At 68.9% G+C, this 44,203-nt stretch carries 40 protein-coding genes, 1 tRNA gene and 1 pseudogene; 17 read left to right on the plus strand and 25 right to left on the minus strand.

The genetic code is table 11. The features are described 5' to 3' along the window. The 4 genes from Q4F04_RS03925 to Q4F04_RS03940 all read right to left on the minus strand — a co-directional run. Positions 1–839, minus strand: an 839-nt coding sequence (locus Q4F04_RS03925; RefSeq protein ID WP_303368525.1) for an ABC transporter permease, incomplete at its 3' end; no start/stop codon positions are given. Beyond that, positions 836–1,828, minus strand: coding sequence for an ABC transporter permease (locus tag Q4F04_RS03930; protein ID WP_303368559.1), 993 nt, complete (start codon positions 1,826–1,828; stop codon positions 836–838). The genes Q4F04_RS03925 and Q4F04_RS03930, both read right to left, overlap by 4 nt. 103 nt (positions 1,829–1,931) lie before the next feature. Beyond that, on the minus strand, positions 1,932–3,521 hold the full coding sequence (locus Q4F04_RS03935; RefSeq protein ID WP_303368526.1) for an ABC transporter substrate-binding protein: 1,590 nt from the start codon (positions 3,519–3,521) through the stop codon (positions 1,932–1,934). A 230-nt stretch (positions 3,522–3,751) separates the two neighbouring features. Continuing rightward, the gene (locus Q4F04_RS03940) at positions 3,752–4,753 is read right to left on the minus strand and encodes a D-glycerate dehydrogenase (protein ID WP_303368527.1); all 1,002 of its coding nucleotides are present in this window, start codon (positions 4,751–4,753) and stop codon (positions 3,752–3,754) included. A 212-nt stretch (positions 4,754–4,965) separates the two neighbouring features. Between Q4F04_RS03940 and Q4F04_RS03945 the strand changes: the two genes are divergently transcribed. Then, a complete protein-coding gene (locus Q4F04_RS03945) occupies positions 4,966–5,538 on the plus strand; it encodes an SH3 domain-containing protein (RefSeq protein WP_303368560.1) in 573 nt (190 codons plus the stop codon). Positions 5,539–5,587: 49 nt separating this feature from the next. Here Q4F04_RS03945 and Q4F04_RS03950 read toward each other — a convergent pair whose 3' ends face one another. The 3 genes from Q4F04_RS03950 to dut form a co-directional block, all read right to left on the minus strand. Beyond that, the gene (locus tag Q4F04_RS03950; protein ID WP_303368528.1) at positions 5,588–6,025 is read right to left on the minus strand and encodes a hypothetical protein; all 438 of its coding nucleotides are present in this window, start codon (positions 6,023–6,025) and stop codon (positions 5,588–5,590) included. A gap of 191 nt (positions 6,026–6,216) precedes the next feature. Then, complete coding sequence (locus Q4F04_RS03955; protein ID WP_303368529.1) at positions 6,217–7,404, minus strand: HesA/MoeB/ThiF family protein; 1,188 nt, start codon at positions 7,402–7,404, stop codon at positions 6,217–6,219. Between the two features lie 4 nt (positions 7,405–7,408). After that, positions 7,409–7,888, minus strand: a complete 480-nt coding sequence (dut, locus tag Q4F04_RS03960; protein WP_303368530.1) for a dUTP diphosphatase — start codon at positions 7,886–7,888, stop codon at positions 7,409–7,411. Between the two features lie 146 nt (positions 7,889–8,034). Between dut and gpmI the strand changes: the two genes are divergently transcribed. From gpmI to Q4F04_RS03985, 5 genes are all read left to right on the plus strand, one after another. After that, positions 8,035–9,561, plus strand: coding sequence for a 2,3-bisphosphoglycerate-independent phosphoglycerate mutase (gene gpmI, locus Q4F04_RS03965; protein WP_303368531.1), 1,527 nt, complete (start codon positions 8,035–8,037; stop codon positions 9,559–9,561). Further along, positions 9,558–10,889, plus strand: coding sequence for a murein hydrolase activator EnvC (locus Q4F04_RS03970; RefSeq protein ID WP_303368532.1), 1,332 nt, complete (start codon positions 9,558–9,560; stop codon positions 10,887–10,889). Before gpmI ends, Q4F04_RS03970 begins: the two co-directional genes overlap by 4 nt. Continuing rightward, a complete protein-coding gene (locus tag Q4F04_RS03975) occupies positions 10,886–12,382 on the plus strand; it encodes a S41 family peptidase (RefSeq protein WP_303368533.1) in 1,497 nt (498 codons plus the stop codon). The genes Q4F04_RS03970 and Q4F04_RS03975 overlap by 4 nt, the downstream gene beginning before the upstream one ends. 8 nt (positions 12,383–12,390) lie before the next feature. After that, positions 12,391–12,906 carry an RNA pyrophosphohydrolase gene (locus tag Q4F04_RS03980; protein ID WP_303368534.1) on the plus strand — a complete coding sequence of 172 codons (516 nt, stop codon included), beginning with the start codon at positions 12,391–12,393 and terminating at the stop codon, positions 12,904–12,906. An 84-nt stretch (positions 12,907–12,990) separates the two neighbouring features. Further along, positions 12,991–13,722 carry a DUF421 domain-containing protein gene (locus Q4F04_RS03985; RefSeq protein WP_303368535.1) on the plus strand — a complete coding sequence of 244 codons (732 nt, stop codon included), beginning with the start codon at positions 12,991–12,993 and terminating at the stop codon, positions 13,720–13,722. 3 nt (positions 13,723–13,725) lie between these two features. On the opposite strand, the gene Q4F04_RS03990 is transcribed toward Q4F04_RS03985, so the two are convergent. Next, positions 13,726–14,193 carry a YbaK/EbsC family protein gene (locus Q4F04_RS03990; protein WP_303368536.1) on the minus strand — a complete coding sequence of 156 codons (468 nt, stop codon included), beginning with the start codon at positions 14,191–14,193 and terminating at the stop codon, positions 13,726–13,728. Between the two features lie 48 nt (positions 14,194–14,241). Here Q4F04_RS03990 and Q4F04_RS03995 point away from each other — a divergent pair, with 48 nt between their 5' ends. Together Q4F04_RS03995 and Q4F04_RS04000 are read left to right on the plus strand one after the other, a co-directional pair. Further along, a complete protein-coding gene (locus Q4F04_RS03995) occupies positions 14,242–14,565 on the plus strand; it encodes a hypothetical protein (protein ID WP_303368537.1) in 324 nt (107 codons plus the stop codon). A 114-nt stretch (positions 14,566–14,679) separates the two neighbouring features. Then, positions 14,680–15,948: a lytic murein transglycosylase gene (locus Q4F04_RS04000; protein ID WP_303368538.1), complete on the plus strand. Its 1,269-nt coding sequence runs from the start codon at positions 14,680–14,682 to the stop codon at positions 15,946–15,948. A 156-nt stretch (positions 15,949–16,104) separates the two neighbouring features. Here Q4F04_RS04000 and Q4F04_RS04005 read toward each other — a convergent pair. Both Q4F04_RS04005 and Q4F04_RS04010 read right to left on the minus strand, forming a co-directional pair. Next, positions 16,105–16,178: transfer RNA gene (locus Q4F04_RS04005), tRNA-Cys, on the minus strand. Positions 16,179–16,296: 118 nt separating this feature from the next. Further along, on the minus strand, positions 16,297–17,523 hold the full coding sequence (locus tag Q4F04_RS04010; RefSeq protein ID WP_303368539.1) for an argininosuccinate synthase: 1,227 nt from the start codon (positions 17,521–17,523) through the stop codon (positions 16,297–16,299). A gap of 90 nt (positions 17,524–17,613) precedes the next feature. Between Q4F04_RS04010 and Q4F04_RS04015 the strand changes: the two genes are divergently transcribed. The 3 genes from Q4F04_RS04015 (at position 17,614) to Q4F04_RS04025 (ending at position 21,074) form a co-directional block, all read left to right on the plus strand. Then, on the plus strand, positions 17,614–18,387 hold the full coding sequence (locus Q4F04_RS04015; protein ID WP_303368540.1) for a hypothetical protein: 774 nt from the start codon (positions 17,614–17,616) through the stop codon (positions 18,385–18,387). 74 nt (positions 18,388–18,461) lie between these two features. Further along, entirely contained in the window at positions 18,462–19,709 is a 1,248-nt protein-coding gene (ilvA, locus tag Q4F04_RS04020) for a threonine ammonia-lyase IlvA (protein WP_303368541.1), read from the plus strand. A gap of 102 nt (positions 19,710–19,811) precedes the next feature. Continuing rightward, positions 19,812–21,074, plus strand: coding sequence for a PP2C family protein-serine/threonine phosphatase (locus Q4F04_RS04025; RefSeq protein ID WP_303368542.1), 1,263 nt, complete (start codon positions 19,812–19,814; stop codon positions 21,072–21,074). A 19-nt stretch (positions 21,075–21,093) separates the two neighbouring features. Here the strand turns inward: Q4F04_RS04025 and Q4F04_RS04030 are convergent, their stop codons facing one another. The 6 genes from Q4F04_RS04030 to Q4F04_RS04055 form a co-directional block, all read right to left on the minus strand. Then, positions 21,094–21,753, minus strand: a complete 660-nt coding sequence (locus Q4F04_RS04030) for a L,D-transpeptidase (protein WP_303368543.1) — start codon at positions 21,751–21,753, stop codon at positions 21,094–21,096. Positions 21,754–22,323: 570 nt separating this feature from the next. Next, positions 22,324–22,842: a histidine phosphatase family protein gene (locus Q4F04_RS04035; RefSeq protein WP_303368544.1), complete on the minus strand. Its 519-nt coding sequence runs from the start codon at positions 22,840–22,842 to the stop codon at positions 22,324–22,326. An 87-nt stretch (positions 22,843–22,929) separates the two neighbouring features. Beyond that, complete coding sequence (argB, locus tag Q4F04_RS04040) at positions 22,930–23,829, minus strand: acetylglutamate kinase (RefSeq protein WP_303368561.1); 900 nt, start codon at positions 23,827–23,829, stop codon at positions 22,930–22,932. A 74-nt stretch (positions 23,830–23,903) separates the two neighbouring features. After that, a complete protein-coding gene (locus Q4F04_RS04045; protein ID WP_303368545.1) occupies positions 23,904–26,879 on the minus strand; it encodes a calcium-binding protein in 2,976 nt (991 codons plus the stop codon). A 92-nt stretch (positions 26,880–26,971) separates the two neighbouring features. Continuing rightward, entirely contained in the window at positions 26,972–28,120 is a 1,149-nt protein-coding gene (locus tag Q4F04_RS04050) for a GNAT family N-acetyltransferase (protein ID WP_303368546.1), read from the minus strand. A gap of 31 nt (positions 28,121–28,151) precedes the next feature. Further along, positions 28,152–28,991: a MoxR family ATPase gene (locus Q4F04_RS04055; protein WP_303368547.1), complete on the minus strand. Its 840-nt coding sequence runs from the start codon at positions 28,989–28,991 to the stop codon at positions 28,152–28,154. A gap of 166 nt (positions 28,992–29,157) precedes the next feature. Here Q4F04_RS04055 and dksA point away from each other — a divergent pair, with 166 nt between their 5' ends. Together dksA and Q4F04_RS04065 are read left to right on the plus strand one after the other, a co-directional pair. Further along, positions 29,158–29,580: an RNA polymerase-binding protein DksA gene (gene dksA, locus Q4F04_RS04060; protein WP_182792187.1), complete on the plus strand. Its 423-nt coding sequence runs from the start codon at positions 29,158–29,160 to the stop codon at positions 29,578–29,580. A 60-nt stretch (positions 29,581–29,640) separates the two neighbouring features. Next, positions 29,641–30,780, plus strand: a complete 1,140-nt coding sequence (locus Q4F04_RS04065) for an FAD-dependent monooxygenase (RefSeq protein WP_303368548.1) — start codon at positions 29,641–29,643, stop codon at positions 30,778–30,780. Between the two features lie 90 nt (positions 30,781–30,870). Here the strand turns inward: Q4F04_RS04065 and glmM are convergent, their stop codons facing one another. From glmM to xth, 6 genes are all read right to left on the minus strand, one after another. Further along, positions 30,871–32,220, minus strand: coding sequence for a phosphoglucosamine mutase (glmM, locus tag Q4F04_RS04070; RefSeq protein ID WP_303368549.1), 1,350 nt, complete (start codon positions 32,218–32,220; stop codon positions 30,871–30,873). Continuing rightward, on the minus strand, positions 32,217–33,206 hold the full coding sequence (folP, locus tag Q4F04_RS04075; protein WP_303368550.1) for a dihydropteroate synthase: 990 nt from the start codon (positions 33,204–33,206) through the stop codon (positions 32,217–32,219). Before folP ends, glmM begins: the two co-directional genes overlap by 4 nt. Positions 33,207–33,262: 56 nt before the next feature. Next, the gene (locus Q4F04_RS04080) at positions 33,263–34,048 is read right to left on the minus strand and encodes a dihydroneopterin aldolase (RefSeq protein ID WP_303368551.1); all 786 of its coding nucleotides are present in this window, start codon (positions 34,046–34,048) and stop codon (positions 33,263–33,265) included. A gap of 67 nt (positions 34,049–34,115) precedes the next feature. After that, positions 34,116–34,655, minus strand: a complete 540-nt coding sequence (locus Q4F04_RS04085; protein WP_303368552.1) for a cell wall hydrolase — start codon at positions 34,653–34,655, stop codon at positions 34,116–34,118. A 192-nt stretch (positions 34,656–34,847) separates the two neighbouring features. Continuing rightward, a complete protein-coding gene (locus tag Q4F04_RS04090; protein ID WP_303368553.1) occupies positions 34,848–37,445 on the minus strand; it encodes a putative PEP-binding protein in 2,598 nt (865 codons plus the stop codon). Positions 37,446–37,500: 55 nt separating this feature from the next. Then, positions 37,501–38,289, minus strand: coding sequence for an exodeoxyribonuclease III (gene xth / locus Q4F04_RS04095; RefSeq protein ID WP_303368554.1), 789 nt, complete (start codon positions 38,287–38,289; stop codon positions 37,501–37,503). Positions 38,290–38,394: 105 nt separating this feature from the next. On the opposite strand from xth, the gene Q4F04_RS04100 reads away from it, so the two are divergent. Beyond that, the gene (locus tag Q4F04_RS04100) at positions 38,395–38,898 is read left to right on the plus strand and encodes a DUF421 domain-containing protein (protein WP_303368555.1); all 504 of its coding nucleotides are present in this window, start codon (positions 38,395–38,397) and stop codon (positions 38,896–38,898) included. A 15-nt stretch (positions 38,899–38,913) separates the two neighbouring features. On the opposite strand, the gene Q4F04_RS04105 is transcribed toward Q4F04_RS04100, so the two are convergent. Both Q4F04_RS04105 and Q4F04_RS04110 read right to left on the minus strand, forming a co-directional pair. Beyond that, entirely contained in the window at positions 38,914–40,185 is a 1,272-nt protein-coding gene (locus Q4F04_RS04105; RefSeq protein WP_303368556.1) for a hemolysin family protein, read from the minus strand. Positions 40,186–40,191: 6 nt separating this feature from the next. Beyond that, positions 40,192–40,515 carry an iron-sulfur cluster assembly accessory protein gene (locus Q4F04_RS04110; RefSeq protein WP_303368557.1) on the minus strand — a complete coding sequence of 108 codons (324 nt, stop codon included), beginning with the start codon at positions 40,513–40,515 and terminating at the stop codon, positions 40,192–40,194. Between the two features lie 81 nt (positions 40,516–40,596). On the opposite strand from Q4F04_RS04110, the gene Q4F04_RS04115 reads away from it, so the two are divergent. Continuing rightward, positions 40,597–41,757 carry a deoxyguanosinetriphosphate triphosphohydrolase gene (locus tag Q4F04_RS04115; RefSeq protein WP_303368562.1) on the plus strand — a complete coding sequence of 387 codons (1,161 nt, stop codon included), beginning with the start codon at positions 40,597–40,599 and terminating at the stop codon, positions 41,755–41,757. Positions 41,758–41,760: 3 nt separating this feature from the next. Here Q4F04_RS04115 and Q4F04_RS04120 read toward each other — a convergent pair whose 3' ends face one another. Further along, positions 41,761–42,645, minus strand: a complete 885-nt coding sequence (locus Q4F04_RS04120) for a DMT family transporter (RefSeq protein WP_303368558.1) — start codon at positions 42,643–42,645, stop codon at positions 41,761–41,763. 108 nt (positions 42,646–42,753) lie between these two features. On the opposite strand from Q4F04_RS04120, the gene Q4F04_RS04125 reads away from it, so the two are divergent. Both Q4F04_RS04125 and Q4F04_RS04130 read left to right on the plus strand, forming a co-directional pair. Further along, positions 42,754–43,173, plus strand: a complete 420-nt coding sequence (locus Q4F04_RS04125; RefSeq protein WP_303368563.1) for an OsmC family peroxiredoxin — start codon at positions 42,754–42,756, stop codon at positions 43,171–43,173. A 178-nt stretch (positions 43,174–43,351) separates the two neighbouring features. Further along, positions 43,352–44,148, plus strand: a pseudogene (locus tag Q4F04_RS04130) (transposase); the annotation flags it as partial. Positions 44,149–44,203: the final 55 nt, after the last annotated feature.

Genomic DNA, 44,203 nt, shown 5'->3' on the forward strand with positions numbered 1-44,203 from the left:
ACGATGAAGATCGCCAGCCCCGGCATCGCCGCGACCCACCAGTGGTCGAGGATATAGGTCCGCCCGTCCGAGATCATCGCCCCCCATTCCGGCAGCGGCGGCTGCGCGCCCAAGCCGAGGAAGCCCAAGCCCGCGGCGGAAAGGATGATCCCTGCCATGTCCAGCGCCACCCGCACGATCAGCGAACTGACGCACATCGGCCAGATGTGCCCGATCAGCAGCCGCCCCGGTCCCGCGCCCTGCAGCCGCGCCGCGGCGATATAGTCGGCATTGCGCACGGCCAGCGTCTCGGCCCGCGCAAGCCGCGCGTAAGGAGGCCAGCCGGTGATCGCCAGCGCCAGCACCGCGTTGACGATGCCCGGCCCCAGCGCCGCGACCAGCGCCAGCGCGAGGATCAGCTTGGGAAAGGCCAGGAAGATGTCGGTGATCCGCATCAGCACCTGATCGACCCAGCCCCCGGCAAAGCCTGCGACCGTCCCGATCAGCAGCCCGAGGATGGGCGAGATCAGCGCCACCGTCCCCACGATGAACAGCGTGACCCGGCTGCCCCAGATGATCCGGGAAAGGATGTCTCGCCCCAGCGCATCCGTGCCCAGCCAGTGCACGGCCGAGGGCGGCTGAAGCCGGTCGGCGAGGTTCTGCGCCACCGGATCGTAGGGCGAGAGCCACGGCGCGAAGATCGCCATCAGCACCAGCGCGATCAGGATGACCAGCCCCAGCATCGCCAGCCGGTTGGCGCGGAAGGTCAGCCATCCCTGGTAGAACGCCCCCAGACGCGCCTGCCGGCGTGTCGAAGGCGCGTCGGACAGCAGCCAGTCGCGGGTGGAAAGATCGCTCATGCCGCCCTCGGATCAAGGAAGCGATACAAGAGGTCGGACAGAACGTTCAGCCCGATGAAGCAGACGCCGACGACGATGGTGCCGCCAAGGACCGCGTTCATGTCGCCCGCCAGCAGGGCCTTGGTGATGTAGCTGCCGATGCCGGGCCAGCTGAAGATGATCTCGGTCAGCACCGACCCTTCCAGCAGCGACCCGAATGAGAGCGCGATCACTGTCACCAACGGCACGGCGATGTTGCGGAAGGCGTGGCCCCAGATGACCCGGCGTTCCGACAGGCCCTTGACCCGCGCGGTGGTGATGTATTCGGCCGACAACTGTTCCAGCATGAAGCTGCGCGTCATCCGACTGATATAGGCGAGGCTGAAATAGCCAAGCAGGCTGGCCGGAAGGATGATGTGGCTGAAGGCGTCGCGGAAGGCGCCCCAGTCGCCCGCAAGCGCCGCGTCGACCAGCAGGAGCCGCGTCACCTCGGGGACCATGCCGTCATAGATGATGCCCTGCCGCCCCGGCCCCCCGACCCAGCCGAGGATGCCGTAGAAGACCAGCAAGCCCATCAGCCCCAGCCAGAAGATCGGCATCGAATAGCCAACCAGCGCCAGCACGCGGGCGATCTGGTCCACCCAGCCGCCGCGCCGCGCCGCCGCCACGACGCCCAGCGGCACGCCGACCAGCACGCCGATCAACGTGCCCAGCGCGGCGAGTTCCAGCGTGGCGGGGAACACTCGCCGCAGGTCCTGCGCCACCGGATGCCCGGTCGAGATCGAGCGGCCGAAGTCGCCTCGCAGCACGTCGCCGATATAGGTCACGAACTGCACGACCAGCGGCTGGTCCAGCCCCATGGCCTGCCGCGCGGCCTCGTATTGCTCGGGCGTGGCGCGCTCGCCCACGACCTTCAGGACCGGATCGATGGGCATGACCCGGCCGATGATGAAGGTCACAAGCAGCAGTCCCAACAGGGTCAGCGCAAGGGACAGAAGGATGCCGCCCAGGGTTCTCGCCCGCCGGCCGAAGGCCGCGAGCCTGCGCTGGCCGGGCGCCGGAGTTGCAGGGGGCAACGACTGCCCCCCGTTATGCGTGGCCTGGGTCAACGGCTCATTCGCCCTTGCTGACCTGGTGATACATGACCGAGGTCACGGCGCCCCCGGCCGACCAGTCCTTGACGCTGTCGCGCATCGCGGTCTGCTCGACGCGCTGGAACAGCGGCAGGATCGGCGCGGTCGCCCGGTATTCGGCCTGGATGTCCAGATACATCTGCCTGCGCTTCTCGCTGTCGCCTTCCAGCGTGGCGGCCTTGACCATCTCCTGCATGGCGGCGGGCACGGCATAGCTGTTGCGCCAGGCGAGCGTCGAGCCCTTGCCCTCGTTATCGGGGTTCCAGGCGAAGGTGCCGGCGTTGGTCTGCGGGTCGGAATAGTCGGGGCCCCATTCGCCGATGAAGATCGGCACCTCGCGGGCGCGATAGGCGTCCAGCACCTGCGCCCCGGTCATCTGCTCGATGTTCAGCGTCAGCCCGGCCTGCAACATGGACGCCTGGATGGTCTGCGCCACGTCCAGGTATTCGCGCAGGTCGCGGACCTTGGTCGTGATGGTGGCGCCGGTCAGCCCCGCGTCATCGACGATCTTCTTTGCGGCCGCGATGTCATAGGTCCACGTATTTTCGTCCGTGGCCCCAAGGTAGCCTTCCGGGATGAAGTTCTGGTGGATCTTCCACTGGCCCTTGAGGAAGCTGTTTCCCATCCCCTCGAAGTCGATCAGGTGGCGCATCGCCTGCTGCAGTTCGGGGCGGGCGACCACCGGGTCGCGCTGGCTCATCCCCATGTAGAGGATCCGGCCGCGGGGCTCGTCCCTGATGGCGATGCCGTCCTTGCCGGTCACGCCCTGCACGTCGCTGGGCGTCAGGTTGCGGGCCACGTCGATGTCGCCGGCCTCAAGCTGCAGGCGCTGCGCGCTGGATTCCTGCACGTTGCGGACGATCACCCGCTTCATCCTGGGCGCGCCGCCGAAGTAATCCTCGAAGGCCACAAGCTGCACGACCTCGTTCGGGCGCCATGCGGCCAGCGAATATGCGCCCGACCCGGCCGAGTTCGTGGACAGCCAGGTGTTGCCGAGATCGTCGCCCTCGACATGCTGCATGACCGTTTCCTTGTCGATCACGCCCGCGACGCTGGCGGTCAGGCAGTTCAGCACGAAGGACTGGGCATAAGGCTGGTCCATGGTGATGGAGACTGTGTTGCCCTCGGCCTTCACCATATCGTCCACGTTGTCGGCGGTCAGACCGAACTGGTTGAGGATGAAGGCCGGCGACTTGTCCAGCTTGACCGCGCGCTGCAGCGACCATGCGGCGTCCTCGGCCCGGACGGGGTTGCCCGACTGGAAGGTCACGCCTTCCCGCATCGTCAGGGTGATGGTCCTGCCGTCCTCGCTGACCTGCCAGCTTTCGGCAAGGCTGGGCTGGAAGCCCGCCTCAAGGTTCAGCGGGTCGAAGTCCACCAGCCGGCTGTAAAGGTTCTGGGTGACGTCATTGCCCGAGAACTCGAAGCTCTGCGCGGGGTCGAGGCTGATGATGTCGTCGATGGTCGCGGCGACCACCAGCATGTCAGCCGGCGTCTCGGCCCAGACCGCAAGCGGGGCGACGGCGAGGGCGGATGCAAGCAGGATCGCGCGGGGGGAAAGGCGGGTCATTCAAGTCTCCCTGTTTGTCCCCGTCGTTCAGCGGGGTTGGCCGCTTTTTTTCTGCGCTGTTCCTTGGCGCGGGGCAAGAAGATGCTGGAAGCCCCGGCGATCTGCCCGTGCCATCCGGCAGAGTAACGGAATCGCGGGCTTACGGATTCCAGAAAGCCGCGCGGCGGATTGCCCCCCCGCGCGGCTTGCGCCGACCGCAATGCGCCGGCCTTTTCGGGACCGGCCGGGTCCTACAGCATCGACGGCAGCACCAGGTCCGGCGGCCGGTGGCCGTCGGCGAAGGTCTTGATGTTGATGATGACCTTCTCGCCCATCTCGTTGCGCCCCTCGACCGTGGCGGAACCCATGTGCGGCAGCATCACCACGTTGGGCGCCTCGCGCAGACGCGGGTTGATCTCGTGCCCGTGTTCGAAGACGTCGAGGCCCGCGCCCGCAAGCTCTCCGGCGCGCAACATCCGGGTCAGAGCGTTCTCGTCGATGACCTCGCCGCGCGAGGTGTTCACGATCACCGCCGAGGGCTTCATCAGCTTCAGCCGCCGCGCGTTCAGCAGGTGGAAGGTCGAGGGCGTGTGCGGCGCGTTGATCGACAGGATGTCCACGCGCGCCAGCAACTGGTCGAGGCTTTCCCAGAAGGTCGCGCCCAGTTCCGCCTCGACCTCGGGACGCAGGCGGCGGCGGTTGTGGTAATGGACCTGCATGCCGAAGACATTGGCCCGCCGCGCCACCGCCTGCCCGATCCGGCCCATCCCCAGGATGCCCAGCCGCTTGCCGCCGATGCGGCCGCCCAGGTGCGAGGTGGGCGCCCAGCCTTCCCAGCGGCCGGCCTGCATCTCGGCCAGCCCTTCGGGGATGCGGCGGGTCACGGCCAGCATCAGGGCGATGGCCATGTCGGCGGTATCCTCGGTCGCGACGCCGGGGGTGTTCGAGACCTGGATGCCGCGCTGACGGGCGCTTTCCACGTCGATGTGATCGACGCCCGCGCCGTAGTTGGCGATCAGCTTCAGCCGCTCGCCCGCCTGCCCCAGAAGCCGGGCATCGATCTGGTCGGTGACGGTGGGGACCAGCACGTCGCTGTCCTTCATCGCCTGCACCAGCTCGTCGCGGGTCATGCGGACATCGACCTCGCGCAGCGAGACGTCGAACAGTTCGGACAGCCGCGATTCGACGGGCTGCGGCAAACGGCGGGTCACTGTGACCTTCAGCCGATCACGCGGGGGTGCGGTGCCAGCCATATGACCTCTCTTCCAATGCCGCGTTACGTTTGGCAAACTTACCGAGAGGCGGGGCAGGCACAAGGCCCCAAGGCCCATGGCGGCCGACAGGCAGAAACGCCGCCACACGCGCGGCCGGCAAGGACGACGACATGAGGAAGCGATCCGTGGCCCGAACGGTGGCGGAGGCGTGCGCGGCCACCTTGCGCCGCCGCCTGTTCCTGGTTGCGGTCATGACACTGACGGCGCTGGCGCCTGCCCATGCGCAGACGGCCGACGGCTCGGCCGGGGCCGAGCCGCCCGCGCTGCAGATCGATCCGGGCGAGGTTTCGGCGGACTCGCTGATCAGCCGGCACCAGGACCAGCCGCGCGACCCGAACCGGGGCCCGGTCACGAATCTGCCCGTGCCCCGCTATGTCAGCCTCAAGGGGGGCGAGGGGAACGCCCGCCGCGGGCCGTCGCTGTCCCACCGCATCGACTGGGTGTTCCGCCATCCGGGGATGCCCCTGCGGGTGGTGGCCGAGTTCGGCCACTGGCGCCGGGTCGAGGACCAGGACGGCGCCGGGGGCTGGGTGCATTACTCGCTGCTGTCGGGAGTCAGGACGGCCATCGTCACCACCGACATGGCCGAGCTGCGCAGCCGCGCGGATACGAATGCCACCGTGCTGGCCCGCGCCGAGGCGGGCGCCATCGTGCGGCTGCACGAATGCAATCCCGACTGGTGCCGCGTCTCGGGCGGGGGCGAGAAGGGCTGGGTGCCCAAACCCGCGCTGTGGGGCGTGGACCCCGACGAGATCCGCGAGTGACGGCGGCAGGCAGGCGCCCCGGTTCCGCCGGGGCGCCTGCGATGGACCGTCAAGTGCAGCGGTAATAGGTCAGCGTGGTCTCGCCTTCCGTCATCCGCATCACGCCGGGGCGCAGCGACAGTTCCAGCTGGCGGTTGGACGCCCCGGTGCAGCCCAGCGCGACCGAGGTCGAGGCCGCCTGCGCCTCGGACCGGGTGGCAATGCATTCGGCGGTGGGGAAGTTGAAACGGTAGCCCTCGATCGTCAGGCGGCCCTGGCTGGCAGGATCGCCGCATTGCGAGGCGACGAGGTTCCAGCTTCCATCCAGCGAGTTGGACCCTTGGGTCGCTGAACTGACGGTGTCGATGGCCGGGCCGACTGCGGGAGCATCGACGATCACGACCGGCTCGGCGCCGGGAACGGACACGGTGGTGGTGGTCGGGGCGGGCTGGCAGGCCGACAGCGACATGGCCGCGGCAAGCGCCAGGGCGGGCTTGAGGTAGGTCATTTTCCGGTTACTCCCACTTGATCAACGATCGGCGTCGGGCCGCGTCATCGCCCAACGTTTCGTGACCCGGTTTTTGTTCCGCATAGCAGGGTTAGAAGCGTCTTGTTCTCACGCTTGTTCCGCGTGCGGCCAGCTCTGGCGCATGAGCGGAGCCAAAGCAGGACCTCGGGACTGAACGCCCTCACAACCTATCACAAATTCGTGATTACGCTGCAGATGCTGCAATCGGGCCGTCGGTGAACGGCGATGGTCCGCGTCTCGCCCCACAACCCGTCGAATATCAGCATCCGGCCGCGCAGGCTGCTGCCTTGGCCGCTGTCGGCCATTCCGCTCAGGTGCTTGATCGCCTCAAGCACCATGAGGCTGCCGATCACCCCCGGCAGGGCGCCGACGACCCCGGCCTCGGCGCAGGACAGGGCCAAGCCAGGCGCGGGCGGCTCGGGGAACAGGCAGGACAGGCAGGGCGCGCCTCGGGCGGGGTCGTAGAGCGTGACCTGCCCTTCCCATTGGGCGATGGAGCCTGCGACCAGCGGCACCCCCGCCGCGACGCAGGCCGCGTTGATGGCCCGGCGCGAGGCGAAGCTGTCAGTGCCGTCCAGCACCAGGTCATGGGCCGCGACCAGATCGGCATCCTCTGCCGTCACCCGGCGGACCAGCGGCGTGACGCCGACATGGGGGTTCAGCCGCGCCAGCGCCTCGGCCGCCGCCTCGACCTTAGGGCGGCCAACATCGGCACTCGCGAAGATCACCTGCCGCTGCAGGTTCGACAGCCCCACGCTGTCGTCGTCCGCGACCGTGATCCGCCCCACCCCCGCCGCGGCGAGATACATCAGCACCGGCGAGCCGAGCGCGCCCGCCCCTGCCACCAGCACGCGCGAGGCCCGCAGCCGCCGCTGTCCCACCCCGCCAAGCTCGCGCAGGACGATATGGCGGGCATAGCGGTCGAGTTCGGCATCGCTGAGGGGCTGGGTCGGGTCGGCAGGGGCCGCCGGGGCCACAGCGTCGGGCCGGGGCGCTGCCGCGCTCGGGCCTGCCGGCCCCTTCTCGCCTGAAAACAGCCCACTGGGCTGTTTCCCAGGCGGCTCGGCCGGCGCCTGTCCCCGGCGACCGGGCAGCGCGATCCCCGCGCCCCGACCGGCCCTGCCGCGCGCCCTGGCGCTGAGCCGGCCGATCAGCGCCGCATAGCCCGCGCCCAGCGCGGCAAGCCCCGTGGCAGGAACCCACAGGTCCGAGGGCAGGAGCGCCTGCCCCGCCGCATGGCGTTGCCAGAGGCCGGCGACCCCGGCCAGCCAGACTGCGGCCAGCACGGCGGCCAGCACCCCGGCCCCGAAGCGCCAAGCGATGGCGAAGCCGGCAAGGATCAGCAGCAGCGTCCACATCGTTTCAGATCCCCGTCGAGCCGAAGCCGCCAGCGCGGTCGCTTCCCTGCGAGAACTCGGGCACCTCGACCAGCCTCGGGCGGACGACCGGAACGAACAGCATCTGCGCGATGCGCTCGCCCGGCTGGATGAGGATCGGCTCGCTGCCCGCAGGATTGCGGTTCCAGGCGCTGATGAAGACCTGCTCGGTGTAATCCGCGTCGATCAGCCCCACGGCATTGCCCATCACCAGCCCCTTGCGGTGCCCCAGCCCCGACCGCGGCAGGATCAGCGCCGCCAGGTGCGGATCGGCCATGTGCAGCGCGATCCCCGAGGGCACCAGTTCCGCCGGGGCCTGCGGATGCAGTATCAGCGGCGCGTCAAGGCAGGCGTGCAGGTCCAGCGCCGCCGCCATCGGCGTCTGGTAACTCGGCAGCCCCCAGTCGCGCAGGCGCGGATCCAGCAGCTTCAGTTCGACGGCGGGGGACAGGGGGTGCATGGGCATACTCGGCTCGTTCGGCGCCAAGGCTTACGCCATCGCCCGCGCAAGGTCACGGCCCGGGCGCGCGGGCTTCACGGGCTCGCGCCTTGCCCCTTGCCGGGCGGGGCCGTAGAAACCCGCCACCCCCGTGCAAGCCGCAAGAGGCCCCGATGTCCGCTGCCCGTCCCGTCGTCCTCTGCATCCTCGATGGCTGGGGGATCGCGGATCGCCCCGAGTTCAGCGCCCCCGATCAGGCGGCGACGCCGAACATGGACCGGCTGCGGCGGGAATGTCCGAACTCGACGCTGATCACCTATGGCCCGGACGTGGGGCTGCCGCGCGGGCAGATGGGGAACTCGGAGGTCGGGCACACCAATATCGGCGCGGGGCGCGTGGTGGCGATGGACCTGGGCCAGATCGACCTTGCCATCGAGGACGGCAGCTTCTTCGAGAACCCGGGCATCCGCGGCTTCGTGGACCGGATGAAGGCCGCGGGCGGGACCGCGCATCTGATGGGCGTCGTCTCGGACGGCGGCGTGCATGGCCATATCGCCCATGTGGTCGCGGCCTGCCGGGCGGTCGCGGACCAGGGCGTGCCGGTCGTGCTGCACGCGATCACCGACGGGCGCGACGTGCCGCCGCAATCGGCGCTGGGCTTCATCACCGAGCTTGCGGGCAACCTGCCCGACCATGTCACCATCGGCACCGTCACCGGACGCTACTACGCCATGGACCGCGACAACCGCTGGGACCGGGTGGCCCGCGCCTATGACGCCATCGTGCGCGGACAGGGGCTGCATGCCGCCGACGCACCCACCGCCGTGTCTGACGCCTATGCCCGCGGCGAGACCGACGAGTTCGTCGTGCCCACCGTCCTGCCCGGCTATGCGGGGGCAAGGGACGGCGACGGCTTCTTCTGCCTCAACTTCCGCGCCGACCGTGCGCGCGAGATCATGGCCGCCATCGGCCAGCCCGATTTCGCCGAGTTCGACGTGACCGGCCGCCCGCTGTGGACCGGTGTGCTGGGGATGGTGGACTACTCGGTACGCCACGACGCCTACATGAGCGCCGCATACCCGAAGCGGCAGGTGGCCAACACGCTGGGCGCATGGGTCGCGGCCCACGGATTGCGCCAGTTCCGGCTGGCCGAGACCGAGAAATACCCCCATGTCACCTTCTTCCTGAACGGCGGAAAGGAAGCGCCCGAACCGGGCGAGGACCGCCACATGCCTGCCAGCCCGAAGGTCGCGACCTATGACCTCGCGCCGGAAATGGCGGCGGCAGAGGTGTCCGAGCGGCTGGTGCAGGCGATCAGCGAGGGTTACGACCTGATCGTGGTCAACTTCGCCAACCCCGACATGGTGGGCCATACCGGCAGCCTGCCCGCCGCGATCCGCGCCTGCGAGGCGGTGGACCGGGGCCTCGGCGCGATGATCGAGGCGCTGGACCGCGCGGGCGGGGCGGCGGTCATCATCGCCGATCACGGCAACTGCGAGATGATGGTGGACCCTGTGACGGGCGGGCCGCATACGGCGCATACGACGAACCCGGTGCCGGTGATCGTCTACCGCGGGCCGCAGGGGGCTTTGCTGCGGTCGGGCGGGCGGCTTGCCGATGTCGCGCCGACGGTGCTGGACCTGATGGGCTTGGGCAAGCCGGCCGAGATGACCGGGCAGAGCCTGATCCTGCGTCCATGACCCGCGCCCCTGCCCTTCTGCGGACAACGGCGCTGGTGCTGGCCGGGCTGCTGGCGGCCGGCGCGGGACTGGCGCAGACGGTCGCGTCCGAAGGCGGCCGCGGCGCCGTCACCACCGCGGCGGGCGACCCCGCCACCATCGGTGCCGACGAAACCCCGGCCGAGGCCACCGCGCGCGAGGCCGCCGCCGCCGCCGGGTCCCTGCGCGATGCGATTGCCCGCCTGGATGAGGCGCTGACCGCCGACGACCAGGTGATGGCGCTGTCCGAGGTGATCCGCGCCTATGAGCAGGGCCAGGCCGCTCTTCGCGATAGCCTGCGCCGCGCCGCTCTGCGCGAGGCCGAGGTGCGGGCCGAGTTCGAGGCCCAGCGCGACCAGTTGTCCCGCGTCCTCGGCGTGATGACCGCCATGCAGCAATCGCCCGAGACGCTGATGCTGCTGCACCCGGCAGGCGCGGCCAGCACCGCGCAATCTGGCATGATCCTGTCCGCCGTCGCCCCTGCCCTGCAGGCCGAGGCCGAGCGCCTCAAGGCGGGCCTGGACGAGATCGCCACCGTGCGCCGGATCGAGCAGGCGGCCGCCGACACGCTGGCGCAGGGCGTCGGCCATGTGCAGGAGGCGCGGCGGCTGCTGGCCTCGGCCGTCACCGACCGGTCCTCGATGCCGACGCGCTTCGGCGAGGACCCGGCGGAACTGACGGCGCTGCTGGCCTCGGCCGACACGCTGGATGGATTCGCGGACGGGATCGTGGCGATGGAAAAGGACATCGGCGCGCCGATGGCCGATTTCGAGGCCGCGCAGGGCAGCCTGCCCCTGCCTGCCGTGGGCGCGATCCTGCGCGGCCACGACGAGCCCGACGCCGATGGCATCCGCCGCCCCGGCCTGACCATTGGCACCGCCCCCGCTGCGCTGGTCGCCTCGCCCTGGCCCGCGACCATCCGCTACCGCGGCCCGTTGCTGAATTACGGCAACGTGATGATCGTGGAACCCGCCCGCGGCTACCTTCTGGTCGTGGCGGGCCTATCTGAAGTCTTCGGAGAAACCGGAGACGTCCTGCTGGCAGGCGAGCCGATGGGGCTGATGGGCGGTCAGGAAGGCCCCGCGGCCGAATTCGGCGCCGCCTTCGTGGAAGCTGCGGCAGTCGGCAACACCCCGCCCGCGATGCAGCCGCTGTATGTGGAACTGCGCCGGGGCAAGGAAACGCTGGACCCGACCGAGTGGTTCGTGATGAATCCGGTGATGACACCCGCGACCGGCAGCGATGCCGCCCGCGACAACGGCGACACGGCGGGCGGTGATGCCCCCCAGCAGGTCAGGACGACGGAATGAAGAACTATCTGATGGCGGGCATCGGCGGCACGCTGGCGGGCATCCTCGTGACCACGCAACTGGCCGGCCCGCTGATCGCCCAGGAAACCGAGCGCAACACCTCGGTTTATGAACAACTGGACCTGTTCGGCAATGTCTTCGAGCGGGTGCGGCAGGATTACGTCCAGGACGTCGATTCGAAGAAGCTGATCGAGGCCGCGATCAACGGGATGCTGACCTCGCTGGACCCGCATTCGTCCTTCCTGTCCGCGAACGATTACGAGGACATGCAGACCCAGACCCGCGGCAGCTTCGGGGGTCTGGGGATCGAGGTCGGGCAGGAGGACGGGCTGGTCAAGGTGATCTCGCCCATGGACGACACGCCCGCCGCCAATGCGGGGATCAAGCCCGGCGACTTCATCACCCATGTGAACGGCGAATCGCTGATGGGCCTGACGCTGGACGAATCGGTCGAGAAGATGCGCGGTCCCATCGGGTCGGAAGTCACCGTCACCATCCTGCGCGAAGGCGAGACCGAGCCTTTCGACGTGACCATGACGCGTGAAACGATCCGCCTGACCGTCGTGCGCACCCGCAACGAGGGCGACGCCGTGGTGCTGCGGGTCGCCACCTTCAACGACGAGACCTATGACACGCTGCAGACCGAACTGGCGAAAGCCGTCGAGGAAGCCGGCGGCATCGACGAGGTCACGGGCTTCGTCCTGGACCTGAGGAACAACCCCGGGGGTCTGCTGGAACAGGCGGTCATGGTCAGCGACGCCTTCCTCGACAAGGGCGAGATCGTGTCCACCCGCGGCCGCAAGCCCGAGGAAAGCGGCCGCTGGAACGCGGAAACGGGCGACCTGGCGCAGGGCAAGCCGATGGTGGTGCTGATCAACGGGGGTTCCGCCTCGGCCTCGGAAATCGTGACCGGCGCACTGCAGGACCACCGCCGCGCCATCGTCGTGGGCACCAAGAGCTTCGGCAAGGGCTCGGTCCAGACGGTGATGCCGGTGACCTCGGACAGCGCGATCCGGTTGACGACGGCGCTGTATTACACGCCTTCGGGCCGCTCGATCCAGGCGCTGGGGATCAACCCCGACATCATCGTGGAACAGCCCCCCGCCCGCCCGGCAGAGGACGAGGAGGACGCCCCGCGCAGTGCCTCGAACTTCGGGACTTCGGAACGCGACCTGCGGGGCGCGCTGAACAACGATTCGATCAGCGACGAGGAACGCCGCCAGATCGAGGAAGAGGCGGCTCAGGTCGAGGCCACCGCCAAGCTGCGCGACGAAGATTACCAGCTTGCCTATGCGGTCGACATCCTCAAGGGGCTGTCGGCGGTCGACTTCTCGGCCCGGCAGGTGGCGGACGCGGCCAAGCCCGCCGTGACCGGCGAGGACGCCACCAGTGAGGACGCACGCGAGGGCGAGACGAACGCCGCCCCCACCGGCGCCTCGCCGGCAGCCCGCGCCCCGGTCGGCCGCCCCGCCGACCGCCCCAGCCAGGACTGATCGCGCCCATGGACGAGACAACCCAAGCAATCGGCGCCGAAACCGGCGCAAACGGCCTGCCCTATCGTCCCTGCGCGGGGGTGGTGCTCGTGAACGACCGCGGCCTCGTCTTCGCGGGCCAGCGCATCGACAATCCGGGCGATGCCTGGCAGATGCCGCAGGGTGGGATCGACCCCGGCGAGTCCCCGCGCGAGGCGGCGCTGCGCGAGTTGGGCGAGGAAACCGGCCTTTCCCCCGACAAGGTCGAGATTGAGGCCGAAACCGAGGGCTGGATCCGCTATGACCTTCCGCCCGAGCTTCTGGGCCGGATGTGGCAGGGGCGGTATTGCGGGCAGCGGCAGAAATGGGTGCTGATGCGCTTTCGCGGCCAGGACGGCGACGTGAACCTTGAAACCGAGCATGCCGAGTTCAGCCGCTGGGCCTGGATGACCCCCGAGGAACTGATCCGCCGCATCGTCCCCTTCAAGCGCGAGGTCTATGCCCGGGTCTTCGCCCAGTTCGCTGACCGGCTGACGCCCCGCTGACGCGCCTTGCCTGCGGGCGCGGCCTTCGCCATGAAGGCCGATGCCGCCGGCCCCTTGCCGCCGCGGCGCCTGCACGGAGCGGCCATGGAAGAAGCCATCGTTCCCTTTGATCTGTCGCGGATGTTCCTCGGCGATCATCCGCCGCTGTTCTATCTGGAAATCCTGTTCAGGACCGTCGTGATCTACGGCTACACGCTGGCGCTGATCCGCTGGATCGGCGCGCGCAGCGTGGCGCAGCTGTCCATGATGGACATGCTGCTGGTGATCGCGCTCGGGTCCGCCGTGGGCGACGCCACCTTCTACCCCGATGTCCCGCTGCTTCAGGCGATGCTGGCGATCACCGTCATCGTGCTGCTCAACAAGGGTCTGGATGCGCTGGCCGCGCGGTCCAAGCGCGCCAACCAGATCATCGACGGGCGCCCCATCACGGTGGTGCGCGACGGCTGCATCAGCGTTCCCGGCCGCAAGGCCAGCGACATGTCGATGGAGGAGGTCCGAAGCATGCTGCGCCGCAAGGGCGTGGCCAACCTCGGCCAGGTCGAGATGGCCTTCGTCGAGGAAGGCGGCGGCATGTCGGTTTTCGGCCGCCGCAAGCCCCTGCCCGGCCTGTCGCTGCTGCCGCCCGACGACGTGATGCCGCATTTCGCGCTGCGCGTTCCCGGCAAGATGGTCGAGGGCCATCTGTGCTGCGCCGAATGCGGCAACCTGCGGCAGGCGGCGGGGTCCGGGCGGGACCAGCCCTGCGACAACTGCGGCAACCCGCGCTGGACCGAGGCGCGCCTGCTGGATACCGGCGAGCTGCCGCAGCTTGACTGACGCTCAGCCGGTGAAATCGGCGGGAACGGCGCCGCTCGCGCGCAGCAGGTCGCCGGGCGCTGCGGCAAAGACATGGTGCGGCGTTCCGGCCGCCGCCCAGACCACGTCGAAATCGGACAGCCGCGGGTCCCAGTAGGCCGTGATCTGCTGCAGATGGCCGACCGGCGCGACGCCCCCGATGGCAAAGCCGGTCTCGGCCCGGATCAGGTCCGCATCCGCCTTGCCGAGCCTCTGTCCCGCCACGGCCGAGGCCTTGGCCGCATCCACCCGGTTGCCGCCCGCGGTGATGAACAGCACGATATGGCCGCTGTCCTCGCCCCGGAAGATGATCGACTTGGCGATCTGGTCCACCTCGCAGCCGACCGAGGCGGCGGCGTCCGCGGCCGTGCGGCAGGCGCCCGCCTCGATCACCCGGACCGGCAGCCCGGCGCTTTCCAGCGCGGCCTGAACCCTTGCCAAGCTGCGGCTCATCCCCCATCCCCCTGTCTTGTGGCGCGGCACCATCGCAGGGGACGAAGCATGGCACAACAGGTCTATACGCTGCTGGTGCAGGTGGGCCGCAAGCAGGGGGACGGGCTGCCAGAGGGCGCGAGCGGCGCAGCGCTGGTCTGCTACGCCTCGGGCGTGGACCAGGACGAGGCGGTTCGCGAAACAGTCGCCATCCTCAAGCAGGCCGACCTCGCGCCGCTTGAGGTGCAGGGCTATGGCACGCTTGACGAACGGCTGGCCGAGGGGCACGAGATCCCCGAGGAGGAACGCACCCTGATGGCCCGCGCGCTGGACGAGAACAGCGTGATCGTCGCCCAGTTCGAGCCGTTCTTCGACGAGCCGGGCACCCGCTGACCCTGCCTCCCTGCATCCTGAAGCTGTGCGCGGCACCCGCGGCGGGTTGCAAGCTTCCGGGGGCCGCGGCTAAGCTTTGTGGCAATAAAAACGATATCCCGACGAGGCAGTGACATGAAATTGACGACAAGGCTCGCCCTTGCCACGGCCATGGTGGCCGTGCTGGGGTCCTGCGGCACGACCATCGGCGTAGGCCCCGGCATCGGCCCAAGCGGCGGCGGCTCATCCGTGACCCCGACCCCGATCCCTGTCGCCGATCCCGCGACCGAGGCGAGCTTCCAGCAATGGGTGCGGAACTTCCGCCCCCGCGCCGTTTCGGCCGGCATCAGCCCCGCCACCTATGACCGGGCCATGTCGATCGCCCGCTACAACCCCGAGGTGATCCGCCTCGACCGCCGGCAGGCCGAGTTCTCGCGTCCCGTCTGGCTTTACCTCGACAGCGCGGTATCGCCGGAACGGATCACCACCGGCCGCCAGATGGCCGCGCAGCACGCCCGCACGCTGGCCGCGATCGAGGCCACCTATGGCGTCCCGCGCGAGATCGTGCTGGCCGTCTGGGGGATGGAATCGAACTTCGGCGCGAATCGGGGGCGGATGCAGATCATCCCGTCGCTGGCGACGCTGGCCTATGACGGGCGCCGCTCGCAGATGTTCCAGGAACAGCTGATCGCGGCGCTGCGGATCATCCAGGCGGGCGACACCGCGCCGGAACAGATGCTGGGGTCATGGGCGGGCGCGATGGGGCACACCCAGTTCATGCCGAACTCGTATCTCAGCTATGCGGTCGATTTCACCGGCGACGGCCGTCGCGACATCTGGTCGGACGACCCGACCGACTCGCTGGCCTCGACCGCGGCCTACCTGGCCCGCAACGGCTGGCAGCGTGGCCAGCCCTGGGTGGTCGAGGTCGTGGTACCCGAGGGCTTCACCGCCGTCGGCAAGGGCACGCGGACCAGCACCGGCCAGCTTGCGGCGATGGGCGTTCGGGCGGCGAGCGGCCGCGGTCTGCCCGCGGGCACCGGCTCGATCATCCGGCCCGCGGGGGCGCGGGGGCCTGCGTTCCTGATCCTCGACAACTTCCGCTCGATCCTGCGCTACAACAACTCGGACAGCTATGCGCTGGGCGTGAGCTACCTGGCCGAGGCGATCGCCGGCCGCCCCGGCATCCAGGGCGCGTGGCCCCGGTCCGACCGCCCGCTGACGCAAACCGAGCGCACCGAGATCCAGCGCCTGCTGACGACGCGCGGCTTCTACCGCGACGAGATCGACGGCAAGATCGGCACCGGCACGATGGAGGCGATCTCGGCCTTCCAGCGATCCATCGGCGCGCCTCCCGACGGCTACGCGACCTCGATCCTGCTGGGGCAGCTGCGGGGGCGCTGAGGCGTCAGCTTGCGAAAGGAAAGGCGCGGCGCCGGAAGGCGGCCGGGCCTTTTCCATGCAATCGACAGGAACGCCGCAGGAACGCGGCCTGCCAGAGCCGAAGACCAGACAGCCGCGATGATAGAGGGAAATGCCGATCCGTTCGGCGTCTCACCGTGGAGGCGGGTACCGGAATCGAACCGGTCTTCACGGATTTGCAATCCGCTGCGTAACCTCTCCGCCAACCCGCCTCGGTAAGGTGCAGGACAGATATGCGAAACTGCCCTGCCCTGCAAGCCGCTGCGTGGCCCCTGCCCGACGCGAATGCAAGTATCCCCGTAGGGCAGCGGTGGGCAGCGCGCTCCGCCCTTATTTCACCCGCGCGTTGCGGTTGCCGATCAGCTTCAGCCGCAGGGCGTTCAGCTTGATGAAGCCCGCCGCGTCCTTCTGGTCATAGGCGCCGGCGTCCTCCTCGAAGGTCACATGGGCCTCGGAATAAAGGCTCATCTCCGACCAGCGAGCGACGCAGGAGGCCAGCCCCTTGTAAAGCTTCAGCCGCACGGTGCCCGAGACATATTCCTGCGACTTGTCGATCAGCGCCTGCAGCATCTCGCGTTCCGGGCTGAACCAGAAGCCGTTGTAGATCAGTTCCGCATAGCGCGGCATCAGGCTGTCCTTGAGATGCCCGGACCCTGAATCGAGGGTGATCTGCTCGATCCCGCGATGCGCCTCCAGCAGGATCGTGCCGCCGGGCGTCTCGTAGATGCCGCGCGACTTCATGCCGACAAAGCGGTTTTCCACGAAATCGAGCCGCCCGATCCCGTGCTTGCGACCATAGTCGTTCAGCGCCGTCAGCAGCGTCGCGGGCGACATCGCCTCGCCGTTGATCGCAACGGCATCGCCCCGCTCGAAAGTGACCTCGATATATTCCGGCTGGTCCGGCGCATCCTCGGGGCTGACGGTGCGCTGGTAGACGTAGTCCGGCGCTTCCTCGGCCGGGTTCTCCAGCGCCTTCCCTTCGCTTGAAGTGTGCAGCAGGTTGGCATCGACCGAAAAGGGCGCCTCGCCGCGCTTGTCCTTGGCGATCGGGATCTGGTTCTTCTCGGCGAACTCGATCAGCTTCGTGCGGCTGGTCAGGTCCCAGATCCGCCAGGGCGCGATCACCTTGATCGCGGGGTCCAGCGCATAGGCCGACAGCTCGAACCGCACCTGGTCGTTGCCCTTGCCGGTCGCGCCATGGGCCACGGCATCCGCGCCATGTTCCTGCGCGATCTCGACCAGCCGCTTCGAGATCAGCGGGCGGGCGATCGAGGTGCCCAGCAGATACTGCCCCTCATAGACCGCGTTCGCACGGAACATCGGGAAGACATAGTCGCGCACGAATTCCTCGCGCACATCCTCGATATGGATGTTTTCCGGCCTGATGCCCAGCAACTCGGCCTTCGCCCGCGCGGGCTCAAGCTCCTCGCCCTGCCCGAGATCGGCGGTGAAGGTGATGACCTCGCAGCCGTATTCCGTCTGCAGCCACTTCAGGATGATCGAGGTGTCGAGCCCTCCGGAATAGGCGAGAACGACTTTCTTCGGCGTACTGGACATGGAGACTCCGCAGGGTGGTTCGACGGTCATCAGCGCAGGCGATAAGGGTTGCGGCGGCGAACAACAAGAGGAGGCAGGAAGAGCAGAGGCATGACGGAAGCAAGGGGAGGAGTGCAACAAGCGGGTGATCGGGCAAGGGAGTGGATCACGGCGCAAAGGGACCGTCTGAGGAACTGGATCGACGCCAACCGGGGGCCGACAATCGCCTGGATGGGGACATGCCTTCTGGCAGTGGTGATCCAGGGACGGGCCGGATTACCGGCCTGGGCGGGCTGGCCCTTGTCGGCGGTCATCTTCGCCGTGCCTGCCCTGATTGTCCTGCGCTGGGTGAGAACAATCCCCCGCTTCTGGCCCGATGCAGGGAACCGGGCCTGGCTGGGCCTGCTCATCCTCACGGCGATGGGCCAGGTCTGGACAGCGATGGCGGGCGCCGAAACCCTCAATCTGGCGTTTCACGAAGCGCCGGGACTGTTCCCGGTCGCTCTAACGGTCGCGGCGCTGCTGTCCCTTCCTGCGGCGGTGGCATTCGCAGGAGCCGTCGTCGTCATGATCCTTGTTTTCGCCTATCTCGTCGTTGATCTGCTGACCGGATTTCTGCAGAGGCACAGATGGAAAAAACTGCCGCAAAGGATGGGTTGGGCAGTCATGCTGTCGATTTTGCCGGGACTGCTCTTGGCACCGGCTTTTGTCTACGCATTCAAGGGTCCTGACCTGATCCGCCGGATAGCCTTGGCAGCGGACTTCCACCGCGGCTTCCACTGCAGCGCGACGGCTGGCCCGAAGCATTCAAGACGGACAGGATCCGCGTCGCGTTCCTCGGGGACGAGCAGGTGCTGGCCTATGACCCCACCGCGGATCGCCTGATCGTGCTGCCCTGCAAGCGTCCCGAGGGTGCATCCTGACTTGCCAGGCGGCAGGTTTCGCGCCATCTCGCTTTCATGAAGGATTTCACAAGAAACGTCGCCTCTGCCGAAGCGGCGCTGCGTGCGCTGTTCGACCCCACGCCGCTGCTGCGCAATGACCATCTGTCGGCCCGCTACGGCGCCGAGATCTGGCTCAAGCGCGAGGACCTGGCGCCGGTGCGCAGCTACAAGCTGCGCGGGGCCTTTAACGCGATGCGCCATGCCAAGGCCGGGCCGGGGGCGCATTTCGTCTGCGCCAGCGCCGGCAACCACGCGCAGGGCGTGGCCTTCGCCTGCCGCCACTTCGGGGCCGAGGGCACGATCTTCATGCCGGTGACGACGCCGAAGCAGAAGATCGACAAGACCCGCACCTTCGGCAATGGCGCGGTCGAGATCGTCCTGACCGGGGACTATTTCGACCAGACCCTGCGGGCGGCGCAGGAATTCACCAGGGCGCAGGGCGCCACCTTCCTGTCCCCCTTCGACGACGCCCATGTGATCGAGGGACAGGCGACGGTCGGCACCGAGATCCTGGCGCAGATGGACGCGGCACCCGACCTCGTGGTCCTTCCCGTGGGCGGCGGCGGCCTTGCGGCCGGGGTCACCGGCGTCATGGCGGCCAGGGCGCCCCGGACCCGCTTTGCCTTTGTCGAACCGGGCGGCGGCGCCAGCCTGCGGGCGGCGCTGGAAGCGGGCCACCCCGTCGCCCTTTCCGCCATCGACAACTTCGTGGACGGGGCGGCCGTCGCGCGGATCGGCGAACTGCCCTTCCGGCACCTTTCGCACTTCTCGCCCTCGGACGTGGTGATCGCGCCAGAGGACCGCATCTGCGCCACCATGATCGAAATGCTGAACGTCGAGGGCATCGTCCTTGAACCCGCGGGCGCGCTGGCGGTGGACGCCCTGCGCGACCTCGGCGCCGGTGGCGCGCTGGAAGGCAAGAGCGTGGTCTGCGTCTGCTCGGGCGGCAACTTCGACTTCGAGCGGCTGCCCGAGGTGCGGGAACGTGCGCAGCGCTGGGCAGGGCTGAAGAAATACTTCATCCTGCGCCTACCCCAGCGACCCGGCGCCCTGCGCGAGTTCCTGAACCTGCTCGGCCCCGAAGACGACATCGCACGCTTTGAATACCTGAAGAAATCGGCGCGCAACTTCGGCTCGGTCCTGATCGGGATCGAGACGACCAGCCCCGCCAATCTGGACGCCCTGTCGCAAAGGCTGGCCGAGGCGGGCCTTAACTGGCGCGACATCACCGGGGACGCGGTGCTGTCCGAGTTCCTGATCTGACGCCAACCCGCCGGCACCCTTTCCGCCGGCCGGGACATCATCGCGGCTTTCGCGGTTGCCTCGCTTAACCGCACGTTCACCGGGGCGCTGTAGCCTGCCCCCATGAAACAGCCGAATCGTTTACTCGCGTCCGTGCCTGCGGTCGCGTCGGGCCATGATCCGCGCCGCCGGCTGGTGCTGCTGGCCGACACCAACCGGGCGAACCGGCGCATGCTGTCGATCCAGTTGCAGCGTGCCGGCTACCGGGTGGTCGAGGCGGCGGAGGGCGAATCCGCCCTGCAGGCCTGCCGGAATCTCGAACCCGACCTGATCCTGTCCGATTCGCATCTGGGGGCGCTGTCGGGGCTGGAACTCTGCCGCGCCCACCGGACCATGGCGCGCCAGGGCTACGGCTATTTCATCCTGCTGACCTCCAGCAGCCAACGTGAAGACATCGCGGTGGCATTGGGCGCAGGCGCCGACGACTTCCTGATGAAGCCCATCTCCAGCGCCGAACTGCTGGCGCGCATCCGTGCTGCCGAACGCGTGCTGGACATGCATGACAACCTGGCCGCCGCGAACCGCGAGTTGCAGGGCGCGCTGGAACGGCTGCACCGCGCCCAGGAACAGATGACCGCCGACCTGCGCGAGGCGCGCAAGCTGCAGCAGGCGATGATCCGCGAACGCCAGCGCAGCTTCGGGCCGTTCCGGGTGTCGCTGCTGATGCGCCCGGCCGGCATGATCGGCGGCGATTTCGTGGGCTTCCAGCAGCTCGACGACATGGCCATCGGGCTGCATGCGGTGGACGTGGCCGGGCACGGCGTCGCCTCGGCCCTGCTGACCGCGCGGGTGGCGGCGCAGATCGAGGCGCTGTCGCAGGATCATCAGGTCGAGCCGGCGCGGCTCGTGTCCACCTTGAACGACCTGATGCTGGATGGCCCGATCGCCGAAGCCTATCTGACCATGGTCTATGCCCGGCTGGATCTTTCGACGCACCGGCTGCGGCTGGTGCAGGCAGGCCACCCCCACCCGTTTCTTCAACGGGCCGGCGGCGCGATCGAGCGTGTGGGCCAGGGCGGGCTGCCGGTCGGCGTGCTGGAAGACGCGCGCTTTGACGAGATCGAGGTCGTGCTGAACCCGGGCGACAGGATGCTGATCGTTTCGGACGGGATCACCGACGCGGCCAGCAGCCGGGGCGAACCCTTGGGCGAGGACGGGCTGCGGGCGATCCTGCAACTGAACGCGCCCGTTTCAGGCCATGCGCTGCTGGAATCCATGTGCTGGTCGGTTTCCGCCTTCGCCAGCGGGGAACGGTCAGACGACCTGTCCGCCGTCCTGATCGAGCATCTGGTGCCCGCGTCGGTGCTGGCGGGTCCGGGCGCGTGACCGAACCCTGCCGAGGGGATCAGATGACCAGAACCTGCGTGCCAACCTTGGTCAGCGCGAAAAGTTGCTGGATATGCTCGTTGTAAAGCCCGATGCAGCCGTTCGAGGACTTGCGCCCGATCTTGCGGGTGTCGTGGGTGCCGTGGATGCGGTAATAGGTCCAGCTCAGCCACAGCGCATGGGTGCCCATCGGGTTGTCCGGCCCCGGCGGCACGAAATCCGGCCATTCGGGGTTGCGCTTCTTCATCTCGGGGGTGGGCGACCAGGACGGGCCGTCCACCTTCTTGATGATCTCGGTGCGGCCACGGCGGGTCAGGTCCTCGCTGACCGGGATCGAGGTCGGGAACAGGCGGAAGTCGGTGCCGTCCTCGGACCAGTAGCTCAGCGCGCGCGAGGTCAGGTCCACTAGGACTGCGCCGTTGTTGAGATTGCTGAAATAAGGCTGCCAGTCGTGCATGCGGAAGCTGGACACGTTGCGGCGGTTGTCTGCCGCGGCGTCATGCTGCACCAGACCTGCATCGGGGGTCGCACCTGCGCCGGGCGTGCCCTGCAGCGGCTGGCCGGTATAGGGATCGATTGCCTGCGCCGCGGCGGAACCCGCGAAGCCTGCCGCACCCAGCGCAAGCGAAGTGGCGAGGAAGGACCGCCGGTCGAGGGCGGATCGGGGGGGGACGGTCATCTCAATCTCCTGTCGGCCTTGGGCCCTGCGGGCTCTTGCGGCAATCGCCTCGTGATATGAAGCCAGCACATAGCCGCGGCGGGGTCGAGATCAACTCACAGCGGCGTCAGTGGTTCAACTTTCCCGCGCCTTGCGGTTCCCGGGCCACATGACGCCGGGGAACACGCAGCAGCGGACCCGTGCTGGAACCCGGGCCGGTGGCCATCCGCTTCCATTGCAAGGCCGCTTTCGGAAAAGAGGCGAAAGAGGGCACTCGGCCAGCGCCTTTGCCGTCAGACCGCCGCGCCGCTCAAGTGCCGCCAGGCGGTTTCATGCCCGCTGCGCGGAGTCGCAGTTTGCATACGGGGCCGGAAGATTCTCGGCTTCCCTGCGGCGCCTGAAGAAAATTCAGCCGCCGATGCAGCCTTCCCCCCCCCCTCAAGCGCAGCCGGGGGCCTCATGCAAGCGCAAGCCTCGCTGACAGGCCCACCGTGACCAGACGTGCAGGATGAAAACCAGCCCTGCGGCTCGCAAAGGCCACGGAATCCCCAAGCGATGCGGAACGCCCGTGGCCTGTGCCCTGAAGGTCCCTCAATCCCGCCCGTCGAGCCGGACGAAATCGCGGACGCTGCCCTGCCCCGGCTCGATTCCGGCCCAGTTGTCGGACTGGAAATCGACCACCAGCGTGGCTGCCGTCGGATAGCTGCGGAACTGCGGGTCCATCGGCGGACGGGCGGGCAGCATCGCGGCAAAGGCGGCGATGCCGGGGTTGTGCCCGATCATCATCACCGTGGGCGCCGTCGCGGTCTTCAGGACCCGCAGCATCAACTCGGGCGCGGCGTGGTAAAGGGCGGGCTCGATCCGCAGCTCGGGCCGGGTCTCGAACACGGCCTGCGCCACGCAGTCCCAGGTCTCGCGCGTCCGCCGCGACGAGGAGCACAGCACCTCCTCGGGGTCATGACCACGGCTGGCCAGCCAGTCGCCCAGCGCGCGGGCCGAGCGGCGGCCGCGCGCGTTCAGCGGGCGGTCGTGGTCGGGCAGCGTCGGGTCGTCCCAGTCGGACTTGGCGTGGCGCGTCAGGATCAGGCGGCAATGTCCCAGCGGTGTCATCCTGATCCTTTCCCTCGGGTCTGATCGGGAATCAGACTGCCACCCGCGCCCGCTAGCCGCAAGCGGCTCTCATTGCCAAGGGCAAGGTCACAGGCCGCTGCCGCCCTGCCGCAACCCATGCGGCTTGACGCGAGGTTCGGTGGACCGGATCAGGCTGCCCGCCCCCTGTTCGGTGAACAGTTCCAGCAGCGCCGCATGGGGCACCCGCCCGTCCAGGATCACGACGGCGCGCACGCCCTCGTCCAGCGCGGCCAGAGCCGTTTCGGTCTTGGGGATCATGCCGCCGGCAATGGTGCCGTCAGCGATCATCGTCCGCACCTGGTCGGGGTGGATCTGGGTCAGGACCTGCCCCGAGCCGTCCTTGACCCCCGCCACATCCGTCAGCAGCAGCAGCCGGTCGGCCTTGAGCGCGCCGGCGATGGCGCCTGCGGCGGTGTCGCCGTTGACGTTGAAGGTCTCGTTGTCGGCCATGCCGGTCGCCACCGGCGCGATCACCGGGATCAGCCCGGCAAGGTAAAGGTCGCGGATGATCTGCACGTTCATCTCGATCGGCCGCCCGACGAAGCCCAGTTCGGGATCGTCGGCCTCGCAGACCATCAGGTCGTCGTCCTTGCCGGAAATCCCGATGGCACGCCCGCCCGCGTCGTTGATCGCCTGCACGATGCGCTTGTTGACAAGGCCGGACAGCACCATCTCGACCACCTGCACGGCTTCGGGCGTGGTGACGCGCTTGCCGCGGACAAAGCGGCTTTCGATGCCCAGCCGGTTCAGCAGGTCGTTGATCATCGGACCACCGCCATGAACCACGACCGGGTGGATGCCCACCTGCTTCATCAGCACGATGTCCTTGGCGAACTCGGCCATGGCGGCATCGTCGCCCATCGCGTTGCCGCCGAACTTCACGACGACCACGGCGCCCGCGTAACGCTGCATGTAGGGCAGCGCCTCGGACAGGGTGCGGGCGGTGGTGACGAAGTCTCGGTCCATGCTCTGCAGTCTCATGCGCTGTCCTCGTGGGTGCGGCAGAGGCTAGGCAAAGCCGCGCCCGAGGTCCAGAGCGCCTACAGGATGAAGTCCGTGTCGCCGATGGCAAGCGCCCCCTGCAGGACAAGGGCGAAATCGGCGCTGCCGTCGCCATCCGTGTCGGCCTCGATGCGGACGGTGTCGGCATGGATGAACCAGCGCAGTTCCTTGTCGCCGCGGCTGAAGGGCGCGCTGCCGACCGGGGCGACCCTGAGGGCCGAAAGGTCGATCCGGTCCACGCCCGGCGAGAAATCGGCGATCACGTCCTCGGTCCCCGGCCGCGAATCCACGGGATCGAAGATGAACACGTCGGCCCCCGCCCCTCCGGTCATGAGGTCAAGCCCGTCGCCCCCCTGCAGGACATCCGCGCCATCGCCGCCGGTCAGGACATCGTTGCCGGCGCCGCCCTTCAGCGTGTCGTTGCCCTGCCCCCCCGCCAGCCGGTCGGCGCCATGCCCCCCCAGCAGCAGATCGTCGCCGCCGTCGCCGGAAATCTGGTCGTCGTCCCAACTGCCGTCGATGGTATCGTTCCCCTCGCCCCCCAGCATGAGATCGGCGCCGGCTTCGCCCAGCATCAGGTCGTTGCCCGCCTCGCCGTAAAGGCTGTCGTTGCCCATTCCTCCGATCAGGCGGTCCGCACCATCGCCGCCACGCATGCTGTCGTGACCGCCGTTCCCCCGCAGGGTGTCGTTGCCGCGACCGCCGGTCATGCTGTCGTTGCCGCCTTCGCCGATCAGGAAGTCATTGCCGTCGTCGCCGAACAGCCGGTCGTCATGGTCGCCCCCGAAGATCGTGTCATTGCCGTTGCCGCCGTGGATCAGGTCGCGTCCTGCCGCGCCCAGCAGCAGGTCGTCGCCATCCTCGCCCAGAACGGTGTCGTCCCCCGGACCGGCGTTGACGTTGTCGCGCCCGCCCCCCCCGGTCACGGAATCATTGCCGGCGCCGGGCCGCAGGGTGTCGTTCCCCGGCCCGGCCTGCATCCGGTCGTTGCCCCCGCCGGCGAACATCATGTTGTTGCCCAGCAGGTCGCTCAGCAGGTTGTCGCCGCTCACGTCCAGCAGCAGGTCGTCGCCCGCATCCCCCAGCAGGGTGTCGTTGCCGGCCATGCCGAAGATGCGGTCGTTGCCATCGCCCCCGGACAGGTGATCGTTGCCCGCGCCGCCGTTCAGCCGGTCGTTCCCGGCGCCGCCCTGGATGCGGTCGTTGCCGGTTTCACCGCCGATCAGGTCGTCGCCGTCCTCTCCGGCCACGCTGTCGTCGCCATCCCCGGCCAGCACGAGATCGTTGCCGCCCCCCGCACGGATCGAATCATTGCCCGCGCCCCCCCAGACGGTGTCCTCGCCGCCCTGGGCGACGATGCTGTCGTTGCCCATGCCGCCCTGTAGGAAATCCTCGAGATCGCTGCCAAGGATCGTGTCGTTGCCGCCATAGCCGTAGACCAGCGAGCCGCCGCGCCCCGCCCTGAGCAGATCCCCCTTGGCCGTGCCGAGGACGGTCGAACGCACGTCGGGCGGCTGGTAATGGGCGACGGGAAACATTCCGTTGTCGAAATCGCCCGCGCTCAGCGGGCGGCCGTTCTGGGTGCGGACCTCGAGCGTGGTGTCGCCGAAGCGGACCCTGACCCCCCAGCTCTGCGGGATGAGCTTGAGCTGCGCGACCGAGCGGATCATGCCCAGCATCGACATGTCGATCCGGTCGATGCCCGGCTGGAAGTCGCGGATGGTAATGCGTCCGGCGATCGCCAGCGGGATGAACAGGTCCGCCCCGGCCCCGCCGTAAAGGTCGATGGTGCGGGGCCCGGCGATCAGGATGTCGTCGCCCGCGCCGCCCTCGATCCGCGTGGTGCTCATCCCGCCCTGGATCAGGTCGTTCGCGTCCGTGCCCCTGTGGGCGCCGTTCCCGGCTTGGCGGGTCTGGCCGATCCGGCCGGGATCGATGACGAACTGGCTGACGCCGGTTTCCACCTCTGACCCCGCGAAGACGACGATCCTGCCGCCGATCACCCGCACTGCCAGTGCCGAGACATCGCTCAGCGCCGAGCGCGCATCGTCGGCGATGGTATCCAGGTGGATCAGCCGCCCGTCGGGAGTCAGGGTGAAGAGGCTCAAGCCATCATCCGCGCCCCCCACCACGACAAAGGCGCGGCCGTTGATCGTCACCGCCTCCATCACGGTGGCTTTCTGGAAGCGGGTGGTGCGTTCATCGATGACGTGATCGACCGGGACCAGCCCGCCCCCGGCGACGATCCGCAGGGTGGTCAGTGAGGAACTGTAGGCGGAACTGACGACCAGATAATGCCGCCCGTCGACCTCAAGCGCCACGATGTCGCGCGGGCCGTTGAAGCCGGTGCCGCGGGTGGTGCCGAGGAACTCGCCCGGCGCCAGTCTGCCGTCGGGCTGCACGACATGGGACGAGACGAAGTTGCCGCGCGTCGAGACGGCGACAAGCAGGTCCACCCCCCCTAGCCTCAGCGGCACCAGCGCGTCGATCTGGGCGTCGGCGGGCAGCCTGGGCGGGATGGCCGAGGTGCCCGCCTGCTCGATCCGCCCGTCGGGGCGCTGGCGCCACAGGCTGAAGACCGGCTGGTCGTGACGGGCGGCGTATATCACCGCCTGCCCGCCGGCCAGCGTGAAGCTGCCCGCATGCAGCAGGTCCGAGGGCAGCGCCGCCCCCTCGATTCCGCTGTCGCGGGCGCCGCGCCTGCCATCCGCCCCGATCCGGCTGACTGCATCCGCACCGCCGCGCAAGCCCCCCATCAGCAGCGACACGCCGCCGGGACGGTCGAGCAGGATCGCCTGCGGCTCGGCCAGATGGGAAAGCCGGCGCTGGTAGTCATACGAGGCGATGACGCGCGCCGGCTTGTCCGCCGCCGCCACGTCCCAGATCGAGACGCCCCCGCCCGCATGGGTCGTGCCGACCAGCACCATGCGCTGGCCCACTCCCCCCAGGGTCAGGTCGGTCAGGCTTCGCACAAAGCCCTGGGTTACCGTGGTGACATACCGAAATCTGGCCATCCGCCCTGCCGCCGCTTGCGATGATCGCAGGCGTCAGGGTGGGTTCCAGCCCTTAACAATCGGTAAGAATCTGGCCGCTCCGGCCCGAGGCTTTAGGTGGCATTTGAACCATCGCCTCGCCGGTAGGGCCCGAAGGCGGCGGTTTCGGCCATGTCGTCGCCAACCGCCTCGGCCTCTTGCGCGAGATATCCGGCAAGCGCCCGGCGAAAGCCCGCGTCGGCGACCCAGTGGATCGAATGGGTCTCGGCGGGCATGTAGCCGCGGGCGAGCTTGTGTTCGCCCTGCGCGCCCGCCTCGACGCGGGAAAGCCCATGTTCGATGGCCCAGTCGATGGCCCGGTGATAGCACAGTTCGAAATGCAGGAAGGGGTGGTCCTCGGTGCAGCCCCAGTAGCGGCCGTAAAGCGCGTCACGCCCGATCAGGTTCAGCGCGCCCGCGACCGGGCGGCCGTCACGTTCCGCCAGGAACAGCAGGCAGTCGTCCCGCATCGTCTGGTGCAGCAGGTCGAAGAAGGCGCGGGTCAGGTAGGGTCGCCCCCACTTCCGCCCTCCGGTGTCCTGATAGAAGGTCCACATGGCGTCCCAATGTTCCGGCCGCAACTCGTCGCCGGTCAGCGCGAGGATGCGGCCGCCGAAGGCATTGGCGCGCTCGCGTTCCTTGCGCAGCGCCTTGCGCTTGCGGCTGGAGAGCGCGCCAAGGAAATCCTCGTAGCTGCCGTAGCCGTCGTTCAGCCAGTGATATTGCGTCGTGGTGCGGCCCAGCCAGCCCTGTGCCTCGCCCAAGGCGCATTCGGCCTCGGTGCAGAAGGTGACATGAGCCGAGGACAGGTCGGCCCTGCCCGCCACCTGCGCCATCGCCGCCAGCAAGCCTGCCTGCACCTGCGGATCATCCGCGATCAGGCGCGGCCCGGTGGCGGGGGTGAAGGGCACGGCGCATTGCAGCTTGGGGTAATACTGCCCGCCCGCGCGCTGCCAGGCATCCGCCCAGGCGTGGTCGAAGATGTATTCGCCCTGGCTGTGGGTCTTGAGGTAAAGCGGCGCCACGCCCACGACCCTGTCCCCGATCCGCGCCACCAGATGCGAGGGGTGCCAGCCCGTCCCCTTGCCGACCGACTTCGACTGCTCCAGCGCCAGCAGGAAGCGATGCGTCGTGAAGGGATCGCCGCCCGCACCGCAGGCGTCCCATGCGGCGGCGTCCAGCGCGTCCACGCCGTGCAGGATGGAAACGGTCAGTTCGGCCATGGCGGGAAAGATAAGCCTGGGCCTGCGGGTTTCAACGCTGCCGGCGCGCCATGAAGGCCAGCCGCTCGAACAGGGCCACGTCCTGCTCGTTCTTCAGCAGCGCGCCATGCAGCTTGGGCAGCATCTCGTTCGGGGCGCGCTTGAGGTCCTCGGGCCTGAGGTCCTCGGCCAGGATCAGCTTGAGCCAATCGAGGAACTCGCTGGTCGAGGGCTTCTTCTTCAGCCCCGGCGCTTCGCGCAATTCGAAGAACTGGGTCAGCGCCTCGTCCAGCAGGCGCTGCTTCAGCCCCGGATAATGGACGCCGACGATCTGCTTCATGGTGTCGGCATCGGGAAAGCGGATGTAGTGGAAGAAGCAGCGGCGCAGGAAGGCGTCGGGCAGCTCTTTCTCATTGTTCGAGGTGATGATGACCACGGGCCGGTGCCGCGCCACGATCGTCTCGCCGGTCTCGTAGACGTGGAACTCCATCCGGTCGAGTTCCTGCAGCAGGTCGTTCGGGAACTCGATGTCGGCCTTGTCGATCTCGTCAATCAGCAGGACGACCTTGCCCTCGGCCTCGAAGGCCTGCCACAGCTTGCCGCGGCGGATATAGTTGCCCACGTCATGCACCCGCTCGTCGCCCAATTGGCTGTCGCGCAACCGGCTGACGGCGTCGTATTCGTATAGCCCCTGCTGCGCCTTGGTGGTGGACTTCACGTTCCATTCAATGATCGGCAGGCCAAGGGATGCCGCCACCTGCCGCGCAAGCTCGGTCTTGCCGGTCCCCGGCTCGCCCTTGACCAGCAGCGGGCGTTCCAGCGTCACGGCGGCATTCACCGCCAGCGCCAGGTCGGGGGGCGCGACGTAGCTTTCGGTCGAACGGAACTGCATGGATCGGTCCTTCTGGCAGGCGGGCGAACCAGCGGACACTAGGCCGCGTGCCGCTCACGGGCAAGTTTTACCCCGGCGTCACGCGACTATTTCCTTCCCGCGCCTCATCCTTTAAGGGGGCGCCAAAGGAACGGGCACCGCCCTCGGGCCCGCCCTCGGAGGAGCCATGAAGCGCCAGACTTTCCTTCCCGAAGAATATCGTCCCGCCGAGGACGAGCCCTTCATGAATGAACGCCAGCTTGAATATTTCCGCCGCAAGCTGCTCGCCTGGAAGCAGGAGCTTCTGGACCAATCCGCCGAAACGCTGGAAGGGATGAAGGACAGCGGCCGCAATGTCCCCGACATCGCCGACCGCGCTTCCGAGGAAACCGATCGCGCGATCGAGCTTCGGACCCGCGACCGCCAGCGCAAGCTGGTCAGCAAGATCGACGCCGCCCTGCGCCGGATCGAGACGGGCGAGTTCGGATACTGCGAGATGACGGGCGAGCCGATCAGCCTGCGCCGCCTGGACGCCCGCCCCATCGCCACCATGACGCTGGAGGCGCAGGAAAAGCACGAGCGGCGCGAGCGAGTCCACCGGGACGACTGACCGCATCGCCTGTCCGTCGCCTTTGCCTTACGGCTTCCGGCCGGAACAGGGAGGCCGAGCATGGCGGATCAGGGTCGCGGGGCGCTGCAAGGACGAGAAGCAGTCATCATCGGCGGCGGCATCGGCGGGCTGACCGCCGCGCTGGCCTTGGCGCAGAGAGGTGCCCGCGTCATTGTCCATGAACGCGCCGGCGCATATCGCGAGGTCGGCGCCGGCATCCAGGTCAGCCCCAACGCCGGCCGCTTGCTGGACGCGATGGGGCTGCGGGATGCCTTCCACGCCGTCTCCACCCCCTCGAACGGGGTCGAACTGCGCGACGATCGGGGCGCTCTGGTCCTGCAGATGGACTTCACCAGCGCTCGCCCGCAGGCGAGCTTCCGCGCCGTCCACCGCGCCCGGCTGCTGCAGGTGCTGGAGGATGCGGCGCGGGCCGCGGGCGTCGAGATCCGTCTCGATTCCCCCGTCGCGGCGCTGCCCGACGCGCCCCTGCTGATCGGCGCCGACGGGCTTCACAGCCGTGTCCGGGTGGCGCTGAATGGGTCCGAGACACCCTTCTTCACCGGCCAGACCGCGTGGCGCGCGATCATCCCCGCGGAAGACGACGCCCGCCCGGTGTCGCAGGTCTTCATGGGGCCGCGACGGCATCTGGTCAGCTATTCGCTGGGCTTCGGCCTGCGCAACATCGTGGCCGTGGTCGAACGCTCCGACTGGATCGGCGAAGGCTGGTCGCAGACGGATGATCCCCGGAACCTGCGCCTTGCCTTTGCTGGCTTCGGCGGCCCGGTTCCGGGCTGGCTGGCGCAGGTCACGGAAACCGGCCTCTGGGGACTGTTCCGGCACGAGGTCGCGCCCCGCTGGCACGACGACAGCCGCGCGATCCTGGGGGACGCCGCGCATCCCACCCTGCCCTTCCTCGCCCAAGGCGCCTGCATGGCGATCGAGGATGCCTGGGTGCTGGCCGCCTGCCTCGATGCGGACCGAGACCAGCCCCGCGCCCTGGCCCGCTATCAGGCGCTGCGCCGTGGCCGCTGCGCCCGAATCGTTGCGGCAGCTACGGCGAATGCCCGGAACTATCACCTGTCCGGGCCGAAGCGCCTTGCAGGTCACACGGCGCTGCGGCTCGCCAACCGCCTTGCACCAGGAGCGGTGTTCGAGCGCTTCGCCTGGGTCTATGACCACGACCCCGCCGCCTTGGGGTAACGGGCGAGATTCTTCTTCGTTCAAATATCCCGCGGGGGATCGTCGTCTACGACGATGGGGGCGCGAAGCCCCCCGGTCCGGCATCTCAGCTCAGGCCGCCGCCTTCTCGACCGCCGCGACGATGCCATCCACGACCTCGCGCAGCACGGCCTCGTCCTCGGCCTCGGCCATGACGCGGATCAGCGGCTCGGTGCCGGACTTGCGGATCAGGACGCGGCCCGACTGCGCCAGCCGCGCCTCGGCGCCGGCGATCTCGGCACGGACCGCCTCGGCCGACAGGGGATCGGCCCCGGCCTTGTAGCGCACGTTCTTCAGCATCTGCGGCACGGGGTCGAACTGGCGCACCAGATCGCTGGCCGGCCTGCCGCTGTCGGACAGCGCCGCAAGGAACTGCAGGCCCGCGATCAGCCCGTCGCCGGTCGTGGCATAGTCCGTCATCACGATATGGCCCGACTGCTCGCCGCCGAGGTTGAAGCCTTCGCCCCGCATCCGTTCCACCACATAGCGGTCGCCCACGGCGGTGCGTTCCAGCCGCAACCCGCGGCCCGTCAGGAAGCGCTCCAACCCGAGGTTCGACATCACCGTGGCGACCAGCGCCCCCCCGCGCAGCCGGCCCGCGTCGGCCCAGCGGCCGGCCAGCAGCGCCATGATCTGGTCGCCATCGGCCACGGCCCCGGTTTCGTCGATGATCATCACCCGGTCGGCGTCGCCATCAAGGCTGATGCCCAGATGCGCGCCATGTTCCAAGACCGCCGCCGCCGCGGCCTCGGGGTGGGTCGAACCCACGCCCGCGTTGATGTTGAAGCCGTCCGGGTCCACCCCCAGCGGGATCACCTCGGCGCCCAGTTCCCACAGCACCTCGGGGGCGGCGCGATAGGCCGCGCCGTTGGCGCAGTCGATCACGACCTTCAGCCCGTCCAGCCGCTGGCCCTGCGGGAATGTCGTCTTGGCATATTCGACATAGCGCCCGCGCCCGTCCTCGATCCGCTTGGCACGGCCGATCTTTGCGGGCGCGGCCAGCGGAATCTCGGCCGAAAGGATCGCCTCGATCTCGGCCTCGGCCTCGTCGGACAGCTTGAAGCCGTCGGGGCCGAAGAACTTGATGCCGTTGTCCTCGGCCGGGTTGTGGCTGGCCGAGATCATGATCCCCAGGTCGGCCCGCATCGACCGCGTGAGATAGCCCACCGCGGGCGTCGGGACCGGACCCAGCAGCAGCACGTTCATGCCCGTGCTGGTCAGACCCGCCGTCAGCGCGTTTTCCAGCATGTAGCCCGACAGCCGGGTGTCCTTGCCGATCACAACCCGGTGCCCGTTGCTGCCGTTCTCGCTGCGGAAATAGCGCCCCGCCGCCGCGCCCAGCCGCAGCGCCATCTCGGCCGTCATCGGATGGCTGTTCGCGCGCCCCCGCACCCCGTCGGTGCCGAAAAGCTTTCTGCTCATGCCTCTGCCCTCGTTATCGCCTGCCACAGGGCAAGCCCTTGTCTGGTCCCGGCCACGTCATGGACCCGGTGGATCTGGATGCCCTGCTGCACCGCCGCCAGCGTCACGGCAAGGCTGCCGGGGTCGCGGGCCGCAGCCTCTTTGCCGCCGCCGACCGCGCCGACGAACCGCTTGCGCGAGGCCCCCAGCAGCACCGGCACCCCAAGCCCATGGTAAAGCGATATCCGGCGCAGGATGGCAAGGTTATGGTCCTGCGTCTTGCCGAAGCCGATGCCGGGGTCGATCACGATCCGGTCGCGGGAAATCCCCGCGGCCTCGGCCCGTGCGATCCGCAAAGCCAGCGCGTCATGGACGTCCAGCAGCACATTGTCATAGCGTGGATCGTCCTGCATCGTCTCGGGGACGCCCTGCGCGTGCATCAGGCAGAGGGCGGCCCCCGTTTCCGCCACCACCGCCGCCATGCCGGGGTCGAAGTCGAGGCCCGAGACGTCGTTCACCATGCCCGCGCCCGCCATCACGCCCTCGCGCGCCACCGCGGCCTTGCGCGTGTCCAGCGAGACTGCGGTCTCGCCCGACAGCGCCCGCACCGCCGGAAGGATGCGGGCGATCTCGTCGGGCACGGGGACCGCCTGCGATCCGGGCCGGGTCGATTCGCCGCCGATGTCGAGGATATGCGCGCCCTCGGCCGCCAGTCCGCGACCATGGGCGATGCCGCCATCCGCATTCCAGCGACCGCCGTCCGAAAAGCTGTCGGGGGTCACGTTGACGATGCCCATGATGCGCGGCGCGTCCACCGCAAGGCCCAGCACGGGCGGGCGCGGGGCGGTCAAGGCCGCGATGACCTCGGGCGGTGCTTGCGTGACGATCCGGGGCGCCGCGCCGCGGGTCAGCAGTTCGAAGGACGAGAACTGCACCCACCCCCCCGCAAGCCGCCAGCGGCCGGGTCCGAGGTCGGGGATGGGGCGGAAATATTCGGTAGCGGCCATGGTCTGACGAGGGTTCCTGTCTGCTAGATGCCGCGGGTGCAGGCGTCCTGCAAGGCTCAGCCGCCCAGCCGGGTCGAGGGGATGGGGAAACCCGCCGCAGCATCCGGCAGCGCCACACCCTCGGGCAACGCCCAGTCGATGCGCGCCGCCTGCAGCCGGGCGGCGAGCCACAGGGTGAGCGCCTCGGGTTCGGCGCCGACCGCCTCGTCCGCGGCCATCCGCGCCGGCGCCCAGACGACCGCAAGCCCGTTCGCCGCGGCCCAGTCGATCTCGGTCCGGCTGTCCGCGACGTCGATCCCCAGTTCGCCCGCCAGCGCCCAGGCGGCCTGATCCAGCGCCAGCAGGGCGATCCGCCGGGCATCACCGCCCTGCGGCAGCGGCAGGCCGGGGGCTGCCGGCACGACCACCAAGGGGCCCGCGGGCAGCGCCGCGGGACGTCCCATGAACAGCAGGGCCGGGCGCGCGGCCTCGGCCCGAACCTCGACCTGCCCCGTGCGCCGGGTCAGCGTCACGCCCAGCGCACCGGGCACCCGGTCGAGCTTTTCGATCGTGACGGTCACCTCGGCGGCCTGAGGATGCGTCAACACCTGCGCCGCCATCCGTTCGGCAAGCGTCTCCAGCAGGTCATAGCGGCGGTCGGCCAGCCCATCGGCCACCGCCGCCACCAGCACGTCATAGCTGAGGATCGCGTCCACCCGGTCGCCCGCGCCCGTGACCGGCTGCGCCAGGGCGACCTCGATCCCGAAGCGCAGGCGCTGGGTCTGGCCGCGTTCGCTCTGGAAGGCGCCGATCTCGGCTGAAACGACGTGGTCGCGCAGGTGGATGCGGTCGGGGATGCTCATGGCCCCTGTTGGAACGAACAAGGCCCCGCCGCAAGGGCGAGGCCAGCCATCCGCAGCGAAAATCCCGTCAGTTCGAGGCGACCCGCTGCCCGTCGGCGCGGCGATAGAAGATATGGGCGCCGATCCTGGTCGTCCGGGTGAAGCGCTTGGCCCAGGACGGCTTGACATAGGTGGTGTGGAAATAGGTTGCGCCGCCGGTCAGGCTGCGGGGCGCGCCGGCCAGGGCCTCGGTCGCGATCCGCTGGGCGCGCTGGGCCGCCGCGCGGTCGCGCATCCGGCCGACCTTGCCCTTGTAGCTGAACTGCTTGGGCTGGTTGATGACCCCGCAGACCGAGCTCGGGAAGGCCGGGTGGTCGACGCGGTTCAGGATGACCTCGGCCACCGCCCGCTGGCCTTTCACCGATTCGCCGCGCGCCTCGTGGTAAAGCGCCTCGGTCAGGCACTGCAGCGAGGCCTTTGAGGCGCCGCCCGCCTTGGCCTGGATCACCCGCTCGGGTCCGCCGGCCGCGCCGCGGGCATTCTGGGCGAAGGCCTCGTCAGAAAGGGTCGGCAGGGCAAGCGCAAAACACACTGCAACTTGCGCCAGCCTTTTCAACAGCTTGCTCATCAAGGTCGTCCTGTCGTTTCCGTGCCGCGCGGGGCCTTTGGCCCGCCATCGCGATTGCTGGAAGAGGACATGCGACGCTTGCGCCGGATTGCGCCAGTCAAAGAAACCGTAAGGAGGGGAACCACGGCCAGAACAGACAATTCAGGCAAGAACCCGCCGAGCGAGTTGGCGCGCTTCGGCAGAAATCGGCGTTCAGCGGAACCCTGTCCGACCTTCGACGGAACCGGCAAGCAGTTCCAGTTCCGAATCATCGCGCGCCGTGTCGGCCAACCGGCAGAGAATGGCCTCCTGCGCCGCGGCCAGTCGCGCGACCGGCACTCGGAAGGGCGAGCAACTGACGTAATCCAGTCCTGCCCGTTGGCAGAAGGCGATGGATTCGGGGTTCCCGGCATGTTCGCCGCACATGGCGACGGTGATCCCCGCCTTGTGCGCCCGCGCCCGCTGGGCGCCGATCAGGACAAGCTCGCCCACGCCGTCCTGATCGAGGATATGGAAGGGGTCCTCGGCATAGACCCCTTGCGCGACATAGCTGCCCATGAAGCGCGCGGCGTCGTCGCGCGACAGGCCGTAGGTCATCTGCGTCAGGTCGTTCGTGCCGAAGGACAGAAAGGCGCAATGCTCGGCGATGTCGCCGGCCCGCAGCGCGGCGCGTGGGGTTTCCACCATGACGCCAAGGCGATAGGTGAACGCGGCGCGGCTTTCGGCGCGGACGGCGGCGGCGATGCCCTCGATCCGGTGGCGGACCATCTCGACCTCGCGCATGGCGCTGACCAGCGGGATCATGATCTCGGGGACGACGCCGTGGCCGTCGCGGCCGACCTCGACGGCGGCCTCGAAGATGGCGCGGGCCTGCATCTCGTAGATTTCCGGCACGGTGATCCCCAGGCGGACGCCCCGCATCCCCAGCATGGGGTTGTATTCGGTCAGCGCCTCGACCCGGCGCACCACGTCCGACAGCGGCAGGTCCAGCGACTCGGCCAGTTCGCGCATCCCTTCGCGGTCATGGGGCAGGAACTCGTGCAGCGGCGGGTCGAACAGGCGGATGGTGACGGGATAGCCGTCCATGATGCGGAACAGGTTGATGAAATCGCCCCGCTGCATCGGCAGCAGGCGGTCCAGCGCGAGGCGGCGGTCCTCGGCCCGGTCGGCGAAGATCATCTCGCGCATGGCGGGCAGGCGGGCGTCGTCGAAGAACATGTGTTCCGTGCGGCAGAGGCCGATGCCTTGGGCGCCAAAGCGACGGGCGCAGGTCGCGTCCTGCGGCGTGTCGGCATTGGCGCGCACGCCCATCGTGCGGGCCGCGTCCGCCCATTCCAGCAACTGGTTGAAGCTGTCGTCCAGCGCCGGTTCCAGCATGGCGGCGGCGCCCGCGAGGATCTCGCCCGAGGTGCCGTCCACGGTGATCTGCTCGCCTTCGCGGAAGCTGCGCTCGCCCACGCGCATCACCCGTCCGCGCACGTCGATATGGATGCCGGATGCGCCGACGATGCAGGGCAGCCCCAGCCCCCGCGCGATGACGGCGGCATGGCTGGACATGCCGCCGCGTTCCGTCAGCACTGCGACCGAGGCGTGCATCCCCCGGATATCCTCGGGCAGAGTCTCGCGCCGGACCAGCACGCAGGATTCGCCCCGCGCGGCGGCGGCCTGGGCGGCCGCGGCGGTGAATACGATGCGCCCGGTCGCGGCGCCGGGGCTGGCGGCCATGCCGCGGGTGATGAGATCGCGCGGCGCGCGGGGATCGACCTGGTGGTGCAGAAGGTCGGTCAGGGCGCGCGGCTGGACCCGCATCAGCGCCTGTTCGGGCGGGATGATCCCGTCGCGGGCCAGCCCGACGGCGATCCGCACCGCCGCGCGCGAGGACCGCTGCACCCGCACCGCGTCGATCAGCGACAACCGGCTGTCGGCGACGACGAACTCGATCTGCATCTCCTCGCGCAGACGCTCGCGGGCGGCGACGCCGAAGCGGACAAGATCGGCAAAGACCTCAGGCGCCGCGTCTTCCAGCGAAGGTCCTCGGGGGTCGCGGGTCAGGTAGATCGACTCGGCGTCGTGCCGTTGGGCGCGGCCCTGGGTCTGGCCACGGAAGCGCCCTGTGATGCGCGGCGTGCCTGTCACGCTGTCGATGAACTGGATGGTGCCCGAACCGGTGACCCCCGGCCCCAGCGCCAGCGCCATGTCCTGCACCACCAGCCCCAGCGGCGCGTCCGGTGGCGCGCCCTTTGCCTGCCGCAGCAGCCGGGCGGTCGGCCCCTCCCACGCCCGGGCCATGGACCGCAGCACCTCGACAAGCTGGCGCTCGGGGTCCTGCGGGAACTCCTCGTCGGTCTCGTCCTGGTAGTTGTCCAGCGCGTCGGCCAGCGTGGCATCGGAATCGCTGAACATGTCGGGGTCGAGCCGGGCGACATGGATCGCATAGGCCTGCACGAAGCCGCGATACAGCGCATCCGCCGCCTCAGGCCCCAGCGTGGCGGTCAGTTCGGCATGGCGGGCGGCGTTCATGCCGACGTTCAGGACCGACCGCGGCCCGCCCCATTCCGGGTCCAGCGCCGAGGGCCGCACCCCCAGAAGCCCGCCGGTGCAGCCGATCAGCCGCCCGAGATCGGCGCCGGGCAGCGGACGGCCCGCGGCGATGGCGCGGACGGCGGCGGCAGGAATGGCGAAGCTGCGCGGCACCGGCAGATCCATGCGGATCAGCCGTTGCAGGCACTTGGCGCGCCATCCGTGCAGGGCGGTCTCGACCCGCGCGGAAGGGGTGATCTCGACAATGGTCGTGTCGCTGGGCTGGTCCATGGCCCGGCACCCTAAGCGCGGGGTCGCCCGGCGGGCAAGAGAGAACGCGGCGCCTTCAGGCGGAAAGCTCGACCCAGACGGGAACATGGTCGCTGGGCTTGTCGCCCGCGCGCTGGTCGCGGTCGATGCCTGCCGCCTGCATCAGGTCGGCGGCCTGCGGCGACAGCAGCAGGTGGTCGATGCGGATGCCGTTGTCGCGTTCCCAGGACTGGCGCTGATAGTCCCAGAAGGTGAAGGGGCCGCGCGTGGCATGGGGGTCCGAGATGCGGATCGCGTCGGTCCAGCCCTGGTTGACGATCCGGCGGTAGGCCGCGCGGGTTTCGGTCAGGAACAGCGCGTCGTCCAGCCAGGCTTCGGGCCTGGCGGCATCGCGGGGTTCCGGAATGACGTTATAGTCGCCCAGCATCACCACCGGGGTTTCCGTCGTCAACAGTTCCGCCGCGCGCAGGCGCAGCCGTTCCATCCATGCCAGCTTGTAGTCGTATTTCGGCCCCGGCACGGGGTTGCCGTTCGGCAGATACAGCCCCGCCACGGTGACGGCGTGATTGTCGCCCATCACCACGGCCTCGATCCAGCGGGCCTGTTCGTCCGTCTCGTCGCCGGGCAGGCCGCGCCGGACCTCCTCGACGGGCAGGCGCGACAGCACAGCCACGCCGTTCCAGCTTTTCTGGCCGTGGGTCCAGACCCGCCAGCCCAGGTCCTCGATGGCATCAGTCGGGAAGCCCTCGTCCACCGACTTGATCTCCTGCAGCACGACGACATCGGGCTGCGCCTCGGGCAGCCAGGCCACAAGCTGGTGCAGCCGCGCCTTGATCCCGTTGACGTTGAAACTGGCGATCCTCATGGGCGCGACCCTATGCGCCCGGCCCGGCCTGGGCAAGAAGCCGCGCAGGAACCGGCGGGCCGGGGCGGGGATTGAACCGGCGCAACGACTTGGAAGGCCGGCGCCATGTTCCAGCTTGAAACCCCCCTCCTCGAACTGATGGCGCGTGGCGCGTTCCTGTTCATCCTCTTCATGGGCCTGTTCCGGCTGTTGCCCCGCCGGACGGGGGGCGAGCTTGCGCCCATGGACCTCGTGTTCCTGCTGCTGGTCACCGAGGCCGCGGCCCATTCGCTGGGCGACTACACCTCGCTGGCGGATGGCACGGTGATGATCCTCACGCTGATCGCGCTGAACTACCTGACCAACCGGCTGTCCTTTCACTTCCCCTGGTTCGAGCGGGTCGCCGAACATTCGCCCCTGCAGATCATCAAGGACGGCAAGACGATCCCCCGCAACCTGCGCAAGGAGCTGATCACGCCCGAAGAACTGATGGGCCACCTGCGCCTGAACGGCGTGGGCGACATCTCGCAGGTCATCAGCGCCCATGTCGAGGGCGACGGACGGCTCAGCGTGGTGACGAAAGGCGGCGAGGGCGGAGGAGAGGCCGAGGACGGCGGCAGCCGCGCCTGACGGGCGGCCTCGCGGCTACTCGACCGCCATCGGCGGAGTGACGATCAGCTTGTCGATCCGCATGGCGTCCATGTCGGCGACCTCGAAGGTCCAGCCCTCGTGCTGGAACACCTCGCCGGTGCGGGGGATGCGGTTGATGAGCGCCAGCACCATGCCCGCCACGGTGTTGAAATCGCCGTCAGGCGCGGGAAAGCCCGTCTCGCCCGCGAATTCATCCGCGCTTTCGCCGCCGGATACCAGCCAAGACCCGTCCGCGCGGCGCACCATGTCGGGCTCGTCGCCCTCGGCATCGGCGAAGTCGCCGGTGATCGCCTCCAGCAGGTCCATGGCGGTGATGATGCCTTGGAAATGCCCGTATTCGTCATAGACCAGCACCATGCGCGACGGGGTGACGCGCATCACCTCGATCACCGACAGGGCGTCGGCGGCATCCAGAACCGTCGGCGCCTCGCGCATCAGCGCCCGCAGGTCGGGGCTTTCGACCCCGAGCAGGTCGCGCAGGGCCACGACGCCCAGAATCTCGTCGTCCGAGCCTTCAGTTATCGGCAGGCGCGAGAAGCGGGCGGCGCGGGCCTTTTCCATCACGACCGCGGGCGGGTCGTTCACGTCGATCATCTCGACGTCGCGGCGCGGCGTCATCATGGCGGCGGCGGATCGGTCGGCGACGCGCATGACGCCTGCGATCATGCCGCGTTCGCCTTCCATCAGGACGCCCGCCTGCGTCGCCTCGGCGATAGTCATGCGGACCTCCTCGTCGGTGATCGCGCGGTCGGAACTGTTGCCGATGCCGATCAGGCGCAGCACCAGCCGGGCCGCCGCATCCAGAAACCAGACCAGCGGCGTCCCGATCTTCGCCACCATCCGCATGGCGGGAGCGACGCGGGCGGCGATGCGTTCGGGGTTCGCCATGGCGATCTGCTTGGGCACAAGCTCGCCGATGATCACCGACAGCGCAGTGATGGCGGCGACGACCAGGAACACGCCCAGCGATTGCGCAACGCCGTAGGGCACGCCCGCCGACACCAGCGCCGCGCCCGCGCGGGCGCCCAGCGTGGCCCCGGACACCGCGCCCAGCAGGACGCCGACAAGAGTGATCCCGATCTGCACGGCCGACAGGAACTTGCCCGGCTGTTCCAGCAGGTCCAACGCCGCCTGCGCGCCGCTGTCGCCCTTTTCGGCCATGCTGGTGAGCCGGGCGGGACGCGAGGACACCACCGCCAGTTCGGACATGGACAGCAGGCCGTTCACGATGGTGAGGGCGACGATCAACAGAATTTCAAGAAACATGGGGCGTCAGATCGAAAAGGACGTGCCGCAGCCGCAGGACGAACTCGCGTTCGGGTTATCGATCTTGAAATGCGCGCCGATCAGCTCGTCCGACCAGTCGATCCGGGCACCGGCCAGGAAGGGCAGCGAGACCGGATCGACGACCACGCGCTGGCCCTCGCCTTCCAGCACAAGGTCGTCCGAGGCCGGTTCGTCCATGCGGATGTCGTACTGGAAGCCCGAGCAGCCGCCGCCCAGAACGGCCACCCGCAGCGCCGGTCCCGGTCCGCCTGCGTTGATCTCTGCCAGCCGCGCGAAGGCGCGGGGCGTGACCATCGGTGGCAGGTTCATGGGGCGTTCCTGTTTCGTTGAGGTTTCCCAGACTATAGGGTCGCGGGTGCCTTGCTGCAAGGAAGCCCGATGGTCGCCGTCCTGCCCGCACCCTATGCCTGCCAGCCGGAAGAAAGCCGCGGCCGCCTTTACCCCGAGGAACTGTCCACCTTCCGCAGCCCCTGGCAGCGCGACCGCGACCGCATCATCCATTCCTCGGCCTTCCGCAGGCTCAAGCACAAGACCCAGGTCTTCGTGGAACATGACGGAGACGAATACCGCGGCGACTATTACCGAACCCGCCTGACCCACACGATCGAGGTCGCGCAGGTCGCCCGCACCATCGCCGCCGCGCTGGGGCTGAACACGGACCTAGCCGAAGCCGTGGCGCTGGCCCATGACCTGGGCCACCCCCCCTTCGGCCATACCGGAGAGGATGCGCTCGCCACTCTGATGGCCCCCTACGGCGGCTTCGACCACAACGCGCAGGCGCTGCGGATCGTCACGCGGCTGGAACGCCACTACGCAGGCTTCGACGGGCTGAACCTGACATGGGAGACGCTGGAAGGCATCGCCAAGCACAACGGCCCCGTCGCCCGCCCCTACCCCTGGGCGCTGGCCGAGGTGAATGCCGCTTGGGACCTGCGCCTCTCCACCTACGCCAGCGCCGAGGCGCAGGTGGCCGCCGTCGCCGATGACGTGGCCTACAACCACCACGACCTGCATGACGGGCTGCGATCCGGCCTGTTCACGGAAGCCGACCTCATGGAACTGCCGTTGATCGGCCCGGCCTTTGCCGAGGTGGACCGCCTGCATCCCGGCCTCGCCCTCATGCGCCGCCGCCACGAGGCCCTGCGCCGCGTCTTCGGCGTGATGGTCGAGGACGTGATCGCCGTGGCACAAGGCCGGATCGAGGCCGCCCAGCCGCAAGGCGTCGAGGCGATCCGCACCATGGACGGCCCCATCATCCGCTTTTCCAAGCCGGTCTACCAGAGCCTCAAGGCGGTCAAGCAGTTCCTGTTCCAGCGGATGTATCGCGCGCCTTCGGTCATGGAGGAACGGGCCCGCGTCACCGCCATCCTGAACGCGATCTTCCCCATGATGCTGGACGACCCCCGCCTGATGCCCGGGGACTGGCAGGCCGAGGCGCTGGGCGCGGACGACCGCACCGCCTGCGCGCGTGTTGTGCTGGACTATATCGCCGGGATGACGGACCGCTTCGCCATCGCGGAATGGCGGCGGCTGACGGGTGGACGGGGCTGAGCCTCAGCGCAGGAAGATCAGCGCCATTCCCGTGACGGCGACCAGCGCGCCCAGCCAGCTTGCGGCAGGCGGGCGTTCCCCCGTGACGATCCACAGCACCGGCAGGATCAGCACCGGCGACAGCGCCGAGAGGGTCGAGACGATCCCGACCTTGCCGCCCTGCAGCGCGAACAGCAGCAGCGTCATGCCGACAACCATGGCCAAGAGCCCCGAGGCCATGATCTGCGCCGCCCCCCTGCCCGACAGCCGCCCCAGAGGCCGCGCCGCACCCAGCGGAAGCCGCGTCAGCGTGCCGAGGCACAGAACCGCCACCACCACCCGCACCAGCGAGGCCACCATCGGGTCCAGCCCCGCCGCCATCGCCGGCCGGGCGATCAGCGAGCCCGAGGCCTGCCCCAGCGCGGCAAGCAGGCCCAGCGCCACGCCATGCCGGATGGGGCCATGCACCCGCTCAAGATGGTTCGTCGGCGCCCGTCCCAGCACGCAGATCGCGACGCCTGCTGCGCACAGCACCACCCCGGCCACCCCCTGCGGCGCCAGCGTCTCGCCAAGGACCAGCCAGCCCAGCAGCGCCGCCATCGGCGCGTTCATGGCAAACAGCGCCCCCGCGCGGCGCGGCCCCAGCCTGCGCAGCGCGAAGAACAGCACCGTGTCGCCCATGAAGACGCCGACGAAGCCCGACAGCGCCAGCACCGGCAGCAGCGCGGGATCGGTGCCCCGCCATGCGCCGGACAGCAGAACCAACGCGGCCAGCATCAGCGTGACAAGGCACTGCCGGTAGAGATTGAAGGCGAAGGGCCCCACCTCGGCCACCGGCCTTGCAGCCAGAAGCCCCGTCACCGCCCAGCAGGCCGCCGCCCCGAGTGCCGCAAGCTCGTGTATCGGCACCTGTCGCCCGTCCCCTGCCCGTTTGCGTCCCTGCTAGCGGGCGGATTGAACCTCGGCAATGTCCCCCGCGTTGGGGCCGCGAACCAACTCAGGAGAGGCGACATGGCGATCACCAAAACCGGCTCGGCCCGCTGGCAGGGCGGCATCAAGGACGGCAAGGGCGAGGTCTCGACCGAATCCGGCGCGCTGTCGGGGCTGGCCTACGGCTTCAACACCCGCTTCGAGGGCCAACCCGGCACCAACCCCGAGGAACTGATCGGCGCCGCCCACGCCGCCTGCTTCAGCATGGCGCTGTCGGGGCAGCTTGAGAAAGCGGGGGTGAAGGAGGCGCGGATCGAAAGCTCCTCCGCGGTGACGATCGAGAAGCAGGGCGACGGCTTCACCATCACCAAGGCGCACCTGACGGCCCGTGTCTCGGGCCAAGGCGATGAGGCGGCGATCCGTGAGGCCGCAGAGGCCGCCAAGTCGGGCTGTCCGGTCAGCAAGGTGCTGAATGCTGAGGTGACTATGGACCTGACGGTGGGGTGACGGCCCTCCGCCCCGCGGCGCGGCCTCCAGTCGCGCCGCTTGCAGTTGGTTCGTCTGCTATGCGGGACAAAGTGGTCGTCCAACCTTCCACCAAGCAAGTAGGATGAGCAAAGCTTTGCTATTGAACTGGCCCCCCTTTCGACCGGACACTCAGGCCTGAACATGGAGGCTTAGGCTTATGCCTGAGCACATGCTTATGGCTAACGTAGAGATCATCACCGATGGCGGCCGCCGGCGCCGCTGGAGCGCTGCGGAGAAGCTGCGCATCGTGGAGGAGACGCTGGAGGACCATGCCAGCATCTCGATCGTCGCGCGGCGCAATGGCGTGGCGCCGAACCTGTTGTATCGTTGGCGGCGCCTGATGCTCGAAGGGGGAAGCGTTGCCGTGACTGAGGACGACGATGTCACCAGCAATCGTGTCGTGCGCGAGATGGAAAGCCGCATCCGCGAGCTGGAGCGCCAGCTCGGGCGCAAGACGCTTGAGGCGGAGATCCTGCGCAAGGCCTTGGATAAGTCACGGGTAAAAAAACCGACCTTGCTCGTGCGGTCGCCATTGAAGGGCGATTTCCAGTGAAGGCTGTGGCAGTGACGCTGGGCGTGGCCCGATCGAACCTGATCGACCGCCTGCAGGGCAGGACCCGGTCACGACGAGGCTATCATAAGACACAGGACGCAAACCTGGTGCCGCAGATCATGGCCCTCGTCGCCGCGCGGCCGACCTATGGCTACCGCCGGATCACCGCAATCCTGAACCGCCAGCTGCGATCCGACGGCGCCGCGCCGGTGAACCACAAACGGGTCTACCGGATTATGAAGGCGCATAACCTGTTGCTGGCGCGTAAATATTCCGAGCGCCCCGAACACGTCCACGACGGCAAGGTCATCGTCATGCGCTCAAACCTGCGCTGGTGCTCGGACGGCTTCGAGTTCACCTGCTGGAATGGCGACGTCATCCGCGGCGCCTTCCTCATCGACGGTAACCATCCGGTGTGGGCCGCAGATGGGCGCTGTTAGGTCGTGGGCTTCGAGG

The organism is Paracoccus sp. (in: a-proteobacteria) (assembly GCF_030536915.1).
Classification (GTDB): Bacteria; Pseudomonadota; Alphaproteobacteria; order Rhodobacterales; family Rhodobacteraceae; genus Paracoccus.

Coding starts and splice junctions, on each gene's coding strand:
- Q4F04_RS04085 (WP_303368552.1), bottom strand. CDS start 34,655: ATGAGCAAGCTGTTGAAAAGGCTGGCGCAAGTTGCAGTGTGTTTTGCG.
- gpmI (WP_303368531.1), top strand. CDS start 8,035: ATGTCCGCTGCCCGTCCCGTCGTCCTCTGCATCCTCGATGGCTGGGGG.
- Q4F04_RS04030 (WP_303368543.1), bottom strand. CDS start 21,753: ATGACCGTCCCCCCCCGATCCGCCCTCGACCGGCGGTCCTTCCTCGCC.
- Q4F04_RS04055 (WP_303368547.1), bottom strand. CDS start 28,991: ATGCAGTTCCGTTCGACCGAAAGCTACGTCGCGCCCCCCGACCTGGCG.
- Q4F04_RS04045 (WP_303368545.1), bottom strand. CDS start 26,879: ATGGCCAGATTTCGGTATGTCACCACGGTAACCCAGGGCTTTGTGCGA.
- Q4F04_RS03940 (WP_303368527.1), bottom strand. CDS start 4,753: ATGGCTGGCACCGCACCCCCGCGTGATCGGCTGAAGGTCACAGTGACC.
- Q4F04_RS04100 (WP_303368555.1), top strand. CDS start 38,395: ATGTTCCAGCTTGAAACCCCCCTCCTCGAACTGATGGCGCGTGGCGCG.
- argB (WP_303368561.1), bottom strand. CDS start 23,829: ATGGACCGAGACTTCGTCACCACCGCCCGCACCCTGTCCGAGGCGCTG.
- dut (WP_303368530.1), bottom strand. CDS start 7,888: ATGCCCATGCACCCCCTGTCCCCCGCCGTCGAACTGAAGCTGCTGGAT.
- Q4F04_RS03990 (WP_303368536.1), bottom strand. CDS start 14,193: ATGAGCCGCAGCTTGGCAAGGGTTCAGGCCGCGCTGGAAAGCGCCGGG.
- Q4F04_RS04090 (WP_303368553.1), bottom strand. CDS start 37,445: ATGGACCAGCCCAGCGACACGACCATTGTCGAGATCACCCCTTCCGCG.
- Q4F04_RS04105 (WP_303368556.1), bottom strand. CDS start 40,185: ATGTTTCTTGAAATTCTGTTGATCGTCGCCCTCACCATCGTGAACGGC.
- Q4F04_RS03955 (WP_303368529.1), bottom strand. CDS start 7,404: ATGTGGACGCTGCTGCTGATCCTTGCCGGCTTCGCCATCGCTTGGCGC.
- Q4F04_RS04010 (WP_303368539.1), bottom strand. CDS start 17,523: ATGTCCAGTACGCCGAAGAAAGTCGTTCTCGCCTATTCCGGAGGGCTC.
- dksA (WP_182792187.1), top strand. CDS start 29,158: ATGAAGCGCCAGACTTTCCTTCCCGAAGAATATCGTCCCGCCGAGGAC.
- Q4F04_RS04065 (WP_303368548.1), top strand. CDS start 29,641: ATGGCGGATCAGGGTCGCGGGGCGCTGCAAGGACGAGAAGCAGTCATC.
- Q4F04_RS03985 (WP_303368535.1), top strand. CDS start 12,991: ATGGAAGAAGCCATCGTTCCCTTTGATCTGTCGCGGATGTTCCTCGGC.
- xth (WP_303368554.1), bottom strand. CDS start 38,289: ATGAGGATCGCCAGTTTCAACGTCAACGGGATCAAGGCGCGGCTGCAC.
- Q4F04_RS04080 (WP_303368551.1), bottom strand. CDS start 34,048: ATGAGCATCCCCGACCGCATCCACCTGCGCGACCACGTCGTTTCAGCC.
- Q4F04_RS04035 (WP_303368544.1), bottom strand. CDS start 22,842: ATGACACCGCTGGGACATTGCCGCCTGATCCTGACGCGCCACGCCAAG.
- Q4F04_RS03995 (WP_303368537.1), top strand. CDS start 14,242: ATGGCACAACAGGTCTATACGCTGCTGGTGCAGGTGGGCCGCAAGCAG.
- Q4F04_RS03980 (WP_303368534.1), top strand. CDS start 12,391: ATGGACGAGACAACCCAAGCAATCGGCGCCGAAACCGGCGCAAACGGC.
- Q4F04_RS04110 (WP_303368557.1), bottom strand. CDS start 40,515: ATGAACCTGCCACCGATGGTCACGCCCCGCGCCTTCGCGCGGCTGGCA.
- Q4F04_RS04050 (WP_303368546.1), bottom strand. CDS start 28,120: ATGGCCGAACTGACCGTTTCCATCCTGCACGGCGTGGACGCGCTGGAC.
- Q4F04_RS03970 (WP_303368532.1), top strand. CDS start 9,558: ATGACCCGCGCCCCTGCCCTTCTGCGGACAACGGCGCTGGTGCTGGCC.
- Q4F04_RS03945 (WP_303368560.1), top strand. CDS start 4,966: ATGACACTGACGGCGCTGGCGCCTGCCCATGCGCAGACGGCCGACGGC.
- ilvA (WP_303368541.1), top strand. CDS start 18,462: ATGAAGGATTTCACAAGAAACGTCGCCTCTGCCGAAGCGGCGCTGCGT.
- folP (WP_303368550.1), bottom strand. CDS start 33,206: ATGGCCGCTACCGAATATTTCCGCCCCATCCCCGACCTCGGACCCGGC.
- glmM (WP_303368549.1), bottom strand. CDS start 32,220: ATGAGCAGAAAGCTTTTCGGCACCGACGGGGTGCGGGGGCGCGCGAAC.
- Q4F04_RS03975 (WP_303368533.1), top strand. CDS start 10,886: ATGAAGAACTATCTGATGGCGGGCATCGGCGGCACGCTGGCGGGCATC.
- Q4F04_RS03950 (WP_303368528.1), bottom strand. CDS start 6,025: ATGACCTACCTCAAGCCCGCCCTGGCGCTTGCCGCGGCCATGTCGCTG.
- Q4F04_RS04025 (WP_303368542.1), top strand. CDS start 19,812: ATGAAACAGCCGAATCGTTTACTCGCGTCCGTGCCTGCGGTCGCGTCG.
- Q4F04_RS04000 (WP_303368538.1), top strand. CDS start 14,680: ATGAAATTGACGACAAGGCTCGCCCTTGCCACGGCCATGGTGGCCGTG.
- Q4F04_RS04015 (WP_303368540.1), top strand. CDS start 17,614: ATGACGGAAGCAAGGGGAGGAGTGCAACAAGCGGGTGATCGGGCAAGG.
- Q4F04_RS03935 (WP_303368526.1), bottom strand. CDS start 3,521: ATGACCCGCCTTTCCCCCCGCGCGATCCTGCTTGCATCCGCCCTCGCC.